General features: G+C 61.5%; 49 protein-coding genes, 1 tRNA gene and 1 pseudogene (2 of these 51 cut by a window edge). 38 read left to right on the top strand and 13 right to left on the bottom strand.

The window, feature by feature from the left end:
• Positions 1-1,209, top strand: partial view of a biotin/lipoyl-binding protein gene (locus tag CAF87_RS24290; protein WP_085733420.1) — the 3' portion only. 888 nt of this gene lie to the left of the window's left edge; 1,209 of the gene's 2,097 nt are visible here — the last part of the coding sequence; the start codon falls outside the window, past its left edge; the stop codon is at positions 1,207-1,209.
• A gap of 11 nt (positions 1,210-1,220) precedes the next feature.
• Positions 1,221-1,712, top strand: a complete 492-nt coding sequence (locus CAF87_RS24285) for a GNAT family N-acetyltransferase (RefSeq protein ID WP_178083473.1) — start codon at positions 1,221-1,223, stop codon at positions 1,710-1,712.
• A 1-nt stretch (position 1,713) separates the two neighbouring features.
• On the opposite strand, the gene CAF87_RS24280 is transcribed toward CAF87_RS24285, so the two are convergent.
• The 6 genes from CAF87_RS24280 to CAF87_RS24255 form a co-directional block, all read right to left on the bottom strand.
• Positions 1,714-3,897 carry a lipase family protein gene (locus CAF87_RS24280; RefSeq protein WP_085733418.1) on the bottom strand — a complete coding sequence of 728 codons (2,184 nt, stop codon included), beginning with the start codon at positions 3,895-3,897 and terminating at the stop codon, positions 1,714-1,716.
• Positions 3,894-4,682, bottom strand: a complete 789-nt coding sequence (locus CAF87_RS24275; protein WP_085733417.1) for a hypothetical protein — start codon at positions 4,680-4,682, stop codon at positions 3,894-3,896. The genes CAF87_RS24280 and CAF87_RS24275 overlap by 4 nt, the downstream gene beginning before the upstream one ends.
• Positions 4,679-5,527: a DUF4123 domain-containing protein gene (locus tag CAF87_RS24270; protein ID WP_085733416.1), complete on the bottom strand. Its 849-nt coding sequence runs from the start codon at positions 5,525-5,527 to the stop codon at positions 4,679-4,681. The genes CAF87_RS24275 and CAF87_RS24270 overlap by 4 nt, the downstream gene beginning before the upstream one ends.
• A complete protein-coding gene (locus CAF87_RS24265; RefSeq protein ID WP_085733415.1) occupies positions 5,524-7,593 on the bottom strand; it encodes a type VI secretion system tip protein VgrG in 2,070 nt (689 codons plus the stop codon). The genes CAF87_RS24270 and CAF87_RS24265 overlap by 4 nt, the downstream gene beginning before the upstream one ends.
• Positions 7,594-7,762: 169 nt before the next feature.
• Entirely contained in the window at positions 7,763-8,074 is a 312-nt protein-coding gene (locus CAF87_RS24260) for a hypothetical protein (protein ID WP_085733414.1), read from the bottom strand.
• Between the two features lie 58 nt (positions 8,075-8,132).
• Positions 8,133-8,720 (bottom strand): phage tail protein, encoded by a 588-nt coding sequence (locus CAF87_RS24255; protein WP_085733413.1) that lies wholly within the window; start codon positions 8,718-8,720, stop codon positions 8,133-8,135.
• Positions 8,721-8,961: 241 nt separating this feature from the next.
• Here CAF87_RS24255 and CAF87_RS24250 point away from each other — a divergent pair, with 241 nt between their 5' ends.
• From CAF87_RS24250 to CAF87_RS24225, 6 genes are all read left to right on the top strand, one after another.
• Entirely contained in the window at positions 8,962-10,557 is a 1,596-nt protein-coding gene (locus CAF87_RS24250; RefSeq protein ID WP_085733412.1) for a glycosyltransferase family 39 protein, read from the top strand.
• Between the two features lie 138 nt (positions 10,558-10,695).
• The gene (locus CAF87_RS24245; RefSeq protein WP_085712623.1) at positions 10,696-11,541 is read left to right on the top strand and encodes a sulfotransferase; all 846 of its coding nucleotides are present in this window, start codon (positions 10,696-10,698) and stop codon (positions 11,539-11,541) included.
• Between the two features lie 53 nt (positions 11,542-11,594).
• Positions 11,595-17,978, top strand: coding sequence for an Ig-like domain-containing protein (locus CAF87_RS24240; protein WP_085733411.1), 6,384 nt, complete (start codon positions 11,595-11,597; stop codon positions 17,976-17,978).
• Between the two features lie 48 nt (positions 17,979-18,026).
• The gene (locus CAF87_RS24235; protein WP_085733410.1) at positions 18,027-19,541 is read left to right on the top strand and encodes a TolC family protein; all 1,515 of its coding nucleotides are present in this window, start codon (positions 18,027-18,029) and stop codon (positions 19,539-19,541) included.
• Between the two features lie 3 nt (positions 19,542-19,544).
• Positions 19,545-20,330, top strand: coding sequence for an aspartyl/asparaginyl beta-hydroxylase domain-containing protein (locus CAF87_RS24230; protein ID WP_085733409.1), 786 nt, complete (start codon positions 19,545-19,547; stop codon positions 20,328-20,330).
• Positions 20,318-21,292 (top strand): sulfotransferase family protein, encoded by a 975-nt coding sequence (locus tag CAF87_RS24225; protein WP_085733408.1) that lies wholly within the window; start codon positions 20,318-20,320, stop codon positions 21,290-21,292. The genes CAF87_RS24230 and CAF87_RS24225 overlap by 13 nt, the downstream gene beginning before the upstream one ends.
• Here the strand turns inward: CAF87_RS24225 and CAF87_RS24220 are convergent.
• Both CAF87_RS24220 and CAF87_RS24215 read right to left on the bottom strand, forming a co-directional pair.
• Positions 21,258-22,016: a slipin family protein gene (locus tag CAF87_RS24220; protein WP_085712629.1), complete on the bottom strand. Its 759-nt coding sequence runs from the start codon at positions 22,014-22,016 to the stop codon at positions 21,258-21,260. The two genes, CAF87_RS24225 and CAF87_RS24220, sit on opposite strands and share 35 nt — an antisense overlap.
• A gap of 2 nt (positions 22,017-22,018) precedes the next feature.
• Positions 22,019-22,570, bottom strand: a pseudogene (locus CAF87_RS24215) (NfeD family protein).
• Between the two features lie 175 nt (positions 22,571-22,745).
• On the opposite strand from CAF87_RS24215, the gene CAF87_RS24210 reads away from it, so the two are divergent.
• On the top strand, positions 22,746-23,207 hold the full coding sequence (locus CAF87_RS24210) for an aminoacyl-tRNA deacylase (protein ID WP_085712631.1): 462 nt from the start codon (positions 22,746-22,748) through the stop codon (positions 23,205-23,207).
• 128 nt (positions 23,208-23,335) lie between these two features.
• Complete coding sequence (locus CAF87_RS24205; RefSeq protein WP_085712632.1) at positions 23,336-23,581, top strand: DUF2789 domain-containing protein; 246 nt, start codon at positions 23,336-23,338, stop codon at positions 23,579-23,581.
• A gap of 9 nt (positions 23,582-23,590) precedes the next feature.
• On the opposite strand, the gene CAF87_RS24200 is transcribed toward CAF87_RS24205, so the two are convergent.
• Positions 23,591-23,791, bottom strand: coding sequence for a hypothetical protein (locus CAF87_RS24200; RefSeq protein ID WP_085733407.1), 201 nt, complete (start codon positions 23,789-23,791; stop codon positions 23,591-23,593).
• Between the two features lie 173 nt (positions 23,792-23,964).
• Between CAF87_RS24200 and CAF87_RS24195 the strand changes: the two genes are divergently transcribed.
• From CAF87_RS24195 to CAF87_RS24120, 16 genes are all read left to right on the top strand, one after another.
• Complete coding sequence (locus CAF87_RS24195; protein WP_085733406.1) at positions 23,965-24,393, top strand: MarR family winged helix-turn-helix transcriptional regulator; 429 nt, start codon at positions 23,965-23,967, stop codon at positions 24,391-24,393.
• Positions 24,390-26,453 carry an FUSC family protein gene (locus tag CAF87_RS24190; protein ID WP_085733405.1) on the top strand — a complete coding sequence of 688 codons (2,064 nt, stop codon included), beginning with the start codon at positions 24,390-24,392 and terminating at the stop codon, positions 26,451-26,453. The genes CAF87_RS24195 and CAF87_RS24190 overlap by 4 nt, the downstream gene beginning before the upstream one ends.
• A complete protein-coding gene (locus CAF87_RS24185) occupies positions 26,450-26,659 on the top strand; it encodes a DUF1656 domain-containing protein (RefSeq protein WP_007957657.1) in 210 nt (69 codons plus the stop codon). Before CAF87_RS24190 ends, CAF87_RS24185 begins: the two co-directional genes overlap by 4 nt.
• On the top strand, positions 26,656-27,543 hold the full coding sequence (locus CAF87_RS24180; RefSeq protein WP_085733404.1) for an HlyD family secretion protein: 888 nt from the start codon (positions 26,656-26,658) through the stop codon (positions 27,541-27,543). The genes CAF87_RS24185 and CAF87_RS24180 overlap by 4 nt, the downstream gene beginning before the upstream one ends.
• Positions 27,540-28,982 (top strand): efflux transporter outer membrane subunit, encoded by a 1,443-nt coding sequence (locus CAF87_RS24175; RefSeq protein ID WP_085733403.1) that lies wholly within the window; start codon positions 27,540-27,542, stop codon positions 28,980-28,982. Before CAF87_RS24180 ends, CAF87_RS24175 begins: the two co-directional genes overlap by 4 nt.
• A 93-nt stretch (positions 28,983-29,075) precedes the next feature.
• Positions 29,076-29,711, top strand: a complete 636-nt coding sequence (locus tag CAF87_RS24170; RefSeq protein ID WP_085733402.1) for an NADH:ubiquinone oxidoreductase subunit N — start codon at positions 29,076-29,078, stop codon at positions 29,709-29,711.
• 199 nt (positions 29,712-29,910) lie between these two features.
• Positions 29,911-31,422 carry a YdgA family protein gene (locus CAF87_RS24165; RefSeq protein WP_085733401.1) on the top strand — a complete coding sequence of 504 codons (1,512 nt, stop codon included), beginning with the start codon at positions 29,911-29,913 and terminating at the stop codon, positions 31,420-31,422.
• A gap of 258 nt (positions 31,423-31,680) precedes the next feature.
• Positions 31,681-34,164, top strand: coding sequence for a poly-beta-1,6 N-acetyl-D-glucosamine export porin PgaA (gene pgaA / locus CAF87_RS24160; RefSeq protein WP_085733400.1), 2,484 nt, complete (start codon positions 31,681-31,683; stop codon positions 34,162-34,164).
• Between the two features lie 12 nt (positions 34,165-34,176).
• The gene (gene pgaB / locus CAF87_RS24155) at positions 34,177-36,174 is read left to right on the top strand and encodes a poly-beta-1,6-N-acetyl-D-glucosamine N-deacetylase PgaB (RefSeq protein WP_085733399.1); all 1,998 of its coding nucleotides are present in this window, start codon (positions 34,177-34,179) and stop codon (positions 36,172-36,174) included.
• A 1-nt stretch (position 36,175) separates the two neighbouring features.
• Positions 36,176-37,531, top strand: a complete 1,356-nt coding sequence (gene pgaC / locus CAF87_RS24150) for a poly-beta-1,6-N-acetyl-D-glucosamine synthase (protein ID WP_085733398.1) — start codon at positions 36,176-36,178, stop codon at positions 37,529-37,531.
• On the top strand, positions 37,528-38,058 hold the full coding sequence (gene pgaD, locus CAF87_RS24145) for a poly-beta-1,6-N-acetyl-D-glucosamine biosynthesis protein PgaD (RefSeq protein ID WP_085733397.1): 531 nt from the start codon (positions 37,528-37,530) through the stop codon (positions 38,056-38,058). The genes pgaC and pgaD overlap by 4 nt, the downstream gene beginning before the upstream one ends.
• A 103-nt stretch (positions 38,059-38,161) precedes the next feature.
• Positions 38,162-38,722 carry a YbhB/YbcL family Raf kinase inhibitor-like protein gene (locus CAF87_RS24140; RefSeq protein ID WP_085733396.1) on the top strand — a complete coding sequence of 187 codons (561 nt, stop codon included), beginning with the start codon at positions 38,162-38,164 and terminating at the stop codon, positions 38,720-38,722.
• A gap of 87 nt (positions 38,723-38,809) precedes the next feature.
• Positions 38,810-40,501: a VWA domain-containing protein gene (locus CAF87_RS24135; RefSeq protein WP_085733395.1), complete on the top strand. Its 1,692-nt coding sequence runs from the start codon at positions 38,810-38,812 to the stop codon at positions 40,499-40,501.
• A 29-nt stretch (positions 40,502-40,530) separates the two neighbouring features.
• The gene (locus tag CAF87_RS24130; RefSeq protein WP_256576051.1) at positions 40,531-41,112 is read left to right on the top strand and encodes an RNA polymerase sigma factor; all 582 of its coding nucleotides are present in this window, start codon (positions 40,531-40,533) and stop codon (positions 41,110-41,112) included.
• Positions 41,109-41,720: a hypothetical protein gene (locus tag CAF87_RS24125; RefSeq protein WP_085733393.1), complete on the top strand. Its 612-nt coding sequence runs from the start codon at positions 41,109-41,111 to the stop codon at positions 41,718-41,720. Before CAF87_RS24130 ends, CAF87_RS24125 begins: the two co-directional genes overlap by 4 nt.
• Positions 41,721-41,740: 20 nt before the next feature.
• Positions 41,741-42,010 (top strand): hypothetical protein, encoded by a 270-nt coding sequence (locus CAF87_RS24120; RefSeq protein WP_256576049.1) that lies wholly within the window; start codon positions 41,741-41,743, stop codon positions 42,008-42,010.
• Positions 42,011-42,076: 66 nt separating this feature from the next.
• Here CAF87_RS24120 and CAF87_RS24115 read toward each other — a convergent pair.
• Positions 42,077-42,153 (bottom strand) — tRNA-Arg (locus CAF87_RS24115).
• A 444-nt stretch (positions 42,154-42,597) separates the two neighbouring features.
• On the opposite strand from CAF87_RS24115, the gene gabD reads away from it, so the two are divergent.
• The 3 genes from gabD to CAF87_RS24100 all read left to right on the top strand — a co-directional run bounded on the left by gabD (position 42,598) and on the right by CAF87_RS24100 (position 46,856).
• Positions 42,598-44,040 (top strand): NADP-dependent succinate-semialdehyde dehydrogenase, encoded by a 1,443-nt coding sequence (gabD, locus tag CAF87_RS24110; RefSeq protein WP_085733392.1) that lies wholly within the window; start codon positions 42,598-42,600, stop codon positions 44,038-44,040.
• A 186-nt stretch (positions 44,041-44,226) separates the two neighbouring features.
• Positions 44,227-45,504 carry a 4-aminobutyrate--2-oxoglutarate transaminase gene (gene gabT / locus CAF87_RS24105; protein ID WP_085733391.1) on the top strand — a complete coding sequence of 426 codons (1,278 nt, stop codon included), beginning with the start codon at positions 44,227-44,229 and terminating at the stop codon, positions 45,502-45,504.
• A gap of 140 nt (positions 45,505-45,644) precedes the next feature.
• Positions 45,645-46,856 (top strand): response regulator, encoded by a 1,212-nt coding sequence (locus CAF87_RS24100; protein ID WP_085733390.1) that lies wholly within the window; start codon positions 45,645-45,647, stop codon positions 46,854-46,856.
• A 25-nt stretch (positions 46,857-46,881) separates the two neighbouring features.
• Here the strand turns inward: CAF87_RS24100 and CAF87_RS24095 are convergent, their stop codons facing one another.
• Positions 46,882-47,871, bottom strand: a complete 990-nt coding sequence (locus tag CAF87_RS24095) for a sensor domain-containing diguanylate cyclase (RefSeq protein WP_085733389.1) — start codon at positions 47,869-47,871, stop codon at positions 46,882-46,884.
• A 145-nt stretch (positions 47,872-48,016) separates the two neighbouring features.
• On the bottom strand, positions 48,017-49,201 hold the full coding sequence (desA, locus tag CAF87_RS24090) for a delta-9 fatty acid desaturase DesA (protein WP_085733388.1): 1,185 nt from the start codon (positions 49,199-49,201) through the stop codon (positions 48,017-48,019).
• A gap of 146 nt (positions 49,202-49,347) precedes the next feature.
• On the opposite strand from desA, the gene dibA reads away from it, so the two are divergent.
• From dibA to CAF87_RS24060, 6 genes are all read left to right on the top strand, one after another.
• Complete coding sequence (dibA, locus tag CAF87_RS24085; protein ID WP_085733387.1) at positions 49,348-51,267, top strand: phosphodiesterase DibA; 1,920 nt, start codon at positions 49,348-49,350, stop codon at positions 51,265-51,267.
• 190 nt (positions 51,268-51,457) lie between these two features.
• Positions 51,458-51,640, top strand: a complete 183-nt coding sequence (gene oscA, locus CAF87_RS24080; protein ID WP_085733386.1) for a sulfur starvation response protein OscA — start codon at positions 51,458-51,460, stop codon at positions 51,638-51,640.
• A 132-nt stretch (positions 51,641-51,772) separates the two neighbouring features.
• Complete coding sequence (locus CAF87_RS24075; RefSeq protein WP_065257482.1) at positions 51,773-52,786, top strand: sulfate ABC transporter substrate-binding protein; 1,014 nt, start codon at positions 51,773-51,775, stop codon at positions 52,784-52,786.
• 71 nt (positions 52,787-52,857) lie between these two features.
• A complete protein-coding gene (gene cysT / locus CAF87_RS24070) occupies positions 52,858-53,676 on the top strand; it encodes a sulfate ABC transporter permease subunit CysT (protein WP_007952818.1) in 819 nt (272 codons plus the stop codon).
• A gap of 13 nt (positions 53,677-53,689) precedes the next feature.
• Positions 53,690-54,562 carry a sulfate ABC transporter permease subunit CysW gene (cysW, locus tag CAF87_RS24065; RefSeq protein WP_085733385.1) on the top strand — a complete coding sequence of 291 codons (873 nt, stop codon included), beginning with the start codon at positions 53,690-53,692 and terminating at the stop codon, positions 54,560-54,562.
• A gap of 3 nt (positions 54,563-54,565) precedes the next feature.
• A complete protein-coding gene (locus tag CAF87_RS24060; protein WP_085733384.1) occupies positions 54,566-55,555 on the top strand; it encodes a sulfate/molybdate ABC transporter ATP-binding protein in 990 nt (329 codons plus the stop codon).
• Positions 55,556-55,608: 53 nt separating this feature from the next.
• On the opposite strand, the gene CAF87_RS24055 is transcribed toward CAF87_RS24060, so the two are convergent.
• The gene (locus CAF87_RS24055; protein ID WP_085733383.1) at positions 55,609-56,133 is read right to left on the bottom strand and encodes a DUF962 domain-containing protein; all 525 of its coding nucleotides are present in this window, start codon (positions 56,131-56,133) and stop codon (positions 55,609-55,611) included.
• An 85-nt stretch (positions 56,134-56,218) separates the two neighbouring features.
• On the opposite strand from CAF87_RS24055, the gene CAF87_RS24050 reads away from it, so the two are divergent.
• The 3 genes from CAF87_RS24050 to CAF87_RS24040 form a co-directional block, all read left to right on the top strand.
• Positions 56,219-56,902, top strand: a complete 684-nt coding sequence (locus CAF87_RS24050; protein ID WP_085733382.1) for a Crp/Fnr family transcriptional regulator — start codon at positions 56,219-56,221, stop codon at positions 56,900-56,902.
• 103 nt (positions 56,903-57,005) lie between these two features.
• The gene (locus CAF87_RS24045) at positions 57,006-57,254 is read left to right on the top strand and encodes a helix-turn-helix domain-containing protein (RefSeq protein ID WP_085733381.1); all 249 of its coding nucleotides are present in this window, start codon (positions 57,006-57,008) and stop codon (positions 57,252-57,254) included.
• Positions 57,247-57,671, top strand: the 5' portion of a protein-coding gene (locus CAF87_RS24040; RefSeq protein ID WP_085733380.1) for a type II toxin-antitoxin system HipA family toxin. The gene runs 799 nt beyond the window's last position; the window shows 425 of its 1,224 coding nt (coding positions 1-425); it begins with the start codon at positions 57,247-57,249; its stop codon lies off the right edge, out of view. The genes CAF87_RS24045 and CAF87_RS24040 overlap by 8 nt, the downstream gene beginning before the upstream one ends.

Here is a 57,671-nt window from a genome sequence, read left to right as displayed (position 1 = left end):
GATGGCTACTTTCTGCTCAGTGATCTGTGGGAGGTCGACAACCTTCAGGGTCGGGCCTTTGCCTTTTGCCGCTGGCGCCTGCGTGAGTTCTTGTTCGGCTATGGCGCACCAGCGCCGGAGCCTTGGTCGCCGGCGATGCAGCGGCGTTTGCTGATCTGGGGGTATGGCTCGTGGTTATGGCGTGCGGCGTTGTTTTTCGGGATCGCGCTGGCGGTCTATCACCTGTTCTTCAAGGTGTTGGGGATCTTCCTGATGCTGGTGGAACTGGTGTGGTTCATCTTTCTGCCGATCATGAGTGAGTGGCGCCAGTGGTGGAGCCGCCGCGAACAGGCTCACGGCCCGCGCGTGCTGCTCAGCAGCCTGGCGGTGCTCGGCTTGTTGCTGGTGCTGATCGTGCCGTGGCGCAGCGCGGTCGAACTGCCGACGATGCTTGAGGGCGGTCGGGCCAGTGCGTTGCATGCGCCGGTGGCGGCGCGGGTCAAAACGGTGAAGGTTGTGGACGGCCAGAAGGTTGCGCAGGGCGACGTGCTGATCGAACTGGAGTCGCCGGATCTCGACTCCCGTCAGGCCATCGTCCGCCGGGAAATCCAGATTCAACAATTGCTGATGCGCCGTCAGGCCGGCCGCAGCGAAACCGCCGCCGATGCCGGCATCGTCGAACAGCGCCTCGCCGAAGCCGTGGCGGAATACCGAGGCCTGAGCGCACGCCGCGAACGCCTGCTGCTGCGTGCGCCCCACGCCGGCACGGTGCGCGATTTGTTGCCGAACCTGACGCCGGGGCGCTGGCTGTCGAGCAAGGATGCGCTGGCCCGGGTGGTCGAGGACGGCTCGCGACTGCGTGGTTATGTGGCCGAAGCTGAACTGTGGCGGGTCAAACCGGGGGCCACCGGGCGGTTTATCGCCGACGATCCGATGCACCCGGCGATCACCGTGAAGCTTGATGAAATCGATACCAACGGCGTGGCCTATGTCGATCAGGAAGCCCTGACATCCGACCATCACGGGCCGATTGCCGTGCGCCGCGATCAACAGCAACGGGCGGAACCGGTGCAGGCGCAATACGGCGCGCGATTGTCTACGCTGGATCAGCCACCGACGCCGGTGCAACCGTTGCGCGGCATGGTGGTTCTGCAGGGCAGCGGGGAATCGGTGCTCGGCGTGGCCTGGCGTCGGCTGGCGGCGCTGGGGGTCAGGGAAAGCGGTTTCTAGGGAGCATGAAGATGACGGAAAACCTGGCAGCGGACGGATTGGTGGTGCGGCCTTCGCGGGCGACTGACGGCCCCTTTCTGCAAAGCCTGTATCAATCGGCGCGGCCGGATTTGCAATGGATCGACGGCGAGCAGGAACAGGTGCAGCAAATCGTTGCCCAGCAGTTTCAGGTGCAGGAGCAGGGCATGGGTGAAAACCATCCGAATGCCATGCACTACGTGGTGGAAAAACTCGGCACGGCCATTGGCGCGCTGAGCACCGATTTCGGCCCCAACGAAATCCGCGTGTTGTACATCGCCTTCATCCCTCAGGCTCGGGGCAAGGGCTACGGTCGTACGGTGCTGCAAGGTGTGCAGAAGGCCGCGCAGCAAGTGCGTTGCCCGGTGGCGACGGTGGTCTGGGCCAACAACCCTCACGCGCGCCAGCATTACCTGGCGCTGGGATTCGCGGTGGAAGAGCGCAATCCGGCGGCGGAGCGTCTGGTGTGGTATCCACAGGGTTGAGTCAGATGATCGAGTTGATATCGAAGGTGTGCGGCGCGCCGATCTTGCGGCCGTAGAGCGTCGCCAGCAGCGGGTCCTCTTCGACGGCGTCCGGCGCCATGGCGAGCTGTTCGGCTGCAGTGTTTTCCGGGTGCAGCTGCCAGCGTGGGAGGCTTTCGGCCAGTCGTTCCGGTTGTTCTGCCAGTTGCCCGTAAACGTCCTGAGTCGTGATGCGTCGATGGCGAAGGATTGCCAGGCGCTCACGTGTCACGCGTATTTTCTCGACTTCACGATTAAGCGCTTCAAGGGTGCTGGACTGAGTGCGCACGTAACTGTCCGGGCGTCCCGGCAGGTTGTTGCGCCGGGTGCGCAATTGGTGGGTGATGCGTTCCAGGGCCGACTCCACCACAGCAAACTCCCGTTCGGTGACCAGCGAACGGCTTGACTCCTGGGCCTCCTGCCAACGCCGCAACACCGCCCAGCACGCCGGAATGTATGCCCCGGTCATCGAGTGGTGCCCGGCGTCGAAAATCTGTTTGAGCAACGTCGGCCGATCCGGCAAACCGTGCCGCTGCCGGATCGCCACGTCGCACGCGGCGTGCTGGATGATGGTGTCGCAACCCGGCTCCCACAGGATCGAAGACACCTGCTGACGCCCGAACTCCACCGGCATGGCGTGCCGCAGACTGCCGTGGTGGTCATAGGCTTCCCCGGTCCAGTTGGTGATGCCGGCGACGAACACCGACAGCCCCACCGGCACATTGACGAACATTAGCGCCGCCCCGGTGCCGTAGATATCGGCCTTGGTGTTCATCCAGCTGCCGGGCACGCTGGGCACCGGATCGTTGTGGTTGACCATGCGGTGATGCACGAGATCGGCTGCGCCCTTCACGAAATCCGCGTCGCCGGCGCGGGGGGCGCCGTAGGTGTAGAGCTGGATGTTGTAGCCCTCGGGCCGGCGGCGGAGCATTTCGGACAGCAGCAACGTGATAGCGCCGCCGAGGCTGTGGCCGCAGATCAGGAGGGTTTGGCCGGTGTAGAACTTTTCGAGGTAGCTGACGGCGAAAGTCGCGGCTTTCCTGGCCGCTTCATAGAAACCCCGATGTACCTGACCGTCGCCTTCCTCGAATGGCACTTGAAGGGCGTCGGCATCACGCAAGCCATCGGCGATGATCTCGGCGGTGCCGCGAACGGCGATCAGGATCAGTTCGTCGTTGTGGGTGATGAAGGCTTGGGTGTCGGTGCTGTCTTTATTACCGATGTCGTCGAGGAAGTGGACGCTGGCCGGGTGTTCCGGATCCCGTTCAGGGCTGTGCCTGTTGACTGCATAGAGGTTCGGGTCAAACGGAATGATCTCTAGCCTTCTTGAGTACGAAACATCCTCGTAGAGCGGGTAATAGAATTTGGTCTGAGTGTTGTCGACTTTCCACAGTTCTTCTCCCTTGGCCAGTGCATCGCCGAACCAGTTGCCGACGCTGGGTTGCAGCGGAAACTTAATGGATCTGGTTTCGGCGGAAGGGACTTTGGGTTCCTGGCCGAAAGGGCAGTAACTCAGGGTCGCCATCAATGCGAGCTGGTACAGGTTGAGTGCACAGAACGCCGGAGCTGTGGAAAACATCGGCCGCAACGCGCGTAGCGGGCGCACTTCAAGAACGGTGTGACGTTGCGGCATCAGCGCTACGCCAAGTTTTCCATGTTCACGCATGATTGCAGCGCACCCGGAATCGAGGGGGTTATCGCGATAAACCTCGGGTGGCAGGTGCGAGGCGTATCTCACCAGATGGCGGACTTCGACTTGAAAGTAGTCCGCACCGTCTGCAATTTTCGGGCGTTCGCGCCTGCGGGTGGCATTTGGGTTCAGGTACCGGGTTGCCTCGGCTCGGACCTGAAGTTCGGTGATTTTCAGGGGGTAATGTGGTCTGCTTTGCAAATATGAGTAGAGCTTTTCCTTTCCTTCGTACGCTTGATCAAACAGCAGCGAAATTGGCCCCGCAAAATGGTTGTCTACTCTGCCCTTGCCCGCAGCGTCCAAGCGGCCTGTGTATTTATAGCCTTCCGAGTCGGTGGCGATATAAGCCAACCCGGCGTAGGGCTCGCCCGAGCAGAACTCGTCGATGAGTTGGAAACTTGTCCATATGCCACCCTCGGGACATTTCAGAATGCGGCTACTCAACGGAGATTGCAGATCCTGCTCCAGTACCTTCATGGCGAAACCTTCTTTTCCGTACATCCGGGATATATGGTGCATTGCTGCCCGTCTGGCATTTGAAAGCCGCTGAAATCCGTGTAGTTGCCGTAACAAAAAGCGTACTGATCCTCAAAATTGTCGCCCATACAGCGTTTCCAGCCGTTAGGGACTTTGACCCAGGTGTCCTTGATGGCCGGTCGCTCTTCCGCTGCCAAGGTGATCTTCATCCTCACGGTTTTGCCTGGCAGTTGATCAGGGCTAAAAGCCCCGAAGGTCTTGCCATAAGCTCGTGATCCCGAGGCGTCGACTGTTCTGCAATCAAGGATTTTTCTTAGAATTCGCGGTTTGCCCGAGGTGCGGAACCACCACTCACACTGACCATGGAACGTGCTTTCACCGGCTTCGTTGAACACACCTTTGAACTGCTCCTCCAGATCATCACGGATGAAAACCCTGGCTTCGTCACGACTGAAGTCGCTCCAGTTTCTGCCGTATGCCGAATTGATCTCCAGCTCGATTCGCCTCACGACCAACGGACACCCTTTAACCGTCTTGCGAATCGTGATCTCGGCATCCGGCTTGTAGTCCGTGCGCCACTTGCTGTTGAACACCGGGGCAAGGTTGTCGCGTCTGTCGAGGGTGCAGGTCTGGCCTTTTTCGGGTACGTAGTAAACCGCTGCCACATAGGCAAATCCCGGTGGTAGATCGGCCGTGAATTTGAAGGTGTTGGGCGGTTCGGTCCTGCAGCCTCCCAGTGCCGCGAAACAGCCGATCAGACCGAGGCTTTTGAGCGGAATTTTCATGAGGGCGTCTTCCCGTTCCAGTGCTTCGAGAGCTGGTAAACCCGATCAAAGTGTTCATCCGGTGTTTCGTCCGGTCGGGCTTGCCAATGGGGCGCGAGATTCGGCGTTTGCAGGCTGTGGATCAGCAGAAACTCCAGCCGCTCCGGTGCCAGCCAGCTCCAGGCTTCGGCCTGGGTCAGTCGTTCACGGAGCCAGATTTGCGGATCCCGAACACACGCCAGCGCGGAATAAGCCTGCACATGCCCGGCCAGCAGAAAGCGGTGGGCATTGGCCAGGCGAATTTCCATGGCTTGTTCGTCAGGCATCGGCAGTTGCAGCCACGGCGGCGTGTCCGGCACGGGGTAGCTGCCCGGCGCAGGGTTGTCGGTCATCTGCCAGTGCGAGCCCTGCCAATGGCAAACGCTGATCGCCGGCCCGAGATACGCCGGCAAAGCCTCGACCGGCAGATGCTCCAGCGCCCGGTCCAGCACCCGGTTGTCGTGAAAGCGGTACAGCGCCTGATGCGGACGGGCGCCGATGATCAGCCGCTCCTGCCAGTGCCGGACCCAGGCCTTCAACTCGCCTTTGCCCAGGCTGGCCAACCATCCCCAATGGCTGTCCGGCCTGTCGAGCAGGGCATCGAGACGGCGGTCATCGGGCTGGTCGAAGGTGAAGAGGAACGGGCCGGTGTCGGCCAGTTCGGCGACTGCGGTTTCGCTGTAGAGGCTGGCGTATTGCTCGTAACGGCTGCTCTTCAGCCAGCGCTGGCGCATGTTGCGCTCGTTCTGCGAGTCGAGGACCAGGCACAGGAGGCAACCGGCGCGGTGTTGTTCGATCAGCCAGCGTCGTACAAGGGCGTCGCTCATGCGGCAGCCTCCGGGATCGGGCACGCACCTGTGCGGCAGGCTTCGCAGATCGGGCAGAAATCCGCGCCCAGGGTTTTGCTGGCGGCCATCAATGCCTGTTGCGAGGGCGCCACCAATGGCGGCAAAGGGGCAGGCGCCGACAGGTCTTCAATACCGTCGGGCTGCAATAGCGGGGCGCGCAGGAAGGGAGCGGGCACGCCGCCGATCAGCAAGTCGCTGCTGCCGAAAAGACCGCTGTGATCGAGGACAAAATGCTCGCCACCGACTTTCAGACTGATGCTTTTTCCCGCCTCCAGCACCAGATGTTCGCCCGCGCTGAGGCACAGCTGTCCGGCGGCTTCGGTGGTCAGTGATTGACCGACCCGGGTGTGGCTGCTGTCGCCAACGTGCAGGTAATCGCTGGCCTTGAGATGGGTCTTGCGATGACCGGTGACGATGCGGTGTTCTTCCGCGTGCAGCGCGCTGAAGCTGTTGCCCCTGATGGTTTCCCGGCGTTGGTTGCCGATGTCCAGCTGACTGTCGTGCTCGACCTTCTGTCGCAGGTCGCGCTGGGCGCGCAGGTAAATCTGCTCCTGGCCCGCGCGGTCTTCGATCATCAGCTCGTTGAAGCCTGTGCTGTCCGGCGAACTGCGGGAGCGAAACACGCTGCGGGTCTTGTGCGTCGGCAACTCGTAGGGCACCGGGTTGGCGCTGTTGTTCAGGCAACCGCTGATCACCGGACGGTCGGGATCGCCGTGGAGAAACGTCACCAGTACTTCCATGCCCACGCGCGGGACGATCACGCTGCCATGGGCATTGCCGGCCCAACCCGAGGCCACCCGCAGCCAGCAACTGCTCTTGTCGTTGTGGCGGTCTTCGCGATCCCAGAAGAACTGCACCTTGACCCGGCCGTACGGGTCGCAATGGATGTCTTCGCCTTCCGGGCCGGTGACCACCGCTGTCTGGGTCGAACCGATGCGGGGTTTGCGGTAGCGCAACGGTGGTCGATGGATCGCCTCCCAGGGCGTTGCCGTAAAGTGGTTGCGATAGCCCTGGGTGAAGTCCTTCTCGGGATCGGCTGACGCATGATCAGCGGTCTCTTCCAGCACTTGCGGTTGCTTTCCTTCATGGCGGATTTCGGTCAGCAGCCACAGGTCGTTCAATGCCGGATCGGGATGTTCGGCCAGTGACAAAAAATGCCCCGACAACAGCGCCGGTTCATTGCTGTCGCCTTCTCCCAGGCAACCATCGGCGCGGTGACCTTCCAGGACTCGCCGGGCCAGTTGCTTGCCGTGCTCGCGATCGAGGTAGCGTCCCGGGTATTCGTAAACCCCGGGATCGGGCTGGAGATGCCGATCGGGATTGCGGGCATCCGCTTCCAGCAACATACGCGCCTTTTTAAAGTCGTAGGCGCGGCTGGAGGCGTGGTTGGGTCGGGTTTCGAGCCGATAGTCGAATCGCTGAATCACCGGCCTGTCGGCCACCATGGCGTTGTGCGGTTTAAAGCGTGTTGGCCGAGAGAGGCGGGGGAACACGGTCTGGTCGTCGCCAAAGACCAGCAGGTGTCGGTCGCGGCTGTGCCGGAAGTGGTAATGCAAGCCGTCTTCCTGACACAGGCGCTGGATGAAGTGCAGGTCGGACTCGTTGTACTGCACGCAATATTCGCGATCCGGTAACGGGTGGCCGAGCTGGAACTGGTAGCGATCGGCGTGGATGCCATGTTCTTCGAGAATCTGCGCAATGATTCGCGCAACGCTCAGGTTCTGGAAAATCCGCTGATTGACGCGATGGCGAAGATTGGCCAGGCAAGGGGCGAGGGTCAGGCTGTATCGTGTCAACCGTTCGCCGATATTGCCGCGGCCGATGTGCTGGATCTGTCCGTGTATGCCGTGGCCGTGGTCATCGAAGGCAAGAAAGGCCTGTTGGTGCATCAGGCCTGGAAGATCGGCATCCGGTCTGGTGCCGACCAACTCGACTTTGAAGGCAAACGGCTCGCTGATGGCTTCGCTGCCACTGAAGGACAGCACTTGAAAATCGTGTTTAAAGTCGTCGGTCGTAAGGCGAAAGCGTGCGTTGGCATTGAACATCCGTTGTTCCTCGTCCTGTGACGGATTCGGAACAACGCTAACAAGGTGAGCCGGGAAATGATGTCGGACGTTTCCCAATAAAATCGGTTGAAGAGCCCGCCCTACAAGGCCTTGGCTTTAGTCCTACATCTTTTTCCTACAAGGTTTCGTGAGGATTCTGCAGGGGGTATCAGTTGAAGGAAATACAGAAGTAGCCCAACTGTGGATCCCGCCCCATCGCCGGCACCCGTGACACGAAAATATCTTCCACCCGGCCGAATTCCGGCAGCTCCAGTGCGCACAGGCCGTCGACAAACTCGGTCGGCTCCAGGCTGTTGAATTCGAGGCAGAAGGGCATGCGTTCGCTGTGGCGCATTTTCGCCGACGGGATTTCTTCAAGGTGGGCGAGTTGAATCGGCAGCGCCGTGCCGTCCGGCAGGTGCAGTGTGCGTTGTTGCCCCAGCAACGGCTGGAGGTGTTCGATTTGAACCGATTGCAGCATGGTCTGACTCCAGAAAAAAAACGAAACGTCCGGGGGCGCGGGGCCCCCGGACGATTGCTCAGTTGCGCGACGGAAAGAGACCGTTCAGGGCAACGCTGAAGTTGAGGACCAGGAAGGGGTTCATGATGCCCAGCGGCTGGCTGCCGCCGGTGGAGGAAATGTCGCCGGTGACGGTGGTGGTCACACCTTTGAGTGGCACCGGCGTGGCGCCCTGGGCGTCGGAATAGATGTTCGCCGAGCCGGGGCCGCCGCCCGAGGCACCGATGTAGGAATTGGTTGCAGTCGGTACGGTCGCCGGATTGCTGGCGGGTACCGCCAGCGACAAGGCCGTGTTGGCGGTGAGACCGGTCATCGCGTGGGTGTGGTTGGGCATGTTGGCAATGGTGGCGGTGACGCTTTCCGTACCGGCCACCTGACCGATGACGCGCGGCGTCAGGCCGAGGCCGTTGCCCTGGGCCATTGGCACGCGGCCCTGCAGGTTGGGCAACTGAAAATTGGTCGTGCCGTTGCCGCCGTAGTAAGTGCCCAGCAACGCGAAGAGCGCGTTGTATTGCGCAATGGAAAGGATCTGTCCATTACACAGGGCCCAGCCACTGGGAGCGAAGTTGAAGGCGAACGGTTGAATCGTACCCATAAAGACTTCCATGGTTCCTCATCCTTCTGTTATGTGGTTGGCGCGCCGCGCGTTAGCCTGTGTTGCCGGGCAGGTCGAAACGTTTTACTGACGCCTTCCATTTGCGCGGGCAGGTCACGCCAAGCCGTAGCGTAGACCCGGATCGGCGGACTTGCCGGACGTCGTCGCGGCCGCGCGTCGGCTTCGGCTCTGGCCTAAAGTGTGCGCAATGAATGGCGCTGTTTTTTACTCGGAATACCGTAAGGGAAGGTTGATGGAAGCGCGTCGCGAGACTCCGCTGGGGGATACCCAGGACCCGTTTGCCGCACCGAATGCCGGTGTCCGGCGTCTGCTGCGCTGGGTTCGCCAGCAGTGGCTGATACCGATTTTGCTGTTGGCGACCGTCGTGCGGTTTTATGACCTGACCGCCGCCGCGATCTGGGGCGACGAAGGCTCCAGCCTGCTGCTGGCGCGCTATACGCTGGGCGGTATCTGGGAGCATGCAGCGTTCGATGTGCATCCGCCGTTGTACTTCATGCTGCTGCACGGCTGGATCGGACTGTTTGGCGAAGGGATCCTGTCGATCCGCAGCCTCAGTGCCCTGGCCGGCATCGCCACGGTCGGCCTGGGCGTGTGTCTGGTCGATTGTCTGGCGACCCGTCGCGCCGCGATCATCGCCGGGGTGTTGCTGGCGCTGCTGCCGACGGCGGTGCGCTACAGCCAGGAAGTGCGCATGTACTCGCTGCTCGGCCTGTTGCTGGTCGGCACCACCCTGGCGTTGATCTGCTGGGTCAGACGCCCGCAGCGCCGACGGTATCTGGTGATCTATGCGCTGCTGATGAGCGCCGCGTTGTATACCCACTACTTCGCGGTGCTGGCGGCGCTGAGCCATTGGCTGTACCTGGGGCTGATCCGCCTGCTGCCGGGGTATCGCCTGCGGCATATCCAGCGCAAGGACTGGTGGCTGGCCAATCTGGCGATTGTCGCGCTTTACCTGCCGTGGCTGCCGAACCTGCTCGATCTGACGCAGCACATGGAAGAGCTCAAGGTCGGTGGCGATGTGGGTTGGGAAGACCCGGTGACCCTGTCCTCGTTGCCGTCGATGATCTGGCTGTGGCTGATCCAGAACGAGGGCGATCATCTTCCGCTGCTGCTGTTCTGCGGCATGCCCCTGGCCATGCTGGCGCTGGCGGGCGTGGCCGTCGCCCGCGACCGCAGCGTGAACCATGGCAGCGTGTTGCTGGCGCTCTATACCGGAGTGCCGTTGTTTCTGGTGTTCGCGGTGTCGTTCATCAGCCCGGTGTTCATCGAGCGCTATCTGACGGCTTATGCATTGGGCCTGCCGATGCTGGCGGCGCTGGCCATCGACCGCCTGTACAGCCGCGTTCGTGTGTTGGCGCTGGCGGTGCTGGTGGCGTTTGTCGGAATCGAAATGGTCGGGGTGAACACCAACGCCACGGTCGATCCGAATGACCAGTTCAACGTGATGGTCGATCACGTCAACCACCACTTCGTCAGCGGCGACCGGATCGTCACCAGCGACATGCTCTGGTACCTGAGTTACGTCTACTACAACCGCACCGATGCGCAAATCCGGTTGTATACGCCGCCTGCCGCCGACGGGCGCTCGACGCGTCCGAACCACTACGGCTTCGGCACACTGGTGTCCGATGAGGTTTATCTGGATCGTCTCGCGGATCTGCCGAAGGACAGTTCCCGGGTCTGGTTGATCGGTGACCTGGACCCGGAAATTGCGGACCCGTTCCTGCCTCTGCCCAAGACCTGGCAGTTGCGTGATCAGTCCAACGCTGGCGGGGCGAAAGCGCGACTTTTCGTTCTGGAAAAGGACGATCGTACCAACAGGGAATGACTTAAACGCTTCACCTTACTGTTCGCGATAAGAAATGGTCTGACAAGTCCGTTTTGCTCTATGTTGATGTCAAAACACTACTAGTCGAAAGGGTATTGTTGGACTACGCTCGTCGGGCAAAAGGACTTACAAAGTAAGGTGAAGGGATTGCAGCAGTTCCACTTTATCTCCGGCTTGCCGCGCTCGGGCTCGACCCTCCTTTCTGCGATCCTTTTGCAGAATCCGCGCTTCCATGCCGGCATGACCAGCCCGGTTGGCGCACTGTTTTCCGGTGTCCTTGAACAATGCAGCGCCGGCAGCGAATTCGGCGCGGTGATCGACACCGACATGCGCCGTCGCCTGTTGCGCGGCCTGTTCGATTCCTACTACGCCGACAAGGCCGACAAACCGGTGGTGTTCGACACCAACCGGCAGTGGAGCTCGCGCCTGCCGGCCATCAGCGATCTGTTCCCCAAAGCCAAAGTCATCGCCTGCGTGCGCAACGTTGCCTGGGTGATGGACAGCCTGGAGCGGCTCTACCGCGCCAACCCCTACGAAAACACCAAGCTGTTCGGCGATGCCGTCGAGCGCAACACCGTCTACAGCCGCTGCGAAACCCTGGCCCAGCGCAACCGCCTGGTGGGTTTTGCCTGGGCGGCGCTCAAGGAAGCCTATTATGGCGAGCACGCCGATTCGCTGCTGATCGTCGATTACGACTTGCTGACCCAGGCCCCGGAGCGCGTGCTGCGGCTGGTCTACGACTTCATCGGCGAGCCGTGGTTCGAGCACGATTTCGAACACCTGGCGTATGACGCGCCGGAGTTCGACCAGGCCCTGGGCGTGGCCGGCCTGCACAAGGTAAAACCCAAGGTCGCCCTGCAGTCCCGGCGCACGATTCTGCCGCCGGACCTGTTCAAGCAATACGCCGATCTGTCCTTTTGGCTCGATGGCTCAGCCAGCGCTGCCAATGTGATTCGTATGAAGTCCGACGCCGCGATCAGTTGATCGCGGCGTTTTTCATTGATGCGTTTACAACTGTTCGAGTCCGGGTGAGCAACATGTGGTGGAGCAAACAAAAGTCGCGGGTAACCGAGGGCCAACGGACGCTGGCTGCGCCGCTGATCATGTCGCTGGAGCCGCGCATGCTGTTCGACGGCGCTGTCGCGGCCACTGTGGCCGATACCGCTGCGGCTCAGCCCGACAGCCACCCCACTGCCGATGCCGCCAAGGCGCCGACCGCCGATCATCCGGTGGCGAGCAAGGACACCCACGGCCAGGCCGATGCCACGCCGGCTGCCAGTCCTGTCGCCGTGCCGGGCCAGACCGTGGTGTTTGTCGATGCCCGGGTCAAGGATGCCGACAGCCTGCTGAAAGGCATCGCTCCCGGCACGCAAGTGGTCAAGCTCGACGCGAGCAAGGACGGCTTGCAGCAGATCGCCGAGTATCTCGACCAGCACTCGGGCGTCAGTTCGGTGCAGATCATCGCCCACGGCAACGCCGGTGACTTGTGGCTCGGCAACAGTTACCTGTCGGCGGACAACGTCGCGCAGCGCAGCGCGGTATTGGCGGAAATCGGCAAGGACATGAACGTCGGCGGCGACATCCTCATTTACGGCTGCTACACCGCCGAGGGTGACCGTGGCCTGAGCTTTGTCGACTCGCTGGCGCAACTGACTGGCCGCGACGTGGCGGCGTCGAACAACCGCACCGGTGTGGGCGGCGACTGGGATCTGGAGATCGCCACGGGCAAGATCGAGAGCGCCAACGTGCTGTCGGCCCTGTCGATGAGCGAATACCAATGGGGCCTCGCCACCTGGACCGCCACCAACAACGCGAACACCGGGGTCGGCTCGCTGCGGGCAGCGCTGGCGTCGGCGCAAAACGGCGACATCGTGACCTTCAGCACCGGCATGACGGTGCAGCTCACCTCGGAATTGCTGATCAACAAGAACATCACTGTCGATGGCGACCTGAACAATGACGGCGTCGCCGATGTCACCCTCGACGGCCAGTACAAGACCCGGGTGGTGGAAATCACTTCCGGCAGCACCGTGACCCTCGACGGTCTGGTGATTACCCGGGGCCTGGTTTCGGGCAACGGCGGCAATGGCGGCTACGGCGCGACCGGGGCCATGGGCGGCGGGATTTTCAACGCCGGCATCCTCACGCTGAACAACGTTTCGGTCACCGGCAACGCGGCAGCGGGCGGTGGCGGCGGCGGTGGTGTCACGGGCGCCAACTACGGCGGCGGTGGTGGCGGTGGCGGCGGCCTCGGCGGTCAGGGTGGCGGTCATGGCGGTACGGCCGGGCCGGGCACCGGTACGCTGGGCGGCCAGGCCGGCAGCGGCGGTGTCGGTGGCTACGGCGGTGGCTACGACGCGACGCACATGGGCGGTCGTGGCGGATCCACCATCGGCGGCGCCGGTGGTGTCGGCGTGTCCTATTACAGCAACGGCGGCAATGGCGGCACTGCGAACAACGGCACGATTTCCATTGGCGGCGGCGGTGGCGGCTCCGGCTGGGACAAGGTCGGCGGCGTCGGCGGCAACGCGGCCGGCGGCATTTACAACGCTTCCACCGGCACCCTGAAAATCGTCGGCACCTCGGTCATCAGCAACAACATCGGCGCGGGCGGCGGTGGCGGCGGCGGCAGTGGCCAGGGCAGCAACAACCTCAATGGCGGCGACGGCGGGCGGGGTGTCGGCGCGATCTGGAACCAGGGCGGCACGGTACTGATCACGGCCTCCAACTTCAGTGCCATCAGCGGTAATGCGGCGGGCAGCGGCTCCGGCGGCTCAGAGCTGGGCGGCGGCGTGACGGGCTCTGTACCTTTGGCTTTTGCAGCGATCTACAACAACGGCGGCACCCTCAACACCGCTTATGTGGAGCCACCGACCGCCACCATCGTGATGTCCGATACCGCGCTGAAAATCGGCGAAACCTCGCTGGTGACCATCACCTTCAGCCGCGCAGTGACCGGTTTCACCAATGCCGACCTGACCATCGCCAACGGTACGCTGACATCGGTCAGCAGCAGCGACGGCGGCCTGACCTGGACCGCGACCTTCACTCCGACCAACAACATCACCGACTCCACTAACCTGATCACTCTCGACAACACCGGGGTGACCGCGATCAGCGACGGCGTGGCGGGTGTCGGCACGACCAGTTCCGTCAACTACGCGATCGATACCGCACGGCCGACCGTGACCATCGTGATGTCCGACACGGCGTTGAAGATCGGCGATACCTCGCTGGTGACCTTCACGTTCAGCGAAGCGGTGACCGGTTTCACCAACGCCGACCTGACCATCGCCAATGGCACGCTGAGCGCAGTCAGCAGCAGCGACGGCGGCATTACCTGGACCGGGACGTTCACCCCGACTGCGAGCATCACCGACACCACCAACCTGATCTCCCTGGACAACACCGGTATCGCCGACCTGGCCGGCAACGCCGGCAGTGGCACCACGGATTCGGCCAACTACGTGATCGATACCGTGCGGCCGACCGCGACCATTGTCGTCGCCGACAGCAATCTGGCAGCGGGCGAAACCTCGCTGGTGACCATTACCTTCAGCGAAGCGGTCAGCGGCTTCACCACCGCCGACCTGACGGTGGCCAACGGCACCCTGACTGGCCTGAGCAGCAGCGATGGCGGCATCACCTGGACCGCCACGCTCACGCCGACCAACAACATTACCGACACCACCAACCTGGTCACCCTGGACAACACCGGGGTCGTCGATCTGGCCGGTAACGCCGGCAGCGGCACCACCAACTCCAACAACTACGCCATCGACACCGCGCGTCCGACCGCGACAATCGTGGTGGCCGACAACAACCTGAAGATCGGCGAAACCTCGCTGGTGACCATCACCTTCAGCGAAGCGGTGACCGGTTTCACCAACGCCGACCTGACCATCGCCAACGGCACCTTGACGGCGGTCAGCAGCAGCGACGGTGGCATCACCTGGACGGCCACGTTCACGCCGACCGCCAGCATCACTGACGCGACCAACCTGATCACCCTGAACAATACCGGCATCGCTGACCTGAACGGCAACACTGGCGTCGGCACCACTGATTCGAACAATTACGCGATCGACACTCAGCGTCCGACTGCGACCATTGTCTTGTCCGACAACGCGCTGAAAATCGGCGAAACCTCGGTAGTGACCATCACCTTCAGCGAAGCGGTCACCGGTTTCACCAACGCCGACCTGACGATTGCCAACGGCACGTTGAGCGCGGTGAGCAGCAGCGACGGCGGTATCACCTGGACGGCGACATTCACACCGACCAGCAACATCACCGACGCCACCAACGTCATCACCCTGGACCAGACCGGCGTCTCGGATCTGTCCGGCAACGCCGGCAGCGGTACTGTCGATTCCGGCAACTACGCCATCGATACCCAGCGTCCGACCGCCACCATCGTGGTTGCCGACAGCACCCTCACGGCCGGCGAAACGACCCTCGTGACCTTCACCTTCAGTGAAGCGGTGACCGGCTTCAGCAACGCTGACATCGTGGTTGCCAACGGCACCCTGACGGCGGTCAGCAGCAGCGATGGTGGTATCACCTGGACAGCTACGTTCACCCCGAGTGTGGGCGTCAACGACGCGACCAACCTGATCACCCTGGCCAACACCGGTATCACCGACCTGGCCGGCAACGCCGGCAGCGGCACGACCAACTCCAACAACTACACCATCGACACCGTGGTGCCGACTGCCACCATCATCATTTCCGACAACTCACTGAAAATCGGCGAGACCTCGCTGGTGACTATCACCTTCAGTGAAGCGGTGACTGGTTTCACCAACGCCGACCTGACCATCGCCAACGGCACGTTGTCGGCAGTCAGCAGCAGCGACGGCGGCATCACCTGGACGGCAACCTTCACGCCGACCAGCAACGTCACCGACGCCACCAACCTGATCACGCTGGACAATTCAGGGGTTCAAAACCTTTCGGGCAACGCCGGCAGCGGCACCACCGATTCGAACAACTATTCAATCGACACTCAGCGTCCGACCGCGACCATCGTGGTCGCCGACACCGCGCTCGGCGTCGGCCAGACGTCGCTGGTGACCATCACGTTCAGCGAAGCGGTGACCGGTTTCACCAACGCCGACCTGACCATCGCCAACGGTACGCTGAGCGCAGTGAGCAGCAGCGATGGCGGCATCACCTGGACTGCCACGTTTACTCCAGCGGCAGGAATTACCGACACCACCAACGTCATCACCCTGGACAACACCGGCATTGCCGACCTGGCGGGCAACGCCGGCAGCGGCACCACCGATTCCAACAACTATGCAGTCGACAGTCAGCGGCCGACGGCGACCATTGTCATGAGTGACAGTGATCTGCGCCCTGGCGAAACCGCCCAGGTGACCATCACTTTCAGCGAGGCCGTGACCGGATTCGACAATTCCGACCTGAGCGTCGCCAATGGCACCTTGAGCAACGTCACGTCCAGCGACGGCGGCATCACCTGGACAGCCACGTTCACGCCGAACATCGGCATCACCGACCTCACCAACCTGATTGTCCTGAACAACACCGGCATCGCCGACCTGGCCGGCAACACCGGCACCGGCACCACCAGTTCGGCCAACTATCAGATCCAGACCCAGGTACCGACCGCGACCATTGTGGTTGCCGATACCTCACTCAGGGCCGGGGAAACTTCGCTGGTGACCATCACCTTCAGCGAAGCGGTGAGCGGTTTCGACAACAGCGATCTGACCATCGCCAACGGCACGTTGGGCAATATCAGCAGCAGCGACGGCGGTATCACCTGGACCGCGACCTTCACGCCGACGGCCAATATCACTGATGCCACCAACCTGATCACCCTGAACAACGCCGGGGTGGCCAACCTGTCGGGCAACAGTGGCGTCGGCACGACCGATTCCAACAACTTCGCCATCGACACCGCGCTGCCGACTGCCACCATCGTGGTCGCCGACAATCGTCTCGGCATCGGTGAAACCACCACCGTGACCATCACCTTCAGCGAAGCGGTGAGCGGGTTCGATCTGTCCGACATCAGCGTCGCCAACGGCGCGTTGTCGAACCTGACCAGTAACGACGGCGGCAAGACCTGGACCGCGACCCTCACACCAACGGCCAACGTCAACGACGCGACCAACCTGATCCTGATCGACACCGCCGGTGTCCAGGATCTGGCCGGCAACGCCGGGGCGAGCATTGCTATCTCCAACAACTACATCCTCGATGCGACCCGGCCGACGGTGAACATCGTGGTCGCCAACCCACATCTGGGCATCGGTCAGAGCACCACGGTGACTTTCACTTTCAGCGAGGCAGTGAGCAATTTCGACCTGTCCGACCTGAGCGTGACTAACGGTGACCTGAGCAACCTGACCAGCAACGACGGCGGCAAGACCTGGACGGCGACCTTCACTCCGACCGCGAATGTCACCGATCCAAGCAACTTCATTGCCCTGGACACCAGCAACGTCACCGACCTGGCGGGCAATGCCGGCAGCACGGTGGCGGTGTCGAACAACTACACCCTCGACAGTGAGCGGCCGACCGCCACGGTGGTGGTCGCCAATCCGAACCTGGGCGTCGGTCAGACCTCGCAAGTGATCATCACCTTCAACGAAGTGGTGACCGGTTTCGATCTGTCGGATCTGAGCGTAGCCAACGGCACTTTGTCCAACCTGAGCAGCAGCGACGGTGGCAAGACCTGGACCGCGACCCTGACGCCGAATGCCAACGTCAACAGCGTCAGCAATGCGATCAGTGTCAACAGCGCCGGGGTCAGCGACCTGTCCGGCAATAGCGGTAGTGGAGTCAGTCAGTCCGGCAACTATGTGATCAATACGGTGCCGGCCGCACCTCCGACATCACCGCTTGTGGTGGTATCACCGGATCCGGAGTTCCGCATCGACGTTCCGGTCGTTGCGCCGCCGCTGCCCGATGTGCCGCTGCAACCGATCATCTTTGCGCCACCCACCGGCGATCTCGGTTCACCGCTGACCTTCCCGCCGTTGTTTGAGCAGCGGGTGATCGGCAATGGCATCCGTCCGCTGGGCGATATTTTCATCAACCACGGCGCGTTGAGCCCAAGCTTTATTGCTCAGGTGTTCACCAGCAGCGACAGCGGTGGTGATGGTTCCGGTCACGGCTTCCTCGGTTTCGGTGGTGGTGATGGCGGGGTGTTCGGTATCAGCACCTTATCCAGTCTGTTCAACCAGAACAGTGAGGCAGAGCGGGATTCACTGAACGCCTTCGACAGCCACTCGATTCGGGGTGGCGACGTATCCCAAGGCCTGCGCGGCGTATTCGGCGCGCCGACCCTGGGCCAGCAACTGCAAGAGATCAAAGACAGCGAGCAGCACCGGGTGGATAGCCTGGCGGCGGCGCTGCAACAGGTCGGCATCAGCGAAATGCCGGCCTGACCAACCACAACAATTCAACAATATGCGGGACCTAGGGGCGATCCAGGGATGAAGAAAAGTCAGAAACTGTTCGGCGCCAGCCTGCTGGCGCTGGCGATCAGCGGATGTGCAGTCACCAGTGAACCGATCGAACGCAGCGTCAGCGAACAACGGGCCAAAGCCGACCTGCAAACCATGTACAAGGGCCAGGAACCGTTGCGCGGTCCGCTGACCCTGCACCAGGCCATGGCCCGCGCGGTGAAATACAACCTCGAAGGGCGCCTGAAGATCATGGAGGAAGCGCTGGCCAAGCGGCAGCTCGACCTCGCGAGTTTCGACATGCTGCCGCGCATGGCGCTGGATGCCGGCTACGTCGGGCGCAACAACGTCAGCGCCTCCAGCAGCCAGAGCGTGCGCACCGGCACCCAGTCCCTGGAACCGTCGACTTCCCAGGACCGCGACCGCAACGTCGCCGACCTGACCATGGTATGGAACGTCCTCGATTTCGGTGTCAGCTACATCAACGCCAAACAACAGGGCGACCAGCGCCTGATCGTTCAGGAGCGCCGGCGCAAGGTGATCAACACCATCGTTCAGGACGTGCGCTCGGCCTATTGGCGGGCGATGGCGGCCGAACGCCTGCTCAAGCAGATCGACAGCCTGATGGCGCGGGTCGATGCTGCCCGGCGCAACAGTGAAAGCATGAGCGAACAGCGCATCGGCGATCCGGTGCAGTCCCTCGGCTACCAGCGTTCGCTGATCGAAGCCACCCGCCAACTGGAAGAGCAGCGTCGCGCGCTGTCACTGGCGAAAACCGAGCTGGCGACCCTGATCAACCTGCCGATGGGCACCAACCTGACCTTGGCCACCGACGACGGTTATCAGATCCCGGAACTCAAGGTCGATATTGCCAAACTGGAACAGGAAGCCCTGACCAGCCGCCCAGAACTGCGCGAACAGGATTACCAGACCCGGATCAGTGCCGCTGAAACCCGCAAGGCCATGTTGCGCATGCTGCCGGGCCTGGAGTTTTCCGCCGGCGGGCACTACGACAGCAACTCGTTCCTGGTGAACGATCGCTGGGCCGACTACGGCGTGAAAGTGACCTGGAACCTGTTCAACGTGATCTCCGCCCCGGCCGCCATCGATGTGGCCAAGGCCGGCGAAGAAGTCGCCACCGCACGCCGTCAGGCGATGTCGATTGCGGTGCTGGCGCAGTTGTACGTGGCCAACGCCAACTATCAGGAGGCGCTGCGTCAGTTCAAGACCAACCAGCAACTGTCGGATATCGACGGGCAAATCGTCGGTCAGTTGCGCAACCGTCATCAGGCTGCGGGCATCGGCGAACTGGATCTGATCCAGGGCGAACTGAACAACCTGCAAGCGGATTTGCGTCGCGACCTGTCCTACGCCGATCTGCGCAATGCCTATGGCCAGATCTTCGCCAGTGCCGGCCTCGATCCGTTGCCGGATCAGGTGCAGTCGACCGAAGTGCAGTCGATCGCCACGGCGCTGGCCAACCGTGAAGCGGCGTGGGCGTCGGGGGATATTTCGGTGCCGCTGGCTCATGCTGCAGCCAAGTGAGTGATGAGTCGGCCAGCATTCTCTCGCCTGCCGGTCTCTGTGGATTTGCCGTTGCTGTTGCAGGCGTTGGCGGCGATCGAGGACGGAGACTGGCGCGGCCATTTCAACACCGCGTATTTCACCGGTGACTGGAGCGGTGTGGCACTGATTTCCGCTGCCGATGCCTTGACCGAGTTGTCACCCGGTGCCGCCGAACCGGTGCCGCGCCGCCCCTGGTTGAATGACCACCGCTGGCAGCGGGCGCTGCAGGATCTGCCGCTGGAAATCGTCAGTGCGCGACTGTTGCGCCTTGGGCCCGGCGGGCAGATTCACGAGCATCGCGACTACGATCTCGACGGTGAAAACGCAGACGTGCGTCTGCATATTCCGCTGCTCAGCCCACCCGCCGTGGACTTCTGGCTCGATGGATTGCGCATGCCGATGACTGCGGGAGAGTGCTGGTTTCTCGATCTTGCGCGACCGCATCGGGTCGACAATCGCGACAGCAGGGCACGCGTACATCTGGTTCTCGACTGTCGCCCTGGCGCCTGGCTGGAACAGATGATTGCCGAGGGTTTGCCGAGTACGCCGCAGCCGGATGCGCAAGACTCGGCGCTACAGCGTTTTCAGCGTCTGCTGGTCACGGATCTCGCGTTGTCGGCGACCCTGCAGGCGTTGCGCGATCCCGACGCGTTCATCAGCCAGACACTGGCGCTGGCCGCCGAGCGTGGCTTGGCATTCTCCCGGGAAGAACTGCACGCGGCGATGCGCAACGGGCGCCGGTCGTGGAACGAACAATGGCGAGCCTGAATTTCGACGGCTGGTTGCCGATCCGCATCTGGAAAAGTGCCGGTCAATGGCAGGTGGACTGGTGCTGGTTTGGCGACACGCCGTTGCACCAGCCGTTTTTTCGCGAGGCGGTGGAGCAGGCGCTGCAGTTGCCGTTCAATCAGGCGTTTCGCCGGCAAACTCCGTTGTCGACGCTCACGGATTGGCAGGCGCTCAGCCCCGGCCTGGCACCGAGCGCCTTCATCCTGCACGCCTCGCGTTGCGGATCGACGCTGATCAGCCAGATGCTCGCCCGCCTCGACGATCACATCGTGATCTCAGAGCCGCCGCCCCTCGATACCTTGCTGCGCAGCGATCTGCCCGCCGCAGAACGCCGTGCGGCCATCGCCGGGTTGCTCTCGGCCTACGGCCAGCGCCGGCGCGGGATGGAGCAGCGGCTGATGATCAAGCTCGACGCCTGGAACATCGGCGAATGGCCGTTGCTGCATGAGTGCTTTCCCGACACACCGTGGCTGTTTGTCTATCGCGATCCGCTGGAGATCGCCGTTTCACATCTGCGTCGTCCGGGCATGCACATGGTGCCCGGCCTGCTTGGCGAGTGCGTGCTGGACGACGACCTGCCATTCGAGGGGCGCGAAGATTTCATCGCCCGCAGGCTCGGACGTCTGCTGGAAGCGGCGCGCTTGCACTGCGCTGATTTCGGCGGGCTGGCGGTCAATTACAACGAGTTGCCTGAAGCGATAACGGGACGTCTGGCGCGGTTTTTTCAGCTGAATGCCGAGCAGTGCGAACAGGCGATGACAGCTTCGGCACAACATGCGAAACAGCCGTCACAGGCGTTTGTTGCCGATGGCGAAAGCAAACGCCGCGAAGCCTCTCCACTGTTGCAGGCGCGAGTAGAACGGTGCGCGCTAGCACCTTACGAAGCGCTGGAGCGTTTGCGCGCGATCACGACTTGGCCGACAGATCCGCCATCCCCTTGAGCAATTCGATCGGCAACGGGAAGACGATGGTTGAGCTCTTGTCGCCGGCAATCGAACTCAGAGTCTGCATGTAGCGCAACTGCATGGCGCCGGGTTGGCGCCCCAGCATTTCGGCGGCCTGCATGAGTTTTTCCGAGGCCTGCAATTCGCCTTCGGCGTGGATCACCTTGGCTCGCCGTTCCCGTTCCGCTTCGGCCTGTCTGGCGATGGCGCGGACCATCGATTCGTTGAGGTCGACGTGTTTGATCTCGACGTTCGCGACCTTGATGCCCCAGGCGTCGGTCTGGGCGTCGAGCACTTGCTGGATGTCGATGTTCAACTGTTCGCGCTCGGCCAGCAGTTCGTCCAGTTCATGCTTGCCGAGTACCGCGCGCAGGGTGGTCTGGGCCAGTTGGCTGGTGGCCGCCAGGAAGTCCTCCACCTGGATGATCGCTTTCTGCGGATCGAGCACCCGGAAATACAACACCGCGTTGACCTTGACCGAGACGTTGTCGCGGGTAATCACGTCCTGCGGCGGCACGTCGAGAACAATGGTGCGCAGATCCACCCGGACCATTTGCTGCACCACCGGAATCAACAGGATCAGCCCCGGCCCCTTGACCTGCCAGAAGCGTCCGAGCTGGAACACCACGCCGCGTTCGTATTCACGCAGGATGCGGAACGTCGAGCCGGCCAGGGCAATGAGCAACAGCAGCAGCGCGACAAAACCGATTTGCAGACCCATGATCACTCTCCGAGCGGTGCCGCGTCAGCCGCGGCCACTTGCAGCAACAAGCCCTTGCGCCCGACCACCCGCACCGGTTGCCCGGCGTGCAGCGGCGTGGCACTCGACACTTGCCAGCGTTCTCCTTGCAATTGCACCCAGCCATTGCGGGTGTCCGGCTACTCCACGACGGTCACGGCCGTCACGCTGCCGACCAGGCCGGCGTCACCGCTGATCGCGTGTCGTGGCCGGGTCTTCAAGGCGCGGAGCAACAATGCAATCAGCAGCAGGGCGCTGACCAGACCGAGGCCGATCATCAGTGGCACTGGCAGTTCGGCGTTGCTCAGGATCAGCGCACCGATCACGAATATGACAATCCCGGCAAGGCCGATCACGCCGTAATTGGGCAGCACGCCTTCGGCGATAAGAAAGACGATGCCCAAGGTAATCAGCCACAGCCCGATCGGATCGACGGTGGGCAGCGGAGAGTCCGCAGCGAATGCTGATCCGCTCAGCAGCATCAACAGGGCAAACGCACAGCGACGGGTGTTCACGCGACCCTCCGGGAGAGTCATGGGGTTCTCTTATCAGTCTAGTTGAGCCTGCGGCTGGATGAATTTTGATCATTGCGCGGCCTCGCCAGTGGGCGGATTTGCCTTCGTTCGCGGCTTGCCGGACTAGACTTTCCAGAACAGGAACAACGTTCATCAACGCTCGCCGCGCAGTGTCCGGCGGGCACCGAGGTGCATCATGCGTATGGCAAGAAAAGTGCAAAGCAGCCTGACCCGGGCGCAATGCCAATACGACGTCGTCTCCCATCCGCACTCGAGCAGCAGCCTGGAAACGGCGCGGGTTTCGGGGATTCCGGCGGAGCGGGTGGCCAAATCGGTGATCCTCGACGATCACCACGGGCATTACCTGATGGCCGTGCTGCCCGCCAGCCGTCATCTGGACTTGAGCAAAGTGCGCACCAGCGGCGAGTGGCAGATCACCCGCGAAAGTACCCTGGCGCACTTGTTCGATGATTGCGAACGCGGCGCGGTGCCGCCACTGGGCGATTCCTATGGCCTGGACATGGTCATCGACCCGCTGGTGACCCGGCAGAAAGACATTTACCTGGAGGCCGGCAACCACAACAACCTGCTGCACATGAGCATGCCCGAGTTCCTGAAAATGGTGCCGCATGCGCAGGTGCGGGAATTGAGTCAGTAGGTGTTTTCAGCGTCTGTGTCGACGCTAATCGCGAGCAGGCTCGCTCACACAGGTTCTGCAATGAATCTGTGGCAATGTGGCTTGCTCGCGAAATGTTTTATTCACTGAGTCTTCGAAGGAGTAGAACCATGGAAAACCCGACGCACAGCCTCCCATCCCTGTTCAAACAACTCGGCCTGCCCAACGATCCGGTCAGCATCGACCAGTTCATCGCCACCCATTCCCCGCTCAAGCCCGAACTGCACCTGTGCGATGCGTTTTTCTGGACCAAAAGCCAGGCGGATTTCCTGCGGGACGAGATTCTTGACGATGCGGATTGGGCAGAGGTGGTGGATCAACTGGATGTGATGTTGAGGAAGGGGCGGGCGGGGTAATCATCGGACCTATCCCTTGGCAGTCATAGCTCTCAGGGAAGAGAATTTCGCTTCAATCTCAAGATTGGATAAACCGATTCCGGAGGCCATTGACTCACGGGCGATGCTGACTTTTTGCTCTAAAAATGCCGCGTACGCAGATGTATCGGGCAGACGTTCAATCGGATGTTCTTCGGAATTCGGGTTCTCGGTCGTGAAGTTGATCGTCATGGTTCAGTGCTCTCGGGTGTCGGTGTCGGCGCAGTTTCAACGAGGGTCATTTCTTGTGCTCAAAGCATTTTGTTTCAAAACTTGACTGAATTTCCCCTCCAATGCCATATTGATAGTTAGCAAACTAACAGTGTGTGCATTCCTTCGTGCCGAACAACCTCGAATCCCTCCAGATGAACATCAGCAGTGCCATGGTGGTGGCCGCCAGGCATTGGCGGAAGATCTGCCAGACCACGCTGGTCAACTATGGAATTTCCGAAGCCTGCGCGGTCCCGCTCTTGATGATCGGGCGGCTGGGGGAGCGTGTGCATCAGGTGCAGGTGGCGCAGGCGGCGGGGATCGAGAGTCCTTCGCTGGTGCGGCTGCTCGATCAGTTGTGCCACGCCGGTTACGTCTGCCGCACTGAAGACCCGCAGGATCGCCGCGCAAAATGCCTGAGCCTGACCGACACCGGCCGCGAGCTGGTGCAGGCGGTGGAAGGCGAGCTTGTGCGTCTGCGTAATGAAGTGCTCGAAGGCATCGACCAGAGTGATCTGGAAGCTACGCTTCGAGTATTGAGAGCTTTCGAGGCGGCGAGCCCGCCAGCGGTGACCCATCCGTGAACGGCTTTTTTTCCGGCATTCCTCCGGCCCGGGACTGGTTCTACGGGATCCGTACTTTCGCGGCCTCGATGATCGCGCTGTACATCGCCTTGCTGATGCAGATGCCGCGTCCTTACTGGGCGATGGCAACGGTGTACATCGTTTCCAGCCCGTTCCTCGGGCCGACCAGTTCCAAGGCGCTGTATCGGGCGATCGGTACGTTCCTCGGCGCCGCTGCGGCGGTGCTGTTCGTGCCGATGTTCGTCCAGAGTCCCTATGTACTGGTAGTGGTCATCGCCCTGTGGACAGGGATTCTGCTGTTCCTGTCCCTGCATTTGCGCACCGCCAACAACTACGCGTTGATGCTCGCCGGCTACACCTTGCCGCTGATCGCCCTGCCGGTGGTGGATAACCCGTTGGCTGTGTGGGATGTCGCGGAGGCACGGACCGAAGAGATCTTCCTCGGCATCGCGGTGGCGGCGGTGGTCGGTGCGATGTTCTGGCCCCGGCGCCTGGCGCCGGTGTTCAACGATGCCGTGGGCAAGTGGTTCGCCGATGCGACCACCTACAGCCTGAAATTCCTCAGCCGTGACGTGAATCCCGAAGAAGTCGCTGCCCTGCGCATGGCCATGGTCGGCAGTTTCAACAGCCTCGAATTGATGATCGGCCAGTTGCCCCACGAAGGCGCGCGGCCGCAAACGGTGCGCAACACCAAGGAGCTGCGCGGGCGGATGATCCATCTGCTACCGGTGATCGATGCCCTGGACGATTCGCTCTATGCCCTCGAACGGCGCACGCCGGAACTGGTGGAAAAATTCGCGCCGCTGCTCGCCGCCACCCGCGAATGGCTCGGCCACAAAGACGCTGATCTCGACCGCTGGCAAGCCCTGCGGGATCGTCTCGAAGCCCTGCAGCCGAGCGCCGAGGCCCTGGAGGACCGCAAACAGTTGCTGTTTTCCAACGCGCTGTACCGCCTCGGTGAATTCATCGATCTGTGGCAGGACTGCCGCAGTCTGCAGGACGCGATCCTGTGCGAACGCCAGGACAGCTGGCGCGCGGTTTACCGCCACTGGCGCCTTGGTCGCCTGACGCCATTTCTTGACCGTGGGCTGATGCTGTATTCGGTGGCGTCGACCATTCTGGCGATCATTGTCGCCTCGGTGCTGTGGATTCTGCTGGGCTGGACCGACGGCGGCAGCGCGGTGATTCTGGCCGCCGTGTCGTGCAGCTTCTTCGCCTCGATGGACGACCCGGCTCCGCAGATCTACCGGTTCTTTTTCTGGACCGGGATGTCGGTGCTGTTCGCCAGCCTGTACCTGTTTCTGGTGCTGCCGAACCTGCATGACTTCCCGATGCTGGTGCTGGCGTTTGCCGTCCCGTTCATCTGCGTCGGCACCCTCACGGTGCAGCCACGGTTTTACCTCGGCATGCTGCTGACACTGGTCAACACCTCGTCGTTCATCAGTATTCAGGGCGCCTACGACGCCGACTTCTTTGCGTTCGCCAACTCCAACCTGGCGGGGCCATTGGGGCTGTTGTTCGCGTTTATCTGGACCCTGATCGCCCGGCCGTTTGGCGCCGAACTGGCGGCCAAGCGCCTGACCCGTTTCAGCTGGAAAGACATCGTCAGCATGACCGAGCCGGCGAACCTCGCCGAGCACCGGCAACTGGGCGTGCAGTTGCTCGACCGCTTGATGCAGCATCTGCCGCGTCTGGCGTTGACGGGGCAGGACACCGGCATCGCCATGCGCGAAGTGCGGGTGGGGTTGAACCTGCTCGACCTGCTGGCCTACACCCCACGGGTGACCGGTGCGCCGAATGCGTTGTTGCAGCAAGTGGTGGCCGAGGTTGGCGAGTATTTCCGCGCCTGCCTGAAGGCCGGCGAACGCCTGCCGGCGCCGAGCGCCTTGCTGATGACCATGGACCGCACCCGTCGTGCGCTCAATGGTCACGGCGATGAAGAAACCCGACTACACCTGTTGCACGCCTTGAGCGGTTTGCGTCTGGCGCTGTTGCCCGGCGTCGAATTCGTCTCCAGTGCCGAGCCCGAAGAACCGCTGCCCGAAGGAGCGCCCCTATGATCGGTGACCTGGACATCAGCGGCATCTTCCTGCCGACCCTGCTGGTGCTGATGGGCATCACTTATGTGTTGTTCGTGCTGGTACACGGCGTGCTCACACGCCTGCATTTCTACCGTCTGGTCTGGCACCGGGCATTGTTCAACGTGGCCCTCTACGCCGTGATGCTGTACGGCGTGGACTCACTCAGTCGATACCTGATGACATGAAAAAACCGTTTTTGACTATCGGTCGCGTGATGCTGACCTTGCTGATCGTGGCTTTCGCCGTCGTCGTGGTCTGGCGCATGGTGATGTATTACATGTTCGCGCCCTGGACCCGCGACGGCCACATTCGCGCCGATATCGTGCAGATCGCCCCGGACGTGTCCGGGCTGATCCAGCAGGTCGAGGTCAAGGACAACCAGTTGGTGAAACGTGGCCAGGTGCTGTTCAGCATCGATCAGGACCGTTTCAAACTGGCGTTGCGTCAGGCCAAGGCAGCCGTTGCTGACCGCGAAGAAACCCTGGCTCAGGCCCAGCGTGAAGCCAAGCGTAACCGTGGCCTGGGCAATCTGGTGCCGGCCGAACAGCTGGAAGAAAGCCAGTCGAAAGTCGCTCGTGCGCAATCGGCACTGGCCGAAGCGCTGGTGACGGTGGACAGCGCCCAGCTCAACCTCGACCGCTCGGTGATTCGCAGCCCGGTGGACGGCTACGTCAACGACCGTGCGCCGCGCGCGCAAGAGTTCGTCACCGCCGGGCGTCCGGTGTTGTCGGTAGTCGATAGCAACTCGTTCCACATCGACGGCTATTTCGAAGAGACCAAACTCGACGGTATCCACATCGGTCAGTCGGTGGATATCCGCGTGATCGGTGACCGCGCCCGTTTGCGCGGGCATGTCGAAAGCATCGTCGCCGGCATCGAAGACCGTGACCGTTCGAGCGGCAGCAACCTGTTGCCCAACGTCAACCCGGCCTTCAGCTGGGTGCGTCTGGCGCAGCGGATTCCGGTGCGTATCGCCTTCGACGACGTACCGGATGACTTCCGCATGATCGCCGGGCGTACTGCCACCGTGTCGATCATCGACGATCAGCAGCAGGAGCCCGCGAAATGAGCAGGGCCCTGATGGTCGCCGGTCTGGGCGTGATGCTGTCGGCCTGTTCCATGGTCGGGCCGGACTATCACCTGCCGGGTGATGCGGCGATTCAGCGCAAGGATTTTCAGGGCGATCTGGCGGTGGCCGGCAAGCCTGTGGTTTCTACTCCCGTGCCGGCGGACTGGTGGCGGTTGTATCGCGATCCGCGTCTGGATCAACTGGTGCAGCAAGCCATGGCCTCCAACACCGATCTGCGGGTGGCGGCGGCGAACCTGTCGCGGGCCCGTGCCCAGGTCGATGAGGCCGAGGCGGCCGGTGGCTGGAGCGGCGGCGTGAAAATGGGCGCCCAGCGCTTGCAGGAATCCGGTCAGGCATTCCTGTTGCCGGAGAAGGTCCCGGTGGCCAACGTCGCCGACATCGGCATCAGCGCCTCGTATCAGTTCGACCTGTGGGGCGTCTTGCAGCGCGGGATCGAAGCAGCGAAAGCCAATGCCGATGCGACCCAGGCCGCCGCCGACACCGCACGCATCACCCTGGTGGCGGACGTGGTTCGGGCCTACACCCAGGTTTGCGCGGCCAACGAAGAACGGGAAATCGCTCAGCACTCCCTCGACCTGCAATCCCAGAGCACCACGCTGATCCAGCGTCTGCGCGATGCCGGGCGCGGGGACGAAACCCAGGTCACCCGCTCGCAGACCCAATTCAAGTCCTTGCGCGCCGACATGCCGCGCTATGAAGCGGCGCGTCAGGCCTGGCTGTTCCGTCTGTCGATGCTGCTGGCCAAACCGGTCGATCAATTGCCGGCCGGCACCGCGACCTGCGCCGAACTGCCAAAAATCGCCCAACTGGTGCCGGTCGGTGACGGCGCTGCACTGCTCAAGCGTCGGCCTGACATCCGCCAGGCCGAGCGTCGCCTGGCCGCCGCGACCGCCGGCATCGGCATCGCCACCGGCGAATTGTACCCGGACATCAGCATCGGCGCGACCATCGGCACCGTCGGCATTGTCTCCGACCTTGGCGACCCGTCGACCAACCGCTGGGGCTTTGGCCCGTCGCTGAGCTGGAAGGTGCCGACCAACGGCGCCCGGGCACGTATCCGCGAAGCCGAAGCCTCGACCCAGGGCGCTTTGGCCCATTTCGACGGGGTGGTGCTCAACGCCATCCGTGAAACCCAGACCGGTCTGGCCCAGTACACCGCGCTGCTGCAACGCCGCGATGCCCTGGCCGATGCCGAGCAGTCGGCAAAGCTGGCTGCCGACCAGACCCATCGTTTCTTCCAGGCGGGCCGCGAGTCGTTCCTCGCCGATCTGCAAGCCACCCGCACCTACACCGACGTCACCGCGCAACTGGCCGCCGCCAACACCCAGGTTGCCATGAGCCAGATCGATTTGTTCCTCGCCCTCGGCGGCGGTTGGGAAAGCGGACGAACGCAAGCCTCGAGTGCCAGCAAACCCTGAGGCCGTTGCTATGCTTTGAAGTGTTGGAGGGGCGCCCTGAGCAAGGCGCCTTTTCAGTGCACATTGCTAGCGCAGGTCTAGGGGAAACCAATAATGAAAAACCCTTACGCTCTCGGCTTCTGGTGCGCCCTGGTCGCACTGGTGCTACTGTCGGCCACCTATTTCTACGGCATCATGCTGGCCCATCAGATCGACAAGGCGATGGTCTTCCTCGACAGCGCGACCGCGTTGATCGCAGTGATGGCGATCGTTGTGGTGGCCTGGTCGTTGGTGCAAGTACAAAAGCTCAAGAAAAGACAGCTTGAACAAAGCAAGACCCTGCTGCTGATCTGGGACACCAAAGTCGCGCTGCGCAAAGTCGAAACCGTGTTTGACCGTTACTTCTGGGGTAGCTACTGGCAACCGGGCCGCACCTTTGCCGAAGTCATGGGCGAACTCACCGGCACCCCGCTGGAAAAAAGCCTTGAAGCCCTGAAAAAACAATGCCTGGAACTCGACAGGCAAGTCGCCGATGACGGCTGGCACTGGCTGAACAACGCCCGTGAACTGTCCGACGTGGCCACGGCCATGGCCCGCGAGCGCTATCAACTGGACTTCTGCGACCCACGCAACGACGGGCCGGGCGGGGCGGTAATCGACCGGGATTTCGAGGTGCTCGTATACACCTGGACCGCGCGCCTGAAGAGCTTCGATCATCAGCTCGATGAGATCGAGGTCCAATATTCCTGATCCCGAAAAGATCGCCGAACCCGGCGATCTTTTTGTTTGTCCATGTCCCGTGGACACTCTTTAACCTTTAAACATTGGGCCGCCCCGCTCTGCCAGTGCTAATCTCCTCCGCTAAATTCAGCGGAGTCGAACCACGGCCCGGTCACGGGTTCACGGAAGACGACCACACCTTCAGCCACGGAAATCGATCAGGTCATTCATGAATAAATCAGCAGGCGTGCTTCTCGGAATTGTTGTTGCCATCGGCGCCATCAGCGTCGGCGGGGCCTGGTACACCGGCACCAAGATCGAAGGCGTGCTCAACAACGCCGTCGTCGACGCCAACAAAGAGCTGCAAACCGCCATGGCTGGTTCCAACGGCAGTGCGTCGCTGGAGCTGGTCTCGCTGGAGCGTCACACCTTCAGCAGCACCGCGCACTATCGCCTCAAGGGCGAAGGCGAGATGTTCGGTGAAGCGCCGGTCGAGTTGCTTTTCGTCGACCACATCGAACACGGCCCGCTGCCTTTCTCGCGTCTGGTTTCGCTGAAGTGGTTGCCGGTCATGGCCACCAGTCACTACGAGCTGGAAAAGACCCCGATCACCGAAAAATGGTTCGCTGCCACCAAGGGCGCTACGCCACTGAAGGGCGTGGTCAACATCGGCTACGACCAGTCCACGACCGGCAACATCGAACTGCTGCCACTGGAAACAGCACTGGACGAGCAGTCGAGCCTGAAATTCTCCGGTCTGAACATGGATATCTCCGCCAGTGCTCAGGCGCAGAAGGTCAAGGCCAATGGCTACATGGACAGCCTGCATCTGACCACCGTGGCTGAAGACCAAGCGCCGGTGCAGATCGAACTCAACGGCCTGACCCTGGCCAGCAACCTCGCCAAGAGCAGCTACGGCTACTACACCGGCGACAACACCCTGGAACTGACCAGCAGCAAGACCACCTTCGGCGCCAAGCAGTCCGTGTTGGGCGTGAAGAACTTCGAAATGAAAAACCTCACCGAAGAAAACGGCACGAACGCTTCCGGTCGTGCCGACTACAAAATCGGTGAAGTGACCCTCAACGACAAGAAAATCGGTTCGGCCAATCTGGCCATGAGCCTGAAAAACCTGGACATCCCGTCGGCCCTGTCGCTGATGCAGATCTACCAGACCAAGTTGCAGCCGTATGAGAAAGCCGCCGCTGAAGCCACCGCCGCCGGCCTGCCGGCGCCAGAGCTGAACCTGACCGAAGCCGAGTCCGCCCAGGTCAAGGCTGACATGCAGAAACTGCTGGCGGCCGGCCCGCAACTGGCGCTGGAAGACCTGTCGCTGAAAACCGCCAACGGTGAAAGCCGCGCCAACCTGGTGCTCGACCTGACCAAACCGGCCTCGATGGACCTGCCGCCGGATCAACTGGGCAAACAGCTGATCGCGCTGCTTGACCTCAATGTGCAAGTGTCCAAGCCGATGCTGGTGGATCTGCTCAGCGTACAGGCCCAGATCGACGGTCAGACCGATGCCAAAGCCATCGTTGACCAGGCCAGCGCCGCCGCCGACATGTTCTCCGGCATGGCCGTGGGTTCGCAGCTGGCAACGCTGGATGGCACCAATGTGACGACCAAGTTGCATTACGCCGCCAATCAGGTGGAGTTCAACGGCCAGAAAATGACGGTCGAGCAGTTCGTCGGTTTCCTGATGAGCAAATTTGCCGGCGTCAGCGTCAGCCAGGAACAGTAAAACCCCACGCTACACCTCAACGCCCGGCCTCTGCTTCCCGCAGACGCCGGGCGTTTTGCTGTCTGGGATCTGCGTTTGCGGCGCGCGCCAGCGTTTCCGGTCACGAATCTGAACAAATATTGTGTTCTGAATATTGGTCTACGCTAGCGTGCAAGACTGCTTGGATTAGCTTGGCCAAGTGATTCTGACTTGGCCTCCGTCATGAATCGGGCAAGGGGGGGCGTAGCTACCCGGCTGGCCATGTAAGGATGCTGACGAATGCCGCGTACTGATGTTCCCGTATTACATCGTGGTTTACGCCCTTTGTTTCGAGTCGCGCTGTGCAGCCAGTTGCTCTGGCCGGTGCTAGCGTTGGCCGATACGGCCTACGATCAAATGGTGCTCGATGCCCGGGCAGGGCATTACACGCCCGCGCTGACCGCTTTGCGTCAGGTGCCGCCGGCCCAGGCCACGGCGGGACAGGTCAGCGATCACCTGCAAATCGCCAGTTGGGCCGGGCTCGATGCCGAAGTGGTCAAGGTTTATGAAACCGAGGGCCGCAACCGTGTCCTGCCTGTTCAGGCCCTGACCGCCACCGCCAGGGCCTATCGCAATCTCAAACGTTGGGATCAGGCCACCGAGGTCTACAACAAGGCCCTGGCGCTGGAGCCGAACAATGCCGACCTGCAACTGGGGCTGGCGCTCACTCAGGCTGATTCCGGCAAACCCGATGAGGCCGTGACCCGCGCCAAGGCATTGGTTGCCGCCAAGCCTGACGATCCATCCCGCCGTCTAGCACTGGGCTACGCCCTGACCCGCGCCGGCAAACAATACGACGCACTGTTCGAATACGATCAGGCCTTCACTCGTGCCGGCAACAAACCGGAAGTCGCCCGCGAATATGTGGTGGCCCTGCAAAAGGCCCGTCTGCCCGAGCCAGCACTGCGCCTGGCCAACCAGCGTCCGGGGCTGATCGATCCAGTGACCTTGCGTCGCCTCGAAGGCGACCTGGCTGCCGAACGCGTGCGCCTCGCCGAATTCGCCACCCGCAGCGAAAAAGAACGTTATGTGATCGCCGACCGCGCGTTGGCCGACTACGACAAGCTGCTCGCCACCTGGACTCCTGACGCCAGCGCCCACGATGACGTGACCCGCTGGCGCATCGACCGCATGGGCGCTCTCAAGGCCCGGGCGCGCACCGCCGACGTCATTACCGAATACCAGAAGCTGCAAGCCGAAGGCGTGAAGATTCCGACCTACGCCCTGCGCTGGGTGGCCGCGTCCTATCTGGACCAGCGGCAACCGGAAGTCTCCACCGACCTGTATCGCCAGGTGCTCTCGGCACCGGATGCCGATGCCGGTGATCGCCTCGAAGACACCACCGCGCTGTATTACTCGTTGCTGGAAAGCGACCGGGCGGAAGAGGCACGCAAGGTCGCCGAAGACCTGGCCAAAAACGAGAAACCGCGCGTCGAACTCAAGGGGCTGCCGATCGGCAATCCCAGCGACGACTGGATGGACGCGCAATTGCTGTCAGCCCAGGCCGCCGGCACCTACGGCGCGGACCTGCCTCATGGCGAGGACCGCTTGCAGACGCTGGTCGATCAGGCGCCGGGCAACGTTGGCTTGCGCCTGTCTCAGGCTGATCTGTACCTGGCGCGCCAATGGCCGCGTCGCGCCGAGAGTCAGCTCAAGGAAGTCGAGAGCATGGTGCCGCGTGACATGGGCCTGGAAGTCGCTCAGGCCCGCACCGCCATGACGCTTCAGGAATGGCGACAGATGGACGCGCTGACAGACGACGTCGTCGAGCGTTATCCGGACAACCGCCAGGTGCAGCGAGCGGCCCGCGAGCGTGAAGTGCATGACATGTCCGAGCTGCGCGTCGAAGCCTACGGCGGCAAGGCCAATGGCGGCAGCGGTGGCAATGCCGGCGCGGTCAGCGGCAGCCGGGACTTCGGCATCCAGAGCACGTTGTACAGCCCGCCGATCGATGAAGACTGGCGAGTGTTTGCCGGAATCGGTTACGCCACAGGTGATTTTGCCGAGGGCACCGGCAACCACCGCTTCCAGCGTGTCGGTCTGGAGCGACGCACCCGTGACATGACCCTTGAAGCGGAAGTCTCCAACCATTCCTACGGTTATGGCGACAAGCAGGGCGCCCGTCTGGCGATTGCCCGGGACATCAATGACAACTGGCAGTACGGCGGCAGCCTTGAATACCTGTCGGCCGACACCCCGTTGCGCGCGTTGAACAGCGACATCAAGGCCAACGGCGGCAGCGGGTTCATTCGCTGGCGCGCCAACGAAAGCCGAGAGTGGAAACTGTCGGTCAGCCCGTCGCACTTCAGCGACGGCAACAACCGCGTCGAAACCTTGCTGACCGGGCGCGAGAGCGTCTACAGCACCACTCATGTGCAGGTCGACGCCGGCCTGGAAGTCGCCACCAGCCACAACTCCAATTCCGAAGACGTGCCTTACTACAACCCGAAGGCGGACTTCAGCGTGATGCCGACGGTCAACGTCAACCACGTGCTCTACCACCGCTACGAAACCTCCTGGAGCCAGCAGTTCCAGGCTGGTGCGGGTACGTACAGCCAGCGTGACCACGGCACCGGCGGCATGGCGTTGCTGGGCTACGGCCAGCGCTATGCCTGGAACGACGTGTTCGAGGTGGGCGGTTTGTTCAGTGTGATCAACCGGCCCTACGACGGTGACCGGGAAACTGATCTGCGTCTGCTCGTCGACCTCACTTTCCGCTTCTAGAAGAGTTTGAAGATGCCTTTTATTTCGCGTTTCATCCTTCTGCTGGGAGTGCTGCTGGTCAGCGCTTGCGCCCAGCAAGCTCCGGCCTTCGCGCCGCCGTCCGAGCGCCCGGTGGCGGCCAATGAAAAACCATGGCCGAAAAACCACGTGCTGGGTATCGCCTATCACGACGTCGAGGATCGTGATCCCGATCAGGCCGTGGTGGCGGTGCGTACCGAGCGCATGATCGAGCAACTGGCGTGGCTGCGGGAAAACAACTACAAGCCGGTGACGGTCGATCAGATCATGGCCGCGCGCAAGGGCGGGCCGGAACTGCCGCCCAAGGCGATCCTGCTCAGCTTCGACGATGGTTATGCCAGCTTCTATACCCGCGTGCTGCCAGTGCTGCGCGCCTATAACTGGCATGCACTGCTGGCGCCGGTCGGCGTCTGGATCGACACACCGCTGAATCAGCCGGTGGATTTCGCCGGTACCCCGCGTCAGCGCTCCGACTTTTTGACCTGGGATCAGATACGGGAAATCTCGCAATCCGGCCTGGTGGAAATCGCTGCCCACACCGACGCCAGCCACAAAGGCATCCTCGCCAACCCGCAAGGCAACCTGCAGCCGGCGGCCGCGACCCGGCGTTATGATCCTGTGACCAAACGCTATGAGTCCGAAGCGGATTTCCAGGCACGTATCCGCACCGACGTGGCCACCATCTCGGAAAAGATCCGTAAGGCCACTGGCAAGAAACCACGGGTCTGGGTCTGGCCCTACGGCACGGCGGACGGTACTTCGCTGACCGTGGTCGGCGAACAGGGCTACGAAATGGCCCTGACCCTCGATGACGGTCTCGATGCCCTCGACAACCTGATGAGCAGCCCTCGGTTCCTGGTTGCGTCTGACCCGGATGGCGAGCACTTTGCCAACAGCATCGTAGCGGTGCAGTCCGACTCTCCCATGCGTGTGGTGCACGTAGACCTGGACAATGTTTATGACCCGGACCCGGCGCAACAGGAAGTCAACCTCGGCAAGCTGATCCAGCGCATGGCCGACATGGGCGCCAACACCGTATTCCTGCAAGCTTTCGCCGACCCGAAGGGCGATGGCTTGGTGCATTCGATGTACTTCCCCAACCGCCACTTGCCGGTGCGTGCCGATATTTTTGACCGTGTCGCCTGGCAACTGCGTACCCGGGCTCACGTGAAAGTGTTCGCCTGGATGCCGGTGCTGAGCTTTGCGCTGGACTCGAAACTGCCACGGGTCACGCGCTGGGATCCGAAGACCGGCACCACGTCGGTCGACCCGGATCAGTACAAGCGACTGTCGCCCTTCGACCCCGAAGTGCGACGGATCATCGGTGAAATCTACGAAGACGTGGCGCGCCTGACCTCGGTCGACGGCATTCTCTACCACGACGACGCCGTGCTGTCGGATTTCGAAGACGCCAGTCCCGAAGCGTTGAAGGCCTATGTTGCTCATGGTCTGCCGGGCTCGATTGCCGCCCTGCGTGATGATCCGGCGGCCATGCAGCGCTGGACCCGGTTCAAGAGCCGTTATCTGATCGACTTCACCAACGAACTGACCGCCAAGGTCCGCGCGATTCGTGGCCCGCAAGTGCTCACTGCACGCAACATCTTCGCCGAACCGATTCTAAACCCCGAGAGCGAAGCATGGTTCGCACAGAACCTTGACGACTTCCTCGTGAGCTACGACTGGACGGCGCCGATGGCCATGCCGCTCATGGAAAAACAGACCCATGCGCAATCCGGTCCGTGGCTCGAAGAACTGGTGGCGAAGATCAAACAGCGTCCCGGTGCGCTCGATCGCACGGTGTTCGAATTGCAGGCCCGGGACTGGACGAAAAAAGACCAGGCCGATATCGACGGTGCACAACTGGCCGACTGGATGGGCCGCCTCAAGCGTCAGGGCGCGACGAGTTTCGGCTACTACCCGGACAACTTCCTCGAGAACCTGCCGGACCTGAAAACCGTGCGGCCTGCGCTCTCCAACAAATGGAACCCATGACATGCTGGATAGACTGCTGGCCCTGCTTGTTCTGGCGATCGTCCTCGGCGTCCCGCTGGGGCTGATCTTCCTGGTCACCGGGCAATTCCTGATGGACTTCGTGTTTTTCTACCCGCTGTTCATGTCCGGGTTGTGGATTTCCGGTGGCCTGTATTTCTGGCTGCACTGGGAGCGGCACTGGCCGTGGAAGGACGACACGCTGCCGCCGCCGCTGGAAGGCGAACCGCTGATTTCGATCCTGATCCCTTGCTACAACGAGGGCGACAACGCCGCCGACACCATTCACGCGGCGCTGGCCCAGCATTACCCGAACATCGAAGTCATCGCGATCAACGACGGTTCCAAGGACAACACCGCCGAAGTGCTGGATGCGCTGGCCAAGGAAGACCCACGGCTGCGGGTACTGCACCTGGCGGAAAACCAGGGCAAGGCCGTGGCCCTGCGCATGGGCGCCATCGCTGCGCGCAGCGAATATCTGGTGTGCATCGACGGTGACGCGCTGCTGGCGCCGAACACCGCTGCTTACCTTGTGGCACCGATGCTCGACAACGCACGGTTGGGTGCAGTAACCGGCAACCCACGAATCCGCACGCGTTCGACATTGGTCGGGCGGGTCCAGGTCGGCGAGTTCTCGTCGATCATCGGGCTGATCAAGCGCACCCAGCGGGTGTTCGGGCGGATCTTCACTGTGTCGGGTGTGATCGTCGCGTTCCGCCGCACGGCATTAAACCGGGTCGGCTATTGGAGCCCGGACATGATCACCGAAGACATCGACATCAGCTGGAAACTGCAACTGGACCACTGGAGCATCTTCTACGAGCCCCGCGCGCTGTGCTGGATCCTGATGCCGGAAACCCTGGGCGGGCTGTGGAAACAGCGCCTGCGCTGGGCCCAGGGCGGTGCCGAAGTGCTGTTCAAGAACATTCGCGGCATCTGGCAGTACCGTCACCGTTACCTGTGGCCGCTGCTGTTCGAATACTGCCTGTCGACCGGGTGGGCGTTCACTTTCCTGTTGTCGGTGATTTTCTGGGTGATGGGCAAGTTCATGGTCATGCCTGAAGCGATCGCCGTGCATCACCTGATGCCGCCGGCGTTTACCGGGCTGCTGCTGGCCTTTGTCTGCCTGGTGCAGTTCGCGGTCAGCATCATCATCGACCGGCGCTACGAGCCAGGTCTGGGCAAGACCATGTTCTGGGTGGTCTGGTATCCGTTGGTGTTCTGGTTCATCAGCCTGCTGACCACGCTGGTCAGTTTTCCCAAGGTGCTGTTCGGCCAGCATCAGAAGCGTGCGCGTTGGGTCAGCCCGGACCGGGGTATCAAACCCGTCGGGGACGACGAAGAGGAGGTCATCAAATGAAAATCATCCGGACCCGCCAGCGACCATTCCTGGTGGTGGTCGATGTGATCCTCACGGTGCTGGCCTGGGTTGGCCTGCTGTATCTGTTGGTGCGCGGGCTGTGGCCGCTGATCGAAACCCATGCCGGCGGGCCGCGCATCGACAACTCGGCATTCGAAGCGCTGGGAACGTTGCAGATCTACCTGTGGGTGGCGCTGGTCAATGCCGTCATCCTGATTTCCTGGGCTCGTTATCAACAGCGCAAGAGCCGAAGTTTTGCTCAGCGTCGCCTGGCGGCTCCGGTGGTCGACGATGATGGCCTGAGCAAAAGCTTCAAGCTGTGCGATGACCGCCTGCAGAAACTTCGCAGTCCGGGTGTCATCACTATCCACAACAATCAGGACGGGGATGTCAGCCATGTGGTGCCGCACCTGTGGCCGGTGGAGCAGGCGGAATTGCCGCCGCCGCTGGCGCCGCTGGAGCATCCGCGGGTGATTTTTCTGCATGCCGAAGACGACGATAATCGTGAGCCGGTGAACCGTCTGTAAGCGCGGCGATACCAATGGGCGTCATTTGCCACTGCCACGGCACGAACGGTACAGCTATAGTCTGCAGGCCGAAGACGGCCCAACTGCACAAGGTGCTCCCGGAATGACCCGATTGACCTCTCTCAACCCTTGGCTGGCGGCCGTTGCCGTCGCCCTTTGCGTGCAGTTTCCCGCGCAGGCCCAGGAGCGCTTCACCCTCAGCATTCCCGGTGTTTCGGACAACCGTCTGTTCACCGCGGCGGCAGCCAGTGACGCCGCCGGTTGCGGCGGCAAGAACCAGTCGCCGGCGTTGAGCTGGAACGCTGGCCCGGCCGCGACCCAGAGCTACGCCATCGTGATGCACGATCCGGACGGCCAGAAAGGCCTCGGCGTCGATCACTGGGTTCACTACGGCATCAAGGCCACGACCCGGCAGATCCCGGCCGGGATTGGCACCAAGCCGACCTTCGAAGGCCTGGGTGGCACCAACAGCAAAGGCACGACCACCTATGTCGGCCCGTGCCCGCCGACCGGCGACAGTGCGCACCACTACATCATTCAGATCTATGCCCTGGACCTGGCCCCCGACGCCTTGCCGGCCGGTCTGACTCGCGCCCAACTGCTGGAAAAAATCAAAGGCCATGTGCTGCGCAACAGCAGTGCAGTGCGGCGTTATCACCGCTGAAAAAATTTCGGCGGCGTTTAACCCGGACTGAAAGGGCTGTCCGTCTCAGAGGTTGAATGGATCAATTCTTCCTCGAGGTCAGCCCCCATGACTCTTCCATCGACGCTTCTGCGACCCCTTGCTGCCGGCATGCTGTTGGCCGTCGCCGGTTGCGGCATTTCCTCCAGTCCGGAATCCGCTGCCGTACTGCCACCGGCGCAGCTCCCCTCGAAACCCGTGGTGCAGCAAGAAGTGGTCATGGCCGATCACTCCTTGGCCAAGCGCAGCGCGCTGGTGGCGCCGATGGCCAGTTTTGCACCGATCCCGGCCGGGGAAAGTTATCCACAGGACTATCGCGCTGAGCCGCGTGAGCAATACGAAACCCTGGCGGATAATCCGATCCACAGCGTTGCCGAAACGCCCGTTTCGACCTTCAGTGCCGATGTGGATACTGGCGCCTACGCCAATGTCCGCCGTCTGTTGAATCAGGGACGCCTGCCGCCGGAAGGCGCGGTTCGGCTGGAGGAGATGGTCAATTATTTTCCCTATGACTACGCGTTGCCCACTGACGGATCGCCGTTCGGCGTGACCACCGAACTGGCCGCGTCGCCCTGGAACCCGCACACCCGTCTGCTGCGCATTGGTATCAAGGCGTCCGACCGCGCTGTGGCGGAGCTGGCCCCGGCCAACCTGGTGTTTCTGGTGGATGTGTCCGGCTCGATGGACCGTCGCGAAGGGCTGCCGCTGGTCAAAAGCACCCTGAAGCTGCTGGTCGATCAACTGCGCGAGCAGGATCGCGTTTCGCTGGTGGTGTATGCCGGCGAATCCAGAGTCGTACTGGAGCCAACCTCCGGACGAGAAAAAGCGAAAATTCGCACAGCCATCGAGCAGTTGACTGCGGGAGGCTCGACCGCTGGTGCCTCCGGCATCGAGCTGGCCTACCAAATGGCGCAACAAGCCTTCATTCCCAAAGGCATCAACCGCATCCTGTTGGCCACCGACGGTGACTTCAACGTCGGCGTCAGCGACTTCGACAGCCTCAAGCAAATGGCTGTGGATAAACGCAAGACCGGGATTTCCCTGACCACCTTGGGTTTCGGTGTGGATAACTACAATGAACACCTGATGGAACAACTGGCGGATGCCGGTGACGGCAACTACGCCTACATCGACAACCTGCGCGAGGCGCGCAAGGTGTTGGTGGATCAGTTGGGTTCGACCCTCGCCGTGGTGGCGAAAAACGTCAAATTGCAGGTGGAATTCAACCCGGCGCAGGTCAGCGAATACCGGCTGCTCGGCTACGAAAATCGCGCGCTCAAGCGTGAGGATTTCAGCAATGACAAGGTCGATGCCGGCGAAATCGGTGCAGGGCATACGGTGACCGCGCTGTATGAAATTGTCCCGACAGGCGAGAAGGGCTGGCTGGAACCGCTGCGCTACGGTAAGTCGGAGCCGGCTGTTTCCGGGAAGAGCGGAGAATTGGCGATGCTGCGTGTGCGATATCAAAAGCCTGAAGGTGGGAAAAGTCTGCTGATCGAGCGGCCGATTGCCAGCCAGGTTGTGCCGGCCAGCGAAGACCTGAGATTCGCCGCCGCCGTCGCTGCGTTTTCCCAGCAACTCAAGGACGGCCGCTACACCGGTGACTTCAGCCTCAAAGACACCGAAGCGTTGGCCCGAGGTGCCCGTGGCGATGACCGCTTCGGCCTGCGCAACGAGTTCGTGCAACTGGTGGAACTGGCGCAGAGCTTGCGGACTTCGACCGCCTCCAATGCGCTGCCAAACGAGCGACGGGTTGAATAGTGAGCCGCCTGAAGGGGTTTATCAGCCAGCTGTTTGCCAGCGCAGACAGCCTTGAGGCCAGCAGCGACGAATCGCTGCTGGCCCGTTATCGCGAGGGCGACGGCAAGGCGTTCGAGATCTTGTACGCCCGTCACCGCCAGAGCCTGTACCGTTTCCTGCTCGGTTTGAGCGGCAAGCCGGAATTGGCCGAAGAGGTGTATCAGGAAACGTGGTTGAGCCTGATCCGCAGCGCCAGTCAGCCACAAGGTCGGGCGACTTTTCGTACCTGGTTGTTCCAGATTGCCCGCAACCGTCTGATCGATCACTGGCGCAAACACGGCGCCCATCAGCCGTTGCATGACAGCTACGACGAACAGACCCATGCGGTCAGTGACGATGCGAGCGACCCCGAACAACTGCTGAGCCTCAGCCGCGACAGCCTGCGCCTGGACAGCGCGCTGCAAACCCTGCCTGCCGACCAGCGCGAAGTGTTCCTGCTGCGCGCCCACGGTGACCTCGAGCTGGCGCAAATCGCCAGCCTCACCGAAACACCGCTGGAAACCGTCAAGAGCCGCTTGCGCTACGCCCAGCACAAACTGCGTCGGCTGCTGGCCGAGGAGGTATTGACATGACGGACACCCGCCAGACACCCGAAGAGCAACTGCTCAAGCATTATCGCGAGCAACAGCACGGCGAACCGCCGGCGAATCTCGACGCGCTGATTCTCAACGCCGCGCATCGCCAGATCCCGGCACTGAAGCCGAGCCTGTGGCAGCGCTGGCTCAAGGCCTGTCAGAGACCTCGCTACCAGGTAGCTTTCGCCAGTCTGGTCGGCATCGCGCTGATGCTGGCGCTGGTGCAACGCGCCCCGGAACCCGTGGCTCATTACGATTTCGCTCCTGCCGCCAAACCTGCTGCGCCACTGGCCCGCAAGGAGGCCATTGAATCCCGGACGTTGTCAGGCCCTGCTGGCGCGCTGTCCGCACCCGCGCCCGCTCCGATGACGGAAATGGCTGCGCCGATGCAAAGCGAGTCGATCAGCGCCGACAGGGCTGACGAAGCCAAAGTCGGCAAGCGCGCTGCCGCCCCGGCCAATGGCCTCGACGAGCAACTACGCGAGGTCCTGCGCCTGCGCGAATCCGGTCAATCACAAGCGGCGGATACGCTGTACAACAATCTGCACAAGCGTTACCCGAGCGTGAATCTGGACCTGCGCCTTGAACAAATCCGTCAGAACTGACCGGGTGATCTCTCAGCCATTTGGCATTGCCCCGCAAAAACGCGCACTATCAGGCCATTGCCGATGCGCTGGAGGATGCCGTGGCCCAAAAAATCGACCGCATCGCCCAAATGCTCAACTGCCCGGTGAAGGGTGAGGAACTGCGGCGAGCAGTGACCGAGAGTCGTAAGGAATTTCTTCTGGCGAAGCAGGCGGAAGAAGATCTGGAGGAAGACGTTCTTGATGATGAGTTGATCGAGGACGACGAAGACAATGATGAATACGATGAGTTTGACTGGACGACGGAGTGAGTCGCCAGTCAGCACCCACAAAAAAGCCCCAGACCTTACGGCCTGAGGCTTTTTCGTTTCTGTTCATGGCGCACCAGGCGGGATTCGAACCCACGACCCCTGCCTTCGGAGGGCAGTACTCTATCCAGCTGAGCTACTGGTGCAGCGGGCGCCATCATACCTAGGTCGGCTCGGGGCGTCCATGCCGGGTTTTGGTGCTGATTGTCAGTGCGCGTGTCGGTCGAAAGCGCTGCATTCCATAAAGCTGTAACGTCCTGCAAAAGGCTCGCTTGGCGCTTTGGCGGGACTGAACTAAGGTTTCGTTGCGACGCAGGCTTGTTGTTCGTTGATCTGAAAAGTCCGGCAAAAGCGGTGTTTTTGTTCTTTTTTTCGAACGACCTATTGTCCTTTACCCCCTTTGATCCTACGATCCGTTTGAGATTTCAAACGCTCTTTGATCGGGTGCCGAGCCGCACGTGTTTGCAACCGTGCACTCTTCAGGTGCTTCAGCCCGGTGAATGATTTCCCTGACGGCAGCCTTGCGAGGCGCCTTTCTACAATCATAATTTTGCTCCGCGCTGGCCGCGGTGCTGTTAAGGAAAGCCGACATGCAGCTTAAAGACACCCAGTTGTTCCGCCAGCAAGCCTTCATCGATGGCGCTTGGGTCGACGCGGACAACGGTCAGACGATCAAGGTCAACAACCCGGCCACCGGCGAAATCCTCGGCACCGTGCCGAAGATGGGCGCTGCCGAAACCCGCCGCGCGATTGAAGCCGCTGACAAAGCGCTGCCGGCCTGGCGTGCACTGACCGCCAAGGAGCGTGCAGGCAAACTGCGTCGCTGGTTCGAGCTGATCATCGAGAACCAGGAAGACCTGGCTCGCCTGATGACCCTGGAGCAGGGCAAGCCACTGGCCGAAGCCAAGGGCGAAATCGTCTACGCCGCTTCGTTCATCGAGTGGTTCGCCGAAGAAGCCAAGCGTATCTACGGCGACGTGATTCCGGGCCACCAGCCGGACAAGCGCCTGATCGTGATCAAGCAGCCGATCGGCGTGACCGCCGCCATCACCCCGTGGAACTTCCCGGCGGCGATGATCACCCGTAAAGCAGGCCCGGCCCTGGCCGCCGGTTGCACCATGGTGCTCAAGCCTGCATCGCAAACCCCGTTTTCCGCTTTCGCCCTGGCCGAACTGGCCCAGCGCGCCGGCATCCCTAAAGGTGTGTTCAGCGTGGTGTCCGGCAGCGCCGGCGACATCGGCAGCGAGCTGACCAGCAACCCGATCGTGCGCAAACTGTCCTTCACCGGCTCGACCGAAATCGGTCGTCAGCTGATGTCGGAATGCGCCAAGGACATCAAGAAAGTCTCGCTGGAACTGGGCGGCAACGCACCGTTCATCGTGTTTGACGACGCGGACCTGGATAAGGCCGTCGAAGGCGCGATCATTTCCAAGTACCGCAACAACGGCCAGACCTGCGTCTGCGCCAACCGTCTTTACATTCAGGATTCGGTCTACGACGCCTTCGCCGAGAAGCTGAAAGTCGCCGTTGCCAAACTGAAGATCGGCAACGGTCTGGAAGATGGCACCACCACTGGCCCGCTGATCGACGAGAAAGCTGTGGCCAAGGTGCAAGAGCACATTGCTGACGCCGTTGCCAAAGGCGCAACCGTGCTGGCCGGTGGCAAGCAGATGGAAGGCAACTTCTTCGAGCCGACCATCCTGACCAACGTGCCGAAAAACGCTGCGGTGGCCAAGGAAGAAACCTTCGGTCCGCTAGCGCCGCTGTTCCGCTTCAAAGACGAAGCCGAAGTGATCGCGATGTCGAACGACACCGAGTTCGGTCTGGCTTCCTACTTCTACGCTCGCGACCTGGGCCGTGTGTTCCGTGTGGCTGAAGCCCTGGAGTACGGCATGGTCGGCGTCAACACCGGGCTGATCTCCAACGAAGTCGCGCCATTCGGCGGCATCAAGGCTTCGGGCCTGGGCCGTGAAGGCTCCAAGTACGGCATCGAAGATTACCTGGAAATCAAATACCTCTGCCTGGGCATCTAAGCCTCGGTAGTAGATCGCTGTAAACGCAAAGGGCACGAGAGCGCTGTCCCTTTGCGTCGTTTCAAACCGGAATTTTCTCTGCGGCCGGGAACGCCGTGGCAGTCGATCATCGCATGCTGCCACCGCCGATTCCTCCCGCTTAATCCTTGAACCACGCCGCCCGATGAGCGGTGAATGAGGACTGTAATGAGCAAGACTAACGCTGACTTGATGGCCCGCCGTACCGCCGCTGTTCCACGTGGTGTTGGCCAGATTCACCCGATCTTCGCCGAGTCCGCGAAGAACGCGACCGTGACCGACGTTGAAGGTCGTGAATTCATCGACTTCGCCGGCGGTATCGCCGTGCTGAACACCGGCCACGTGCACCCGAAAATCATCGCCGCCGTGACCGAACAGCTGAACAAGCTGACTCACACCTGCTTCCAGGTACTGGCCTACGAGCCGTACGTTGAGCTGTGCGAAAAAATCAATGCTCGCGTACCGGGCGACTTCGCCAAGAAAACCCTGCTGGTGACCACCGGGTCCGAAGCCGTTGAAAACGCCGTGAAAATCGCTCGTGCCGCCACCGGCCGCGCTGGCGTGATCGCTTTCACCGGCGCTTACCATGGTCGCACCATGATGACCTTGGGTCTGACCGGTAAAGTCGTGCCTTACTCGGCCGGCATGGGCCTGATGCCAGGTGGCATCTTCCGCGCGCTGTACCCGAACGAGCTGCACGGCGTGAGCATCGACGACTCGATCGCTTCCATTGAACGCATCTTCAAGAACGACGCCGAGCCGAAAGACATCGCTGCGATCATCATCGAGCCTGTGCAGGGTGAAGGTGGTTTCTACGTCGCGCCGAAAGAATTCATGAAGCGTCTGCGCGCCCTGTGCGACCAGCACGGCATCCTGCTGATTGCTGACGAAGTGCAGACCGGCGCTGGCCGTACCGGCACTTTCTTCGCCATGGAACAGATGGGCGTTGCCGCCGACCTGACCACCTTCGCCAAATCCATCGCTGGCGGCTTCCCGCTGGCCGGTGTCTGCGGCAAGGCCGAATACATGGACGCCATCGCTCCAGGCGGCCTGGGCGGCACCTACGCCGGTAGCCCGATCGCTTGCGCCGCGGCCCTGGCCGTGATGGAAGTGTTCGAAGAAGAAAAACTGCTGGATCGCAGCAAGGCTGTCGGCGAGCGTCTGGTCACCGGCCTGAAGGCCATCCAGGCCAAGTACCCGGTGATCGGCGAAGTCCGTGCCCTGGGCGCCATGATCGCGGTCGAGCTGTTCGAAAACGGCGACAGCCACAAGCCAAACCCTACTGCCGTAGCAGCGGTGGTGGCCAAGGCACGCGACAAGGGCCTGATCCTGCTGTCCTGCGGCACCTACGGCAACGTTCTGCGCGTACTGGTTCCGCTGACCTCGCCTGACGAGCAACTGGACAAAGGTCTGGCGATCATCGAAGAGTGCTTCTCGGAGCTGTAAGCCCGGGCACTGTGTGATCGGATCGACAAAAAACCCGCTTCGGCGGGTTTTTTCATGCCCGGGAAACACTTGCGCGGTTTTCAGGTTGTACCGAAACGCCAGCATTGGCTAAGGTTCAAGCATTGCAAGGGAGGGCGAGCATGACTGCCGTCGAATTACCCGCTGTACCCCGGGTCCTGATTGCCGAGGCCGACCCATGGTCTCGTGACCTGCTCAAACAAGTTTTGCTCAACGTACGCTGCGATGCGCGGCTGGATCTGTGCGCCGATGGTCAGGAGGCGATGTCTCTGCTCGGCGAAGTGCCCTATGACCTGGCCATCGTTGACTGGGAGCTGCCCGGTGTCGATGGCTTGAGCGTGTTGCGCAGTGTCCGCCAGCGTAAACGCAATCCGCCGCTGCCGTTCATTCTGATGAGCAGCCGCAACGACAGCGCCAGCGTGCGCGAAGCCCTGCCATTGGCGCCGACGGCCTATCTGGCCAAACCCCTGAACATGGAAAGCCTGACGGAGCGTTTGCAGGGGCTGCTGCTCAATGCCGGCGAGGAAGTGTTCTGCGAAGTGCCTGCACTGGCGCCGGGCATGACCCTGTCGGTGTTCCTCGAGCGTCGTCGCGAGCAGGCCGACGGCGCGCCATTGATGACCGACGTGCAAGTGGCGGTCAAACGCAGCCTCCACCCCAATGGGCTGGATCTGAAGCTGCTGGAAGAGGAAATCCGCACCGACCCACAGATCACTGCGGTGTTGATCGCAGCGGCCAACAGCGCCGCTCAGCACCACGGCGCGGCTGTGCAGACACTGGCCCAGGCGCTGCATCGCCTGGGCACCGGGCAAAGCATGAACCTGATTCTTGGCCTGGCGCTCAAGCGCAGCGCCAGACTCAGCGATCCGTGCCTGGCGGACTACGCGGAGCGCTATTGGGGCCTGTCGCTGCACACCGCTGAATACGCGCGTACTCTGGCGCGTCTGCTCGATCTGGATCAGGAGCGCTGCTATTGCGCCGGGATGCTTCATCGTCTCGGCGATCTGGCACTGCTGCGTTGTTTGCAGGAGTGGAAGCAGGCCGGCGGCGAGCTGGATGAACTGGAAGAAGTCGGTGATGCGCTGGCGGAGTTCGGTGCCGCCTACGGTTCGGCATTGCGCACCCGCTGGCGCCTGCCACTGGAGCTGCGCGAGCTGATTGCCTCGGTCTACCAACTCGGTGGCGGGGTGTACTCCCGCGAAGCGCTGGTGATGAACATGGCGGCGCAGATGGCACGGCTGACCGAGCACGAGGGTGTTGAGGAGCTGGCGAAGAGTCGCACGGCGCGCTTGCTCAAGATCGGGTTGCCGGAGCTGATGCGGATGCGCAAATAGCGCTCGTCCCGCATCAGCGCGGTGTTCAGGCCGAGATGATCCGGTTCTTGCCCTGACGCTTGGCCTCGTACATCGCTGCATCGGCCCGGGCGAACAGACTGTCCAGGCTTTCGTCTTTCGGGGTGAGGCTGGTCAGGCCCTGGCTGACGGTGATGCCGAACACTTGTTCGCCGTGGCTGAAGCTCAATCGCTGGATTTCCTGTTGCAGCCGCTCGGCCACCTGCATCGCCATGTCCGGCGCACAGCCCGGAAAAACCGCAGCAAACTCTTCACCGCCAATCCGTCCGAACAGGTCGCCCCGGCGCAGCGAGGCACGCCCGCATTCGGCGATTCGTTGCAGCACGTTGTCGCCTTCCGGGTGACCGTAGGTGTCGTTGATCACCTTGAAGTCATCGATGTCCAGCAGCAGAAACGCCAGTGGCGCACCCTGCAGGCGGGCTTCTTCAAACTCGCGATTGGCGCATTCGAAGAAGTGTCGACGGTTGCTGCTCTGGGTCAGCACGTCGGTGGTGGCCAGGCGTTGCAACTCGGTTTCCATCTGCTTCTTTTCGGTGATGTCTTCAGCGATGCCGACGATGATCACCGGTTGTCCCGGTTCTTCCTGGCGGTTGATGAAGCATTTGTCGCTGATCCAGCGCACCTGGCCGTCGGCGTCGATGATCCGGTATTCGCGGTCTTCCACGGCGCCCTTTTGCAGCACTTCGGCAAGGCTGCGTTCGGCGTACTCGAGGTCGTCGGGGTAGATGCTGTCGCGCCACTGGTTGTAGTCGGCGAGCAGCAGGGCTGCCGAGCGGCCAAAAATTCGTTCATAGGCGGGGCTGACGTACAGCACCTGACGGGTTTCCCAGTTGAAGGCCCAAAGCACGGCGTTGACACTGACCAGCAGCGAGCTGAACAACTGTTCGCGTTCGCTCAGGCGCGCGACTTCGCCCTGGGCGTGCATCAATGCCATCAGGGTTTGCGCGGCTTCTGGCCACTGGGGAAGGGATGAGTCTTTTTGATTGTTGTTGACCATCGACACGGATCTCAAAGGGCGTGCCGATCAGTCGACAACGGCCACGGGACAACCCGCCGGGGGTGGCGAAGTGTCTTTGAGATAGGGGATCGGAGGTGAAGTTCCGAAGGGTGCGCCCGGGAACCGGGCGCACCGATCAACGGCATCAGACGGCGGCAGGGCGTAGCGAGTAGGTCTTCAATTGGTTGGCGAATTCGCGCAGGGACTGGATGCCACTGGCCTCGGCCTCGTGAACCCATTCCTTGATGGCCGCGAGCATGTCGTGGCCATTTGCGCTGGTCTTGACCCAGATCTGCTGCAGGGCCAGGCGTTTCTCGTAGATTACCTTCAGCGCCTGACTGTGCTCGAGCATGTTCTGGATGCGCGCGTGGTGGCGATCCTCCAGCAGGCTGGTTTCACGGGATAGCAGACGCTTGGCGCGGTGGAACTGGTGGCGTACCGAATGATCGACCTTGTCCAGCTCCTGCTTGACCAGCGGTCCGATCACCAGCTTGCGGTACTGGGCCATGATCTGGAAACGGTTGTTGAGGATCGCCATGGCGGTGTCCATGTCCAGGCTGCCCTTGCCTTCGACGCGGTGAGCGATCGGCGCGACCCGCTGCACCTTGGCCAGGCGCAGGAAGCTGAAGATCTGGATCCAGGCCCAGCCGAGGTCGAATTCCCACTTCTTGACCGACAGCTTGGCCGAGTTGGGGTAGGTGTGATGGTTGTTGTGCAGTTCTTCGCCGCCGATCAGGATGCCCCATGGCACCAGATTGGTCGCGGCATCGCGACATTCGAAATTGCGGTAGCCGATGGCATGGCCGAGACCATTGACCACGCCGGCCGCCCAGACCGGAATCCACATCATCTGGATTGCCCAGATGGTGATGCCGATGGTGCCGAACAGCAGCAGGTCAACGACCGCCATGATTGCAATGCCCAGCAACCGGTAGCGGCTGTAGAGGTTGCGCTCGATCCAGTCTTCCGGGCAGTTTTTGCCGTAGATGCGCAGGGTCTCGGCGTTCTGCGCTTCCTCGCGGTACAGCTCGGCACCTTTGCGCAGGACGGTAGACAGACCTTTGACGACCGGACTGTGCGGGTCATCCTCGGTTTCGCATTTGGCGTGGTGCTTGCGGTGGATGGCCGTCCACTCACGGGTGTTCTGCGCGGTGGTCAGCCACAGCCAGAAACGGAAGAAATGCTTCAGGCCGGCATTCAGCTCCAGGGAGCGATGGGCCGAGTAGCGGTGCAAGTAGACCGTGACGGCAACGATCGTCACATGGGTCATCAGCAGGGTGACGGCGACCAGTGACCAGGCCGACAAGCCAAGAAAACCTTCGTACCACATAGGCTATAGGGCCCTCGATAGAGAAAAAACAGCCGTTGCATTATCACCAAGCACACAGATAAAACCAGTCGCCCTTTCAGATAAGAGATGGCTGGATGTTTCTTGACCTATAATCCCGACATTTTTGTAGGGACATGGACGGCCGAATGTCTGCCACATACCGCGATGCCTTGCGTGCAGCGCTGCTTTACCTGGTTCTTGCCGTTGTCTGGCTGCAAGGCATTGGCTATTTATTGAACAGTTTCTTCGATAGCTCTGATCAGTTGCTGCGTTGGCAACTGATCAACGGCTATGCCTTTGTGGTGTTCAGCGCCGGTTTGATCTTTCTTGCCCGGGCGCGCCTGTTCGAATGCCTGGGCATCGGTGCACGGTTGCGTGAGCGCCAGGCCGATCGTGAACGCCTGCGTCAGGCGGCTGCGGTGTTCGATTGCACCCGCGAAGGTGTGCTGGTCACGGACCGACAGGGGCTGATCGTGCACGTCAATCGCGCGTTCATGGAGATCACCGGTTATCAGCGCGATGAAGTCATTGGCCAGCAGCCCAGCCTGTTCAAGTCCGGTCATCATCCGCCGGGTTTTTATCAGGCGATGTTCGCCACGTTGCAGGCGCAGGATGAATGGAGCGGCGAGATCTGGAACCGGCGCAAGAGCGGTGAAATTTATCCACAGTGGCAAACCATCCGGGTGATTCGCGATGAGGACGATCGGCTCAGTCATTACGTCGCGGTGTTTTCCGACATCAGCGCGATCAAGGATTCCGAACACGAACTCAAGCACCTGGCTCACCACGATCCGCTGACCGACCTGCCCAATCGCCTGCTGTTCAGTGATCGCGCCGAACAGGCACTGGCTTCGGCACAGACCCACAAGCGCGGCTGCGCACTGCTGATGATCGACCTCGATCACTTCAAACTGATCAACGACAGTCTCGGCCACAACATCGGTGACCGTTTGCTCAAGGCGGTTGCTGTGCGTTTGCAGGCGCTGTTCGGATCGGGCATCACCCTGGCGCGGCTGGGTGGCGACGAGTTCGCGGTGTTGATGGAAAGTTGTCCACAGCCGGCGCAGGCCGCTGCACTGGCCCAACGGATTCTCGATGCACTCAAGGAGCCGTTCTGCCTCGACGGCCACGAATTGTTCATCAACGCCAGCCTCGGCATCAGCCTGTTTCCAAGTGATGCGCTGAGCGCCGAACAGCTGTTGCGCAACGCCGATGCGGCGTTGTTCAAGGCCAAAAGCAGCGGCCGCAACGGCTATGCGTTGTACACCGAAGAACTCACGGCTCATGCCCAGCAACGGGTCGAGATTGCCTTCGAATTGCGCCGCGCGCTGGAGCAGCAGGAGTTGCGGGTCTATTACCAGCCCGTCCACGACCTGCAGACCAGTCGCCTGATCGGCGTCGAGGCGCTGGTGCGCTGGGAGCATCCGCAGCGGGGGCTTGTGTCACCCGCGGAGTTCATCCCGATTGCCGAGCGCACCGGGATGATTTCGGAAATCGACGCCTGGGTCATGCAGCAGGCCTGTCGACAGATGTGCCAATGGCAGCGGGCCGGGGTAGTGCTGTCGTTTGTCGCGGTTAACGTGTCGTCGCGGCTGTTCGCCCGCCGCGAGCTTTATCAACAGGTGGCGCAGGTGCTGCACGATACCGGTCTGGACCCGGCCTATCTGGAACTGGAAGTTACCGAGAGCGCGGTGATGGATGATCCGGAAGTCGCGCTGGAACAGATGCATCGTCTGCGCGAGCTGGGCATTCGCCTGGCCATCGATGACTTTGGTACCGGTTATTCGTCGCTGCTGCGGCTCAAGCGCCTGCCGGTGCAGAAGCTCAAGATCGATCAGGGCTTCGTCGCCGGACTGCCGTGGGACGAGGACGATGCGGCAATCGTCAGGGTGATCATCGCTTTGGCCCGCAGCATGGGCATGCAGGTGCATGCCGAGGGCATCGAGCAGGCCGAGCAGGCGGCATTCCTGCTGGAGCAGGCGTGCGATCTGGGGCAGGGCTACTGGTTCGGGCGGCCGGTGCCTGAAGCTCAGATCGACTGGGCCAGAGCGCCGGCAATCGGCTGAAGGATATGCGCAGCGGGTTTGTGAACGGGCAAATCCGCCGCAACCCCTTGCTGCATCACATAATGTTTTCCAGTTATATAAACATTCTTAAATAGTCTTTTTAAGAATATCTGCGCCTCTCTTATATTGCTCCCACGCCGAACGCAGTGCCGCCCACTGCCAGGCATATCCCATACAAAGGAGCAGCACCATGAGCGCATCCCTGCGTAGCGTTGACGGTCAGGACGAAACCACCATCTTGCGCGAAATCCAGAGCGCCTTGCGCGATCTGCGTTTCGGCGCGGTGGAAATCACTGTGCACAACGCCCAAGTGGTCCAGATCGAACGCAAAGAGAAATTCCGTCTGCAGCAACCGGGTAACAAGCCGGCCTGATTCGTAGTCTGCGGCAGCTCCTGCGGGGAGCTGTTGGCAGAAGCTGCCACAGGCTGCGGTCGTTGAATGAGCAACCCGATTCCAGCAATACATAAGAAAAAGCCACCACCAAGAATTCCAGGAGCTTTCACCATGTCGTCGATTCGCCGTTACGCTTTGGCCGCCCTGGCCAGTGCTGTGTTTGCCGGTTCCGCGGTTGCCAAGGATTACGAATTGCTCAACGTTTCGTATGACCCGACGCGCGAGCTGTATCAGGATTACAACGCCGAATTCGTGAAGTACTGGCAGGCAGAGCATGCCGGCGACACCGTGAAAATCCAGCAATCCCACGGCGGTTCGGGCAAGCAGGGCCGTGCGGTGATCGACGGTCTGCGCGCCGACGTCGTGACCCTGGCACTGGCCGGCGACATCGACGAAATCGCCAAGCTCGGCAAGACCCTGCCGGCCGACTGGCAGAAGCGTCTGCCGGACGCCAGCACCCCGTACACCTCGACCATCGTGTTCCTGGTGCGCAAGGGCAACCCGAAAGGCATCAAGGACTGGGGCGACCTGATCAAGAACGACGTCTCGGTGATCACGCCGAACCCGAAAACCTCCGGCGGTGCACGCTGGAACTTCCTCGCGGCATGGGCCTACGGCCTGAAAGCCAACGGCGGCAACGAAGCGAAAGCCAAGGAATACGTACAGACCCTGTTCAAGCACGTTCCGGTCCTGGACACCGGCGCCCGTGGCTCGACCATCACCTTCGTCAACAACGGTCAGGGTGACGTGTTGCTGGCCTGGGAAAACGAAGCCTTCCTGGCGCTGAAAGAAGACGGCGGCAAGGACAAGTTCGACATCGTCGTGCCTTCGCTGTCGATCCTCGCCGAACCTCCGGTGGCCGTGGTCGACAAGAACGCCGAGAAGAAGGGCAACGAGCAGATCGCCGAAGCCTACCTCAAGCACCTGTACAGCCCGGCCGGCCAGGAAATCGCGGCGAAGAACTTCTACCGCCCGCGTGACAAGGACGTGGCCGCCAAGTACGCCCAGCAGTTCCCGAAACTGGAGCTGGTGACCATCGACAAGGACTTCGGCGGCTGGAAAACCGCACAGCCGAAATTCTTCAACGACGGTGGCGTGTTCGACCAGATCTATCAGGCGCAGTAATCTGAAATAGGTCATAAACGAGCCCCGATTTAACCGTCGGGGCTTTGTGCGTTCTCAAACCAAGGACTTTTATGTCGCGTCGTATCTCCCCCGTCATACCCGGCTTCGGGCTGACGCTGGGCTACACCTTGGTGTACCTCAGCCTGATTGTGCTAATCCCGCTGGCGGCGATGTTCGTCCACGCCGCCCAACTCACCTGGGATCAGTTCTGGACGATCATCTCCGCGCCCCGTGTTCTCGCCGCATTGAAGCTGAGCTTCGGCACCGCGCTGTGCGCCGCGATCATCAACGGCATCATCGGCACGTTGCTGGCCTGGGTGCTGGTGCGCTACACGTTCCCGGGGCGCAAGGTGATCGATGCGATGATCGATCTGCCGTTCGCCCTGCCGACCGCGGTGGCCGGTATTGCGCTCACTGCGCTGTACACGCCGACCGGGCTGGTCGGGCAATTTGCCGCCGACCTCGGTTTCAAGATCGCCTACACCCCGCTCGGGATCACTCTGGCGCTGACCTTCGTGACCCTGCCGTTCGTGGTGCGCACGGTGCAGCCGGTGTTGGCCGACATTCCCCGTGAAGTCGAAGAAGCGGCGGCGTGCCTCGGTGCCAAGCCGCTACAAGTGTTCCGCCACATCTTGCTGCCGGCACTGTTGCCAGCCTGGCTGACCGGTTTTGCCCTGGCGTTTGCCCGGGGCGTCGGCGAGTACGGTTCGGTGATTTTCATCGCTGGCAACATGCCGATGAAAACCGAGATCCTGCCGCTGCTGATCATGGTCAAGCTCGATCAATACGACTACACCGGCGCCACTTCCATCGGCGTGCTGATGCTGGTGGTTTCCTTCGTCCTGTTGCTGCTGATCAACTTGCTGCAGCGGCGCATCGAAACCCCATAAGGAGGCGCGAACCATGTCCCAATCGTCTATTGCGGCCGCTTCCTCGGCCAACGCCGCCCGCCGTGGCAGCGCGACTTCGCGCAGAGTGCTGATCGGCCTCGGCTGGCTGATTTTCTTCCTGTTCCTGCTGCTGCCGCTGTTCATCGTGGTGTCGCAGGGTTTGAAAAACGGCCTCGGTGCATTCTTCACCGCGATCTTTGAACCGGATGCCTTGTCGGCGCTGAAACTCACCGTGATCGCCGTGCTGATTTCGGTGCCGCTGAACCTGGTGTTCGGTGTCAGCGCCGCGTGGTGCGTGAGCAAATACTCGTTCCGTGGCAAGAGTATGCTGGTGACGCTGATCGACCTGCCGTTCTCGGTCTCGCCGGTGATCGCCGGTCTGGTCTACGTGTTGATGTTCGGCGCCCAGGGCCTGTTCGGGCCGTGGCTGCAGGATCACGACATCCAGATCGTCTTCGCCCTGCCGGGCATCGTGCTGGCGACGATCTTCGTCACAGTGCCGTTCGTGGCCCGTGAGCTGATCCCGCTGATGCAGGAACAAGGCACTCAGGAAGAAGAAGCCGCGCGCCTGCTCGGTGCCAATGGCTGGCAGATGTTCTGGCATGTGACCGTCCCCAACATCAAATGGGGCCTGATCTATGGTGTGGTGCTGTGTACCGCACGGGCCATGGGTGAGTTCGGCGCGGTGTCGGTGGTTTCCGGGCACATTCGCGGGGTGACCAACACCTTGCCGCTGCACGTCGAGATCCTCTACAACGAATACAACCACGTGGCCGCGTTCGCTGTGGCGAGCCTGTTGCTGATCCTGGCGCTCTTCATCCTGCTGCTCAAGCAGTGGAGCGAAAACCGTATCAACCGCCTGCGCGCCAGCGCCGCGGAGGAATAGTTCATGTCAATCGAAGTGCGTAACGTCAGCAAGAATTTCAATGCGTTCAAGGCGCTGGACAACATCAGCCTGGATATCCACAGCGGTGAACTGGTGGCGCTGCTCGGCCCGTCCGGCTGCGGCAAGACCACCTTGCTGCGCATTATTGCCGGTCTGGAAACCCCGGATAACGGCAACATCGTGTTCCATGGCGAAGATGTGTCCGGCCATGACGTGCGTGATCGCAACGTCGGTTTCGTGTTCCAGCACTACGCCCTGTTTCGCCACATGACTGTGTTCGACAACGTCGCGTTCGGCCTGCGCATGAAACCGAAAAACCAGCGCCCGAGCGAGAGCCAGATCGCGACCAAGGTTCACGAGCTGCTGAACATGGTGCAACTGGACTGGTTGTCGGATCGTTATCCGGAGCAACTGTCCGGCGGCCAGCGTCAGCGTATCGCTCTGGCTCGCGCCCTGGCGGTAGAACCGAAAGTGCTGTTGCTCGACGAGCCGTTCGGCGCCCTCGACGCCAAGGTGCGTAAAGAGCTGCGTCGCTGGCTGGCGCGTCTGCACGAAGACATCAACCTGACGTCGGTGTTCGTGACCCACGACCAGGAAGAGGCGATGGAAGTGGCCGACCGCATCGTGGTGATGAACAAGGGTGTGATCGAACAGATCGGCTCACCGGGCGATGTTTACGAAAACCCGGCCAGCGATTTCGTCTATCACTTCCTCGGCGACTCGAACCGTCTGCATCTGGGCGATGACAATCACGTGCTGTTCCGCCCGCACGAAGTGTCGCTGTCGCGGCATGAGCTGGAGGATCACCACGCCGCTGAAGTCCGCGATATCCGGCCGTTGGGTGCGACCACACGGGTAACGTTGAAGGTAGAAGGCCAGACGGATCTGATCGAGGCGGAAGTGGTGAAGGATCACGACAGCCTGACCGGATTGGCGAAGGGGGAGACGTTGTTCTTCAAGCCGAAGGTCTGGCAGAAAGTCGCCAGCCTCTAAAACCATCGCTCGTTCCCACGCAGAGCGTGGGAACGAGCGAATCAGCCTGTGGTTCAGACAGCCGCACGGTTCGGATTGACCCGCACCACACCCGCCCGCGCCTCGATCTGCTCTTTCAGCTCATGCCGCATCCCCAGCATGAACGCCAGTTCGGCCACCACAAACAGCGGCCCGACAATCAACCCGCTCAAGTCATCCACAAACGCCGGTTTGCGCCCTTCATAGTGGTGCCCGACAAACTGGATCGCCCAGCCGATCACAAACATCGCCAGGCCTGCGCTCAGCCAGACCAGGGTGCTCTGCTGCGCCAATACATGCCCGGTCCAGACCGACAACCCCATCAGTACTGTCATCAACACACCGAGTTTCAGTTCCAGACGCAGGTAAAACCACGCCGAAGCGAGGGCGGCAATTACCGCCGGGGAAATCCACAATCCGCCCACCGACCATTCCGGCCGCGACAACAGCACGGCCACCGCCACCACAATCAGCGGAATCCCGATAAAGTGGCTGGCGATGTTGCGCGGGTCACGGTGGTAAGCGGCGTATTGACTCAAATGATCGACGAGGCTTTTCATTGTTGTTCCTCCTGTAGGGTGATCGAATCATGCCCCGGGTTCACGGTTCGCTCTGTCAGGCAGGCGACAATCTTTAGGAGAACGCATGGATAGGGTCTGGCGCGAGCGCCTGCTGACCGGGCAATGGTTCAGTCATCTGCCTTTGTCTTTTCAGGATAGTCTGCTGGCGGCGGCCAAGGAGCGGCGGCTGGCGGCGGGGCAGCGGCTGTTCCAGCGCGGCGATGCGCCGTGCGGGCTGTACGCGGTGCTCGACGGCGCAGTGCGCATCGGCGCGGTCAGCGAGCAAGGCAAGGAGGCGTTGCTGAGTCTGGTGGAGGCGCCGCACTGGTTCGGCGAAATCTGCCTGTTCGACGGCCAGCCCCGCACCCATGATGCTTACGCGGTCGGCCCGTGTCTGTTACTGAATATCCCGCAAGCCACACTGCTGAAACTGCTCGACGAACACCCCGTTTACTGGCGACATCTGGCGTTGTTGATGAGCCACAAACTGCGCCTGACCTTCATTAATCTCGAACAGCTGAGCCTGCTGCCGGCCCCGGCGCGTCTGGCCCATCGCTTGCTGATGATCGCCGAAGGCTACGGCGAACTCGACCCGCCTCGCCGGGTGCTGCAACTGCCCCAGGAGCAACTGGCGTCGATGCTGTCGTTGTCGCGGCAGACCACCAATCAAATCCTCAAGGATCTGCAGGGGCAGGGGATTATCGGGTTGGCTTACGGGGAGATCGAGATCCTTGATGCGGTCAGATTGAGGGCTCTGGCAACGATCTGAAGCTCATAGTATGAAATAGGCTAGACTTGCTGAGATTGCATTAAATGCGATGCATAAATTAATAAATGTGCGCTATGCACTGTAAACAATGCAGGTTCGTGCAATGGAACAACTCGGTGAATTGATCAGAAGCCTTCGAAAAGCGCAAAACCTTTCACAGCAGGCTTTGGCTCAACAATATGGCATGAGCCGCGCGACGATCTCAGGGATAGAAAACAATACGGTTTCTGAGATAGGTCTGCGTAAGGTCGAAGCGATCCTCAATGGTTTTGGTTACGAACTCACCGCAGTGCCCCGACAATCGCGACGCCCAACGCTGGATACTTTGCAGCAGGTGAACTTCCATGACTGAGTCTCCCGACAGATTGCACATCTGTGTCGGTGGTCACGCGGTCGGAACACTCGGTCGCGGGCAGGCTCGATTGGATAGCGTCTTCAGTTACAGAGAAGATGCCAAAGCTGAAAACGCAGTGTCTCTGACGATGCCGACCCGCCTGGAAAGCTATGGCTGGGAGCGTGGTATCCATCCGGTCTTCGAGATGAACCTGCCCGAAGGTGCACTGCGTGATGAGTTGGTCCGTCGCTTCAGCAAAGCGGTCCGCGGCTTTGACGATTTTGCCTTGTTGGCAATCGTCGGTCCGCATCAACTGGGTCGGTTGGCAATTGCCAGTGCACCGGCGATAGATCACCCACCCGAAACATCATTGGCCGATTTACTGGTCCACGATGGTGCCCAAGGTCTGTTCGAGGATCTGTTGCAAGCCTATGG

This window comes from Pseudomonas sp. R38(2017) (genome assembly GCF_002112395.1).
Taxonomy (GTDB): domain Bacteria; phylum Pseudomonadota; class Gammaproteobacteria; order Pseudomonadales; family Pseudomonadaceae; genus Aquipseudomonas.
This window is presented reverse-complemented; position numbering and strand designations above follow the sequence as displayed.

Coding starts and splice junctions, on each gene's coding strand:
- CAF87_RS24285 (WP_178083473.1), top strand. CDS start 1,221: ATGACGGAAAACCTGGCAGCGGACGGATTGGTGGTGCGGCCTTCGCGG.
- CAF87_RS24280 (WP_085733418.1), bottom strand. CDS start 3,897: ATGAAGGTACTGGAGCAGGATCTGCAATCTCCGTTGAGTAGCCGCATT.
- CAF87_RS24275 (WP_085733417.1), bottom strand. CDS start 4,682: ATGAAAATTCCGCTCAAAAGCCTCGGTCTGATCGGCTGTTTCGCGGCA.
- CAF87_RS24270 (WP_085733416.1), bottom strand. CDS start 5,527: ATGAGCGACGCCCTTGTACGACGCTGGCTGATCGAACAACACCGCGCC.
- CAF87_RS24265 (WP_085733415.1), bottom strand. CDS start 7,593: ATGTTCAATGCCAACGCACGCTTTCGCCTTACGACCGACGACTTTAAA.
- CAF87_RS24260 (WP_085733414.1), bottom strand. CDS start 8,074: ATGCTGCAATCGGTTCAAATCGAACACCTCCAGCCGTTGCTGGGGCAA.
- CAF87_RS24255 (WP_085733413.1), bottom strand. CDS start 8,720: ATGGAAGTCTTTATGGGTACGATTCAACCGTTCGCCTTCAACTTCGCT.
- CAF87_RS24250 (WP_085733412.1), top strand. CDS start 8,962: ATGGAAGCGCGTCGCGAGACTCCGCTGGGGGATACCCAGGACCCGTTT.
- CAF87_RS24240 (WP_085733411.1), top strand. CDS start 11,595: ATGTGGTGGAGCAAACAAAAGTCGCGGGTAACCGAGGGCCAACGGACG.
- CAF87_RS24235 (WP_085733410.1), top strand. CDS start 18,027: ATGAAGAAAAGTCAGAAACTGTTCGGCGCCAGCCTGCTGGCGCTGGCG.
- CAF87_RS24230 (WP_085733409.1), top strand. CDS start 19,545: ATGAGTCGGCCAGCATTCTCTCGCCTGCCGGTCTCTGTGGATTTGCCG.
- CAF87_RS24225 (WP_085733408.1), top strand. CDS start 20,318: ATGGCGAGCCTGAATTTCGACGGCTGGTTGCCGATCCGCATCTGGAAA.
- CAF87_RS24220 (WP_085712629.1), bottom strand. CDS start 22,016: ATGGGTCTGCAAATCGGTTTTGTCGCGCTGCTGCTGTTGCTCATTGCC.
- CAF87_RS24210 (WP_085712631.1), top strand. CDS start 22,746: ATGCGTATGGCAAGAAAAGTGCAAAGCAGCCTGACCCGGGCGCAATGC.
- CAF87_RS24205 (WP_085712632.1), top strand. CDS start 23,336: ATGGAAAACCCGACGCACAGCCTCCCATCCCTGTTCAAACAACTCGGC.
- CAF87_RS24200 (WP_085733407.1), bottom strand. CDS start 23,791: ATGACGATCAACTTCACGACCGAGAACCCGAATTCCGAAGAACATCCG.
- CAF87_RS24195 (WP_085733406.1), top strand. CDS start 23,965: ATGAACATCAGCAGTGCCATGGTGGTGGCCGCCAGGCATTGGCGGAAG.
- CAF87_RS24185 (WP_007957657.1), top strand. CDS start 26,450: ATGATCGGTGACCTGGACATCAGCGGCATCTTCCTGCCGACCCTGCTG.
- CAF87_RS24180 (WP_085733404.1), top strand. CDS start 26,656: ATGAAAAAACCGTTTTTGACTATCGGTCGCGTGATGCTGACCTTGCTG.
- CAF87_RS24175 (WP_085733403.1), top strand. CDS start 27,540: ATGAGCAGGGCCCTGATGGTCGCCGGTCTGGGCGTGATGCTGTCGGCC.
- CAF87_RS24170 (WP_085733402.1), top strand. CDS start 29,076: ATGAAAAACCCTTACGCTCTCGGCTTCTGGTGCGCCCTGGTCGCACTG.
- CAF87_RS24165 (WP_085733401.1), top strand. CDS start 29,911: ATGAATAAATCAGCAGGCGTGCTTCTCGGAATTGTTGTTGCCATCGGC.
- pgaA (WP_085733400.1), top strand. CDS start 31,681: ATGCCGCGTACTGATGTTCCCGTATTACATCGTGGTTTACGCCCTTTG.
- pgaB (WP_085733399.1), top strand. CDS start 34,177: ATGCCTTTTATTTCGCGTTTCATCCTTCTGCTGGGAGTGCTGCTGGTC.
- pgaC (WP_085733398.1), top strand. CDS start 36,176: ATGCTGGATAGACTGCTGGCCCTGCTTGTTCTGGCGATCGTCCTCGGC.
- pgaD (WP_085733397.1), top strand. CDS start 37,528: ATGAAAATCATCCGGACCCGCCAGCGACCATTCCTGGTGGTGGTCGAT.
- CAF87_RS24140 (WP_085733396.1), top strand. CDS start 38,162: ATGACCCGATTGACCTCTCTCAACCCTTGGCTGGCGGCCGTTGCCGTC.
- CAF87_RS24135 (WP_085733395.1), top strand. CDS start 38,810: ATGACTCTTCCATCGACGCTTCTGCGACCCCTTGCTGCCGGCATGCTG.
- CAF87_RS24125 (WP_085733393.1), top strand. CDS start 41,109: ATGACGGACACCCGCCAGACACCCGAAGAGCAACTGCTCAAGCATTAT.
- gabD (WP_085733392.1), top strand. CDS start 42,598: ATGCAGCTTAAAGACACCCAGTTGTTCCGCCAGCAAGCCTTCATCGAT.
- gabT (WP_085733391.1), top strand. CDS start 44,227: ATGAGCAAGACTAACGCTGACTTGATGGCCCGCCGTACCGCCGCTGTT.
- CAF87_RS24100 (WP_085733390.1), top strand. CDS start 45,645: ATGACTGCCGTCGAATTACCCGCTGTACCCCGGGTCCTGATTGCCGAG.
- CAF87_RS24095 (WP_085733389.1), bottom strand. CDS start 47,871: ATGGTCAACAACAATCAAAAAGACTCATCCCTTCCCCAGTGGCCAGAA.
- desA (WP_085733388.1), bottom strand. CDS start 49,201: ATGTGGTACGAAGGTTTTCTTGGCTTGTCGGCCTGGTCACTGGTCGCC.
- dibA (WP_085733387.1), top strand. CDS start 49,348: ATGTCTGCCACATACCGCGATGCCTTGCGTGCAGCGCTGCTTTACCTG.
- oscA (WP_085733386.1), top strand. CDS start 51,458: ATGAGCGCATCCCTGCGTAGCGTTGACGGTCAGGACGAAACCACCATC.
- CAF87_RS24075 (WP_065257482.1), top strand. CDS start 51,773: ATGTCGTCGATTCGCCGTTACGCTTTGGCCGCCCTGGCCAGTGCTGTG.
- cysT (WP_007952818.1), top strand. CDS start 52,858: ATGTCGCGTCGTATCTCCCCCGTCATACCCGGCTTCGGGCTGACGCTG.
- cysW (WP_085733385.1), top strand. CDS start 53,690: ATGTCCCAATCGTCTATTGCGGCCGCTTCCTCGGCCAACGCCGCCCGC.
- CAF87_RS24060 (WP_085733384.1), top strand. CDS start 54,566: ATGTCAATCGAAGTGCGTAACGTCAGCAAGAATTTCAATGCGTTCAAG.
- CAF87_RS24055 (WP_085733383.1), bottom strand. CDS start 56,133: ATGAAAAGCCTCGTCGATCATTTGAGTCAATACGCCGCTTACCACCGT.
- CAF87_RS24050 (WP_085733382.1), top strand. CDS start 56,219: ATGGATAGGGTCTGGCGCGAGCGCCTGCTGACCGGGCAATGGTTCAGT.
- CAF87_RS24045 (WP_085733381.1), top strand. CDS start 57,006: ATGGAACAACTCGGTGAATTGATCAGAAGCCTTCGAAAAGCGCAAAAC.